The organism is Sphingomonas parapaucimobilis NBRC 15100 (genome assembly GCF_000787715.1).
Classification (GTDB): domain Bacteria; phylum Pseudomonadota; class Alphaproteobacteria; order Sphingomonadales; family Sphingomonadaceae; genus Sphingomonas; species Sphingomonas parapaucimobilis.
This window is the reverse complement of the sequence record NZ_BBPI01000025.1, coordinates 1-56605: the sequence shown is the minus strand read 5'-3', so window position 1 is coordinate 56605 and position 56605 is coordinate 1. Positions and strand designations below refer to the sequence as shown.

Here is a 56605-nt window from a genome sequence, read left to right as displayed (position 1 = left end):
CCATCGGCACCGCCGTGATCGGGGGGATGCTGACCGCGACGGTGCTCGCGATCTTCTATATCCCGCTGTTCTTCGTGCTGGTCCGCCGTTCGGTCCGCAACGGCCTGGCGCGACTGCGGGGCAAGCCGATGAGCGAACATGGCGCGGGGCATCGCCCCGCCCCCGAAGGCGGAGCGGAGAAGGCCTGATGCGTATCCTGTCCCCCCTGCCTGCCTTGTTGCTCGCCGCGACCGCGCTGTCGGGCTGCTCGCTGGCCCCAAAATATGAGCGGCCCGCGACGCCGGTGCCGCCCTCCTGGCCGGTCGGCGACGCCTATCTCCGCCAGTCGGAGGCCGCCCTGCCCACGGTGCGCTACAGCGACATCTTCCGTGATGCGCGGTTGCAGCAGCTGATCACCCAGGCGCTGGCCAACAACCGCGACCTGCGCGTGGCGGCGGCGAACATCGCCTCCACGCGCGCACAATATCGGATCCAGCGCGGCAGCCTGCTCCCGCAGGTGGATGCGACCGGCCGCTACAGCTATACCGAACGGGGATCGAGCGGTGCGGGTTCGCAAGCGGTTGGTGGCGGTACGGGCACCGGCGGGGCGGGTACGGGAACCGGCACCGGCACCGGCACCGGCACCGGGGGTGTCGGAAACGGCACGGGCGGGACCGGCGGCACGGTCGTCACCGGCGCGAATGGATCGGGCAGCGCCTGGTCGGTCAATCTCGGTACGACCGCCTTCGAACTCGATCTGTTCGGCCGCATCCGTTCGCTGACGGGCGCGGCGCTCGACCGTTACTTCGCGACCGAGGCGGCGGCGCGCGCGACCCGGCTGACGCTGGTCGGTGACATCGCCGATGCCTGGCTGAATTACGGTGCGGACCAGAGCCTGCTCGCCATCGCGCAGCAGACCGCTGCCAGTGCCGAGCGCAGCGTCACGCTGACCCGCGCCCGGCTCCAGGGCGGCATCTCGCCGCGTACCGACTTACGTCAGGCCGAACAGGTGCTGGCGACGGCGCAGGCCGACCTGGCGCTCCAGAAGACCGCCGTGGCGCAGGACGTCAACGCGCTGCAACTGCTGGTCGGCGCGCCGATCGACACCGCGCTCCTCCCCCGCTCGATCGAGGAAGCCGCCCCGACCGTCGCGACGCTGCCCGCCGGGCTGGATTCGGGCATCCTGCTGCGCCGTCCGGACGTGGTGCAGGCCGAATATCTGCTGCGCGCCACCAATGGCCAGATCGGCGCGGCGCGGGCGGCGTTGTTCCCGCGCATCTCGCTGACCGGGCTGGTCGGCTTCGCCAGCACCGCGCTGACCTCGCTCTTCTCGGGCGGCAGCTTCAACTATTCGGTCGCCCCCTCGGTCAGCTACCCGATCTTCCAGGCGGGAGCGGGGATCGCCAACGTCCAATATTCGCAGGCCCAGCGCGACGCGGCGCTTGCAACCTATGAAAAGGCGATCCAGACCGCTTTCCAGGAAACCGCCGACGCCCTCGCGCGGCAGGGCACGATCGACGACCAGCTGGGCGCCAATCGCCGCTTCCTGAACGCCGCGAGCGATACCTATCGCCTGACCGAGGCGAGCTATCGCGGCGGGGTGACGCCGTTTCTGAACACGCTGGATGCGCAGCGCTCGCTCTATTCGGCGCAGCGGACGGTGGTCGCGACGCAGCTGACGGCGGCGAGCAACCGGGTGACGCTCTATCGGGTACTCGGCGGGGACTCGCTGCTGGAAGCGACCGCCGATGGACCGGTGGCGCTCGGCCCCGGCAATTAGGCGACAGGGCTACCCTCACCCTTCCGACCCACTTGAGGGAGGGTCGGAAGGGTGAGAGGCTTCGCGTTTAATCCTGCTTCGGACGAACGGCGCCGACCGCGTCGCGACCGAATTGCACGATCATCTCGCCGATCTCGCGCGCCTGCGACATGGAGCGGTTGCCCTGCTCGCGCAGGAACTCGGTCTGGATGCGCATCACATCGCCCAGATCCTTGGCCGACGCGGCCGAGCGCATCGCAGCGAAGGCTTCGCACGTGTTGGTCTCGGCCTGTTCCAGCATCTTGAGCGTGACCTGCGAACCGCCCTCGGCCATCTTCTGGCCCGAGGCCTGCATCGCCTCGCCCGCGCCCTTCATCCGGTCGGTGAAGGCGCCCGCGCCCATATCGCCACCGATCGCGCCCGCGCCGCCGCCTGTTCCGATATCCTCGGCCATGTCCGTCTTCTCCTATGGTTATGCCCGTATCGGTTGAACCCCCGGAGGGTTCAGGAGTTGCACGGCGTTACCGCCGTGTCCGCAAAGTTCACGATCCGGTCCGAACGTGACTCAAAGGCGCGTGAAATATCCGTTCAGGATCGTGATCATCTTCTCCGTCGCATGCAGATGGCCGTTGTCACGCCGTTCGACCCACCCGCGCGCCAGCAACAGCTTGATCCATCGTCCGCCGACCTGGCAGCTTGGCGACAGCCCGGCCATCTCCAGCAGCGCGGCGTCATTCTCCTGCCCCTCGGCGTGAAAGACGGCGAGCGCGATCTCCCATGCCGGATCGCCGAACATGTCGGCATCGCCCCCGGCGATCACGCGAACCTCCTGATGGTGCTTCAGGATCATCGCGGCGCATTCGCGCGGCGTCGCCACGCGCGGCGGACGCGGCACGGGGACGCCGCTCGCATCGCCCGAAATGGCCTGGATGCGCGCCTGCACATCCGCCATCACAGCCGCGAAGCGCCCGAAGCTCGCCCGGTCCTCGGCGGGCCAGTGCAGCAGTCGCAGATCGCCGTTCATCGGATACCCCGCCAAGGCAGCGACCAGTCGGGGTCCGTGCCGTATCGCGCCAGCCTGATCCGGTGCCGCAGCACCCCGGCCGCCAGCAGCAGCAGCATGGGATAGGCCAGCTTGCCACCCGCCTGGGCATACATCCATGGCATCAGCGCAGTGTCGAACCCCTTGACCCCATGAATCCCGACCGCCAGCAGATGCAGCGCGGCCAGCCAGAGCGGCCAGAAGCGATTGGCGAGCAGCGCGACCGCCATCAACCCGCCCATCAGTGCCACGTCGATGACGAGTTCCAGCGTCTCGACGCTGCGGAAACTGGTGGAGGGATCGAACGGCAGCACGATCGTCGCCACCGAGGCGCAGAGCAGGATGACCGCCGTCGCCCGCTCCGGCCAGCCGCCCAGCGCCAGCGCATAGAGGCAGACCAGCCCCTGAAGGATGTTGAAGACATAGATGTGCGTCACGGCGTGCCCCGCTGGCCAGGATGGGAGAAAGACACGCCGCGCCGCGCCGGGATCAGGCGGCCGCGCGCAGCGGCAGGGCCTCGACGATACCCGTCGTCTGGGGCGGCTTGGGGCGGTTGTCGCCATATTCGTCCGCATCGAAACCGATGGTCTGGCCGACCTTTTCCAGGATCCGGTGGCTCTGCACCGCATGGCCGCGCGCCTGGCCGATCGCCATCATCGCCTGGCCCAGCATCTCGAACGCATGCTGGCCGACCACCGCGGACAGCCGCGCTTCTGCCCGTGCCCGAGGCAGCGCCATCGCCAGTTCGCCTGCCGTGGCGAATGCCGTGTCGAGTTCGTTTTCCAGCTTCCACAGGAGCTTGGTCACCTGAAGAGCCGCTTCATGTTCCGTCGTCATCGCCTGTGCCCCCTGATTTTTCATCCATGCGCGCCGGGCGGCATGGAGGATGGTCATCCGGCAAGGTGCGTCAAACGTCCGATCACCCGGGTCATCACGTCGAGTCCCGTCGCCAGCATGCCGAAGCCGATGGCGAGTGCGACGGCGATCGTGGGAACCCAGAGCAGCCTTTCGGCCATGCTCATGTCGTTGCGTGTCTGCCCTTGCCGCCGGACGGGGAGAGACAAGCGGGGCGATGCGTGGACATGGCCGTCCTGCACCGCCCCGCCGACCGTACTCCCATCCGGTGCCATCGGAAGTGGCACGGGCGGCGGCTCGGGAACCAGCCCCGTAGAATCGGGTATGATTTTATGCGGGGTAGCTTCTTCTTGTTCTTCAATAACTTGGTCGATCGACTGAATGTCCGCCTGGGCCTCATGATCGGCCAGCGCCATCGCCGCTTCGCGCCGGTTGCGCGCGCCGAGCAGCCGCACCGCCTCGGCCAGATAGCTGTCGACGGTCGACTTTCCCAAGCCGAGTTCGGTGGCGATTTCCTTCGAGCCCTTGAGCGCCTTGACCCCGCGAAGACATTCGCGATGGCGGCGGGTAAGCAGGGCGAAGCGTTCGGGCGTCATCTCATTTTCCGGTCGCGCCGGATATCGGTCCAGCCATGACGCCTGCCCTAGCCGGATGGACAGCGGCTCGCCAAGCCGTTCCGTCTCCGATGCGGGGGCTTTGAGCCATTAATAATCAGGGTTAACCGCACTCTGCATTTCATCCAGGCTGGTCAGTCCTTCCGGGGCGGCACGTGAATCGCTTCGATCGAATCGAGCGCCTGGAGCAGGTCATCGAACGCCGTATCCTCATGCACGGGAAAAGAACGGCGGAATCCCGAACCCAGCACGTCCAGGTCACGCTGGGTCAACAGGCCGACCGCCACGATCGGATCGGGACGGCGAGCGTCCTTGCGCGGTGGATGGGCGGTCATATCCGCCACCGCCAGCGCGGCTCGGCGAACGCACGCCCGTCCGCCGATCCCGTCCGCCCCGAAGGGGCATATAAGATGGCCGACCGTTCATCCTTCAGGGCACGCATGATCCGAACTCCATTCATGATCATCTGAACCCGCTATCGACCATGGCTGTTCCACGCATTTTCAACGCTTGCGACCAGCCGCCCGCCGCGCCCCGCCCCGGGCGGCGCGGTGGATCGGGACCGGCCCGAAGTTGCGAATGGCTTTCACTGCGCTGCACCCTTCCCTGTCGGGCAACCCCTTGCTAAGGCCCCTTGCGTCAACCGGAGATTTCCCCGGCGCGCCCGCTCGCGGCTGCATGCTGCCGTGTCCCACTGGGCGTGCCCGGCTCGACCATGAAGGGACGCCCATGACTGCGATAGGCCAGGACAGCCTGAACACCCGCTCGACCCTCGACGTCGACGGCAAGAGCTATGATTATTACAGCCTCGCCAAGGCTTCCGAGCAGCTCGGCGACATCAGCCGCCTGCCCTTCTCGATGAAGGTGCTGCTGGAGAATCTGCTGCGTTTCGAAGACGGCAAGACCGTCACGCGCGAGGATATCCAGGCGATCGTCGACTGGCAGAAGACGCAGCGTTCGGACCGCGAGATCCAGTATCGCCCGGCCCGCGTGCTGATGCAGGACTTCACCGGCGTGCCTTGCGTGGTCGACCTCGCCGCGATGCGCGACGCGATTACCAAGCTGGGCGGCGACGCGGCCAAGATCAATCCGCAGGTTCCCGTCCACCTCGTCATCGACCACTCGGTCATGGTCGACGAGTTCGGCACGCCGCAGGCGTTCGAGGATAACGTCGACCTCGAATATCAGCGCAACATGGAACGCTATGAGTTCCTGAAGTGGGGTTCCAAGGCGCTCGACAATTTCTCGGTCGTTCCGCCGGGCACCGGCATCTGCCACCAGGTGAACCTGGAATATATCGGTCAGGCCATCTGGTCGTCGACCGAAAGCGGCGAGCATGCCAAGGGCGGTGCGACGATCGCATACCCGGACACGCTGGTGGGCACCGACAGCCACACCACGATGATCAACGGCCTGGGCGTGCTCGGCTGGGGCGTCGGCGGGATCGAGGCGGAGGCCGCGATGCTGGGCCAGCCCGTGTCGATGCTGATCCCCGAAGTCGTCGGCTTCAAGCTGACCGGCAAGCTCCAGGAAGGCATCACCGCCACCGACCTGGTGCTGACCATCACCCAGATGCTGCGCGCCAAGGGCGTGGTCGGCCGCTTCGTCGAGTTCTACGGCCCCGGCCTGTCGTCGATGACGCTCGCCGACCGTGCGACGATCGCCAACATGGCGCCCGAATATGGCGCGACCTGCGGCTTCTTCCCGATCGACGACAAGACGCTCGACTATATGCGCCTGACCGCGCGCTCGGACGAGAACGTCGCCCTGGTCGAGGCCTATGCCAAGGCGAACGGCTTCTGGCGTCATGACGATGCCGCCGACCCCGTCTTCACCGACACGCTGGAACTCGACATGTCGACGGTCGTCCCGTCGCTCGCCGGTCCGAAGCGTCCGCAGGACAAGGTCGTCCTCACCGAGGTGGACGACGTGTTCAACGCCGACCTCGCCAAGGTGTACAAGAAGGATGCCCCGGCACGCGTCGCGGTCGAGGATCGCGGCCATGACATCGGCGACGGCGACGTCGTGATCGCCGCGATCACCAGCTGCACCAACACCTCGAACCCGTCGGTGCTGGTCGCCGCTGGCCTGGTCGCGCGCAAGGCGAACGCGCTGGGCCTGAAGCCCAAGCCCTGGGTCAAGACCTCGCTCGCCCCCGGTAGCCAGGTCGTCACCGATTACCTCGACAAGGCGGGCCTGACCGCCGATCTCGACGCGATCGGCTTCAACCTGGTCGGCTATGGCTGCACCACCTGCATCGGCAATTCGGGTCCGCTCGCCGAGCCGATCTCGAAGGCGATCAACGGCAACGACATCGTCGCCGCCTCGGTGCTGTCGGGCAACCGCAACTTTGAGGGCCGCGTCTCGCCCGACGTGCGCGCCAACTTCCTCGCCAGCCCGCCGCTGGTCGTCGCCTATGCGCTGAAGGGCACCGTCACGCAGGACATGCGTGAGACGCCGATCGGCCAGGGCAAGGACGGCCAGGACGTCTATCTGAAGGACATCTGGCCCACCAACGACGAAGTCCGCACCCTGATGGATGCGAACATCGACGACGAGATGTTCCGTTCGCGCTACGGCAACGTCTATGCGGGCGACGCCAAGTGGTCGGCGATCGAGGTGACCGGTTCGGACACCTATGCCTGGCCCGCCGCGTCGACCTATGTCGCCAACCCGCCCTATTTCGAGGGCATGGAGATGACGCCGAAGCCCGTCACCGACATCATCGAGGCCAAGCCGCTCGCCATCCTGGGCGACTCGATCACCACCGACCACATCAGCCCGGCCGGTTCGATCAAGGCCGACAGCCCGGCAGGCACGTTCCTGCAGGAGCATCAGGTCGCAAAGAAGGACTTCAACTCGTACGGCGCGCGTCGTGGCAATCATGACGTGATGATGCGCGGCACCTTCGCCAATATCCGCATCAAGAACGAGATGGTGCCGGGTGTCGAAGGCGGCATGACGAAGTATGACGGCGAAGTGATGCCGATCTATGACGCCGCGATGCGTCACAAGGCCGACGGCACGCCGCTCGTCATCGTCGCGGGCAAGGAATATGGCACCGGATCGTCGCGCGACTGGGCGGCGAAGGGCACCAACCTGCTCGGCGTGCGTGCGGTCATCACCGAGAGCTTCGAGCGTATCCACCGCTCGAACCTGGTCGGCATGGGCGTTCTGCCGCTGCAGTTCGCCGAGGGCGTGACCCGCGAGACGCTGAAGCTGGACGGCAGCGAGAGCTTCACCATCCAGGGCGTGGCCGGTCTGCGCCCGCGTCAGGATGTCGAGGTGATCCTGGCCCGCAAGGACGGCTCGACCGAGACCTTCCTGACCAAGTGCCGCATCGATACCGTCAACGAGCTGGAATATTTCCTGAACGGCGGCATCCTGCAGTATGTGCTGCGCAACCTGGCGGCGTAACACCCGCTAGAGACGCGAAAAGGCCCGTCCGGAGCGATCCGGGCGGGCCTTTTTTGTGTCACGCGAAGCCGCGATGGCGCGAAGGGAAAAAAGAGTTGTTCGCGCGGAGGCGCGAAGGCGTGGAGAGACAGGCCGCGCGGCAGCGCGCACAGATCATCGACAGCTCGAGAATAGAGGGCCGCTGGCGCGGCAAGGGCGAATTCTCCGCGTCTCCGCGTGAACCATCCTTCTTGGCGTCATCGCGCCTTCGCGTGAACGAAATTTCTGATGCTTCCCCGGCAACGGCGGGCATCATGTCACAGGTTTTGCAGCAATGCTTCTTACACGAGAGGAATGGGATCAGTCCGCCCGCTTCAGCTTGCGCAGCGCCGTCTCACGCTCCAGCCGGTCGAGCAGCGTCTCGATCGACTCATCCTGTCGATCGGGCAGCGGCAGGGCGGCTCCCTGTATCTCGGGCGCAGGCTCGCGCATGGGCGGGATCGGCATGGGTTCGGACGGAGCCGGACGCATGGGCTCGCGTGGCACCGACAGGATCGCATCCGGGTCATAGGCCGATAGCGGCTGGTCGAGATCGGCAGGCAGCGTGCGCTCGACCGTATCGTCCTCGACCGGCGGCGGCGGCGCGCCCAGTTCGGCGGCGTTGAGCGGGCGGCGTGGCGGCGCATCCGGGTGTCGATCCGAGCGGCGGACCACCGGCACATAATCCTCGTCGTCTTCGGGCACGCGCCTGGCACGCCGGGCGAGCAGACCGCCCGGCCCCCAGAGCAGATACGCGGTCGCCCAGGTCACCGACCCTGCCCCCAGCCCTGCGACCAGCGCAAGCAAGATACGCGCCTTCATACCCAGCGGCGGACGGGCGGCGGCAAGGATATCGCCCAGGCTCAAGCCCGCGACCAGCGAATTGAGCCGCCATTCGGGCGCGATCGTTGCCAGAAGCGCAAAAAACAGCCCGACGGCCCCGCCGATCCAAGCAGGTCCGAAGCGTCGTTGAGGGGGCATGGCGGTGAAGGTCATGGGTCTATATCTTCGCCCCGTTTAGCAATCGGTGGTAAACAGGTTCGTAACGCCGGATGTTCGACGCCCAATTCCGTTCCGTTTCAACAAAATCCCGGCCCGCCGCCCGTCGCGCGTCCCAACCGCCACGATCGGCCAGCAGGGCGGCCAGCGCATCGGCGATCGCGGCCGGGTCGTCGGGTGCGAACAGGGTGCCTGTCCGCCCGTCCTCGATCAGCTCGCGATGCCCGCCGACATCGGACGCGGCGACCAGCTTGCCCTGCGCCATCGCCTCCAGCGGTTTCAGCGGTGTGACGAGGTCGGTCAGTCGCATCTTCTTGCGCGGATAGGCGAGGATATCGACCATACTGTAATAACGCTCGACCTGCTGGTGCGGCACACGTCCGACAAAGCGGATCGCCGCCGCCACCGGCGAGCTGTCCGCCTGGGCGCGCAGCGCCGTCTCCATCGGCCCGCCGCCGACCAGCAGCAGCCGCGCCTTGGGTCGCGCCGCCACCAGTCGCGGCATCGCGGCGATCAGGTCGTCCAGCCCTTCATAATCATAGAAACTGCCGATGAAGCCGATCACCTCGGCATCGGCAAGGCCCAGTTCCTCGGCCAGCACGGCATCGCGGGCGAGCGGCTGGCCGAACAGCCCCAGGTCGACGCCATTGGGAGACACGATGATCTTGTCCTGCGGCAGCCCGCGCGCGATCAGGTCGCCGCGCAACCCTTCGCAGATCACCGCGATCGCATCGGCCCGCCGACAGGCCCAGCTTTCCAGCGCACGGGTCACGCGGTAGCGGGTGCTGCCCGCCGTGCCGGTGCCGTTGCCGACCGCGGCATCCTCCCAAAAGGCGCGAATCTCATAGACCAGCGGCAAGCGCCGCCGCCGGGCAACGGCAAGCCCGGCCAGCGCATCGAGCACGGGCGAATGGGCATGAAGGATATCGGGCTTGAATTCCGTCACCGCCCGGTCGATCGCCCGGATATGCGCAGCCAGCCCGGCGGCCTCGCCGACCAGTCCCCCGCGCATCGCGACCGGCGTTCGATAGAAGGTCAGGCCGTCGAGCGTTTCGACGGCGGCATCCCCTGCCCCCTGTCGCCCTCCCTGCCGAACACCCGTCACCGCCGCGACGTCATGCCCCGCCCCCTCCTGCGCCTTCAGGATGGCGCGGGTGCGAAAGGTATAGCCGCTTTGCAGCGGCAGCCCATGGTCTAGGATATGCAGGATACGCATCAGCTTACGACCTGTCATGCCAGCCCTTAACGCCGCGTCAACCGCCGGTTTATAAGCAGGTCGCGGTAGTGGCGTTAAGGGTTTGAGGACACGGGCGATGATCGACAGCTTTGCCCTTCTCCTCACCCATGGCCTGATGCTGGTCGCGGCATGGCGGCTGGTCGGACGGCGCGATCTGGACCAGGAGGGCGATGTCGGCCCCGCCGCGAGCCGGCATGGCCGGAAGCCCACGACCAAGCGGCGTCTCGACGATGCGTGACCTATTCCTGATCGGATTCCTGTTCAGCCTCTTCGCGCTGGGGCTGCGGCGGCCGTTCCTGATGGTGCTGGCCTATATCTATATCGACATCGTCTCGCCCCAGCGGCTGACCTATTATCTGCTCAACACCGTGCCCATCTCTCTGATGGCGGTGATCGCGGCGGTCGGCGGCTGGGCCTTGTTCGATGACAAGCGCGACAGCCGGTTCACCGTGCGGCAGGGCGCGATCCTGCTGCTGCTGGCCTATTGCGCGATGACCACCTTTTTCGGCGCCGACTTCCCCATCGAGGCGAGGGAGAAATGGGACTGGGTGTGGAAGGCGCTGGCCTTTGCCATCTTCCTGCCGCTGACCCTGCGCACCCGGCTCAGGATCGAGGCGCTGCTGCTGTTCATGATGCTGTCGGTCGCGTCGATCGTGATCGTCGGCGGGATCAAGACGCTGTTTTCCGGCGGCGGTTACGGCGAGCTGAACCTGATGGTCAGCAACAATGCCGGGCTGTACGAAGGCAGCATCATCTCGACCGCGGCGATCGCGGTCATCCCGATCATCCTGTGGTTCATGCGCTACGGCACGGTTTATCCGCCCGACTGGCGGGTGCGGGCGTTCGGCATCGGGCTGATCTTTGCCTGCCTGCTGATCCCGGTCGGCACCTCGGCGCGGACGGGGCTGTTGTGCATCGGGCTGCTCGCCATCCTGATGCTGCGCGATGTGAAGCGACGGCTGCTCTATATCGGCATGCTGGCGGTGGCGGGCATGGCGGTCGTGCCGCTGCTTCCCTCTTCCTATACCGAGCGGATGAACACGATCCGCAGCTATCAGGGGGACGAATCCGCCTCGACCCGGCTGGCGGTGTGGAAATGGACGCTGGGCTATGCCGCCTCCAACCCGTTCGGCGGCGGGTTCGACGCCTATCTTCAGAACAGCTTCCGCTACGACCTGACCGTGGTCGAGGGATCCGCGCATGACAAAAAGGTCGAGCGAAAGGTCACCACCGACCGCGCCCGCGCCTATCACTCCAGCTATTTCGAGATGCTGGGCGAACAGGGCTGGCCGGGGCTGTTCCTGTGGCTGGGCATCAACATCGCGGGACTTTTGCGGATGGAGGCCCTGCGACGGCGGTATCGCCAGGCCGACGATCCGCTGCACTGGGGCGGCCAGCTAGCGGGTGCGCTCCAGCACGGGCATATGATCTATCTGCTCGGCGCGGCCTTTGTCGGGATCGCGTACAACCCCTTCCTCTATCAGCTGATCGCCGCGCAGATCGGGCTGGATACCTATCTGACCCGCAAGTCCCGCGAGGATCGGTTCAAACAGGTGCCCGGTCGTCGCCCGCCGTCCAAACCTAGCCCGCTCAAAACCGCCGCGCGGTCGGCGTGATTCCCGCACCCAGGATATTGCCCCGGATCACCAGCGGCTCGCCCGACCAGTTGCCGACGAAGACTGGCTTGAAATCGACGCCGGGCGCCAGGCGGGCGCGGTTGTTCTCCACCACCAGGCCCGACGAGTCGTTCTTGGCCCCCTCCGGCGCGACGGTGATCAGCGTCGAGTGGTTGTCCTTGTCGCGGCCGAAAACGAACTCGTTGCCCGCGATCCGGCCCTTCGCACCGTTGGACAGGTCGATCATATAGTTGGTCGCGTGGCCCTTGCTGTCGTCGAAACTGCTGTCCAGCACCTCGACATAGGGTGCGCGGGTCTTGACGTAATGGCCACCCTGCCCATGCTCGAAACGGCAGTTTGTCACGCGTAAGGACTTGTAGCGCCCCATATAGATGCCGTGCGCGCCATTGCCGGTCGGGTCGTGGCCTAGCCCTGAAAAGGTCGAATGGTCGACGGTGACGGTGCCATTGGGGTCCTCGGCCGACAGGATGCCCGACTGGCTGTCGAGGAACATCGCGTTGCTGACCGCCAGCGGCCCCTTTTCGATGCGGATGCCCGCGCCATTGCCGTCGCCGACCTCGATATGGCTGAAGACGATGCCCTGGACCGAGGCGCCGCGCCCCCGCAGGACCAGCGCCGCCTTCCCCTCGCAGGCGATGCGGGTGAAGATGACCTTGCCCGGCTCGGTCGCGACGTACGCAATCCGCCCCGCCCCCTGGATCGCGCATTCGCGGTAGGTGCCCGGCGCGATGCGGATCGTCCCCTCGCCATCGCCGATCGCGGTGACCGCCGCCTGCAGCGTGGCAAAGCCGCGTCCCCCCACCATGAAGGGCTGGGCGCTTCCCTGCGCGAGGGCGGCCGCCGACGTCATGCCGAGAAGTAGGAGCGGAACCAGACGCATGGGGTCATCCTGGAAAAAAAGAACGGACGCCGCATCCTGCCACGCATGGGCACAGGATGCGACGCCCGTGAGCGTCCCGTGACGGGATAAAGGTTTAGGCCTCTTCGGTCTCGTCCTCGTCGGCCAGTTCCTCTTCCAGCGCGGTCAGGATCGCCTTGTTGAAGGCGGGGATGTCGTCCGGCTTGCGGCTGGTGATCAGGTTGCCGTCGACCACGACCTCCTCGTCCACCACGTCCGCGCCCGCATTGGACAGGTCAGTGCGGATCGAGGGGTAGCTGGTCAGGCGGCGACCGTCGATCACGTCCGCCTCGGCCAGCAGCCAGGGACCGTGGCAGATGGCGGCGACGATCTTGTCGTCCTCCATGAACTCGGTCACGATCTCGACCGCGCGCTCGTTCAGGCGCAGCTTGTCGGGGTTGCAGGTGCCGCCGGGGATGACCAGCGCGTCGTAATCGTCGGTGTCGACCTCATCGACGGTCAGGTCGGGGGTCGCGGTCTCGGCCTTGTTGATATCGCCCTCCATGCCCTGGATCGGGTCGGACTTGAGCGAGGCGAGCTGCACCTTGGCACCTGCGGCCTCCAGTGCCTTGCGCGGTTCGAAAAGCTCGACGGTCTCGAAGCCGTCGGCGGCGAGCATCAGGACGCGTGCCTGGGAAAGATCGGCCATGATGGAAAACTCCTGTCGGGAAATACCTCGGGGGAAAGGCCCTTCCAGAACCCGCGACCGCATCGGCCGTTCCGGAACGAAGCGACCGGCGGCGCATTTGCAAAGATGACCCGAGAGAGAGCGATGGCCACCCGTCTAGTCTATTGCGATGACAGCAAACCCGGCATCACCCGGACCAAGGTTCGCGGCCAATGGGCCTATTGGACCGCCAAGGGCGAGCGGATCACCGACACGGACGAGATCGACCGGCTGAACCGTATCGGCCTTCCTCCCGCATACAGGGATGCCTGGTTTTGCCCCCGCGCCAATGGCCATATCCAGGCGGTCGGCTGGGACGAGAAGGGACGCAAGCAATATCGCTATCACGCCGATTTCCGTGAAGCGCAGGAAGCGGCCAAATATGAACGCTGCGCCGCGTTCGGCCACGCGCTCCCCACCTTGCGCAAGCGGGTCGAGGCGGACCTGAAGAAGCGCGGCCTGTGCAAGGAGCGCGCGGTCGCCGCCGTCGTGCGGCTGCTCGACAACGGCCATATCCGTGTCGGGAACGAAGCCTATGCCGCGACCAACAAGAGTTTCGGCGCGACGACCCTGCGCAAGCGGCACGGCCAGGTGAAGGGCACGACCCTGCGCCTGCGCTATCGGGGCAAGTCGGGCAAGATGCGCGACATGACACTGACCGACCGTTCGCTCGCCAGCTTCGTGAAGCGGTGCCAGGATCTGGACGAGCAGCATCTCTTCGCCTGGGTCGACGACGAGGGCGCGGCCAATGCGGTCACGTCTTCCGATGTGAACGCCTATATCCGCGAAGCCACGGGCTGCGACTTCACCGCCAAGCATTTCCGCACCTGGGCCGCCAGCGTCGCCGCGTTCGAGGCGCTGGCGCTGGCCGAGGCGGACCTCAGCCTGAAGGCGATGCTGGAGCCGGTGGTCGAGAAGCTCGGCAACACGCCCGCCATCGCGCGCAAATCCTATGTCCACCCCTCGCTGATCGCGCTCGTCAAGAACGGGCAGGCGGCGTTTCGCAAGACGCTGCGCCTGCCGCGTGCGCGCGCGGGACTGTCCCGCATCGAATGCGGGCTGATCGCATTTCTGGAGGCCGGAACCCCGGCCAGCAAGGCGGCCTGACCGCCTCTCAAGTTCAAGGAGTCCCCATGGCGAAATCCTCGCCCAAGGCGCCGATCTTCGACGGCTCCCGCATTCCCGACCAAGTCGGCGGCATCATCGACGCCACCTCCTGGTGGGTGCAACATTACTGGCTGAAGGTGCTGATCGCGATCGGCTTCGGCGCGGTCATCGTGCTGGCGCTGCTCTGGGTGCGCAGGCTGGGCGACCGCTTGTGCGGCCGTCCGGGTTTCGCAGGCGGATGGGGCGTGATCCTGGGCCATGCCATCGCGCGGACGAATCTGTTCTTCATCGTCACGCTCGCCGCCCAACTGGTGTCGGGCTATGCGGGCGCGCCGGGCGAAGTCGCCCGGACGATCAGCTTCCTGTTCACCATCGCCAGCACGTTCCAGGCGGCGATCTGGGCGCGCGAGCTGATCCTGGGCGCGATCGAGCATCGCACCCAGTCGGAACATTATTCCGGCGAGGCGCTGCTGTCGGCCATGGGGCTGATCCGACTGCTGGTGACGGCGGTGCTGTTCGCGGTCGCGCTGGTCGTCGTGCTCGACAATCTGGGGGTCAACGTCACCGGCCTGGTCGCGGGTCTGGGCGTCGGCGGCATCGCCATCGGCCTGGCGGCGCAGGGTATTTTCGGCGACCTGTTCGCCGCGCTCGCCATCATCTTCGACCGGCCGTTCCGCCGCGGCGACAAGATCGCCTATGACAATACGACCGGGATCATCGAGGCGATCGGCCTGAAATCCACCCGCATCCGCGCCTTTACCGGCGAACTCCGCATCATCTCGAACCGCAACCTGCTGGACAAGGAAATCCAGAACCAGACGGTGCGTCACCATGTCCGCCTGTCTCTGACCATCGGCGTCGCCTATGAAACCCCGCCCGAGACGCTGGCGCGGGTGCCGCAGATGCTGACCGAGATCGTCGAGGGAGAGGGCAGCAAGGTCGCCCGCGCCAGCTTCGAGAGCTTCGGCGCGTCGAGCCTGGACTTCGTGCTGCAATTCGACGTGCCCGGCGACGACTGGCCGACTGCGCACGCCACGCGCAACCGGGTGCTGGTCACGCTGATGAAGCGTTTCGCGGCGGAGGGGATTTCCATCCCCTACCCCACCCAGACGACCTATACCGCCGCACCCGACGGCACGCTGGTCATGCCCTATCCCCAAATCCAGCCAGTCGAGGTGCATCAGGCCAGCTAGAGCATGACGACATCCGCTTGATCGACCCCTCCCCTTCAGGGGAGGGGCTAGGCTTGGTTCGATCCTAGGTCATCATGCTCTAATCCTCCCCTGCAAGGGGAGGAAAGACTCAGATCCCGCCTTCGTCCAGCGACAACAGCGTGGCGTTGCCGCCCGCCGAAGTCGTGTCGACCGACACCGCCCGCTCGGCGCAGAAGCGGTACAGGTAATGCGGACCGCCCGCCTTCGGCCCGGTGCCCGACAGGCCCTCGCCGCCGAAAGGCTGGCTGCCCACCACCGCGCCGATCATCGAGCGGTTGATATAGAGGTTGCCGACCGCCGCTTCCGCCTCGATCACTTCGCCGGCGCGGGCGATGCGGCTGTGCAGGCCCATGGTCAGGCCGTAACCCTTGGCGTTCACCTTCGCGATCGTCTCGGACAGCGTGCCCGCTTCCCAGGTGGCGACGTGCAGGATCGGGCCGAACCATTCCTGGGTCAGCTCCTCCACGCGGTCGAGCCGGATCAGCGTCGGCGGCACGAACAGGCCATCGGCGGGCGCATCGAGCGTCTTGATCGTCTGCGCCACCATCGACGCGCGATAGGCCATCAGCTTGTCATAGGCGGCCTGGTCGATCACCGGGCCGACATCAGTCGCCGGATGGCCGGTCGCACCGAGCACCAGCGTCTCCATCGCGCCCTTCAGCATTGCGATGACATTGTCGGCGACATCGGCCTGCACCAGCAACAGGCGCAGCGCCGAACAACGCTGCCCCGCCGAGCGGAAGGACGAGGTGATGACGTCCGCCACCACCTGCTCCGGCAGTGCGGTCGAGTCGACGATCATGGCGTTGATGCCGCCGGTCTCGGCGATCAGCGGCACGATCGGGCGGTCGTCGTCCGCCACCAAAGTCCGCGCGATCCGCTTGGCCGTGGCGGTGGAGCCGGTGAAGGCGACGCCCGCGATGCGGTGATCCTCGGTCAGTTTCTGGCCGACATCCGGCCCGCCGGCCGCGAGCAACAGCGCGTCACGCGGCACCCCCGCGCGATACGCCAACTCGACCGCCGCCTGGGCGATGGCGGGCGTCTGCGGCGCGGGCTTGGCGACGACGGTGTTGCCGGTAACGAGCGCCGCGACCGTCTGGCCGAGGAAGATCGCCAGCGGGAAATTCCACGGCGCGACCGTTGCCCAGACGCCGCGTCCTTCGAGGTGCAGCGTGTTGCGCTCGCCCGTCGGCCCCGGCAGTTCGACCGAACCGAGCCGCTGGCGTGCCTGCTGCGCATAATAGCGGCAGAAGTCGGCGGCTTCGCGGACCTCACCGATCGCGTCGGGGATGGTCTTGAACGCCTCCTGCACCAGGATCGCCATCAGCCGCTCGCGGTCCTGCTCCAGCAGGTCGGCCAGCTTCTCCAGCACAGCCGCACGGGTGTCGAGCGGCGTCGCGTTCCAGGCCGGGAACGCCGCATGAGCCCGCGCGACCAGTGAGGCGACGTCCGCCGTCGCGGCCACCGGCTTCACGGCCGGCGCGTCGACCGCCTTCACCGTGGCGTCCAGCGTCGCGATATCGCTCAGGTCGATGCCGGTCGAGTTGCGATGCCCCGGCGCGAACATGTCGATGGGCAGCGGGATGCTCGGGTGACGCGCACCGCCCACGGCGGCGATCTTGGCAACCGGACCGGCGAGGATCTCCGCCTCGGTCAGCCGCGCATCGCCGAGCTGGTGGACGAAGCTGGAGTTCGCGCCATTCTCCAGCAGGCGGCGGACCAGATAGGCCAGCAGGTCGCGGTGGCCGCCGACCGGCGCATAGATGCGGCACTTATGGCCATGCTCGCGCACCAACCGCTCGTACAGGCCATCGCCCATGCCGTGCAGCCGCTGGAACTCGAAGTCGTGACTGTTGCCCGCCCATTCCAAAATCGTCGCGACGGTCAGCGCATTGTGGCTGGCGAAAGCCGGGCGGATATTCTCGGCGGCCAGCATGTCCTTGGCGACCGCCAGATAGGACACGTCGGTCGCCGCCTTGCGGGTGAACAGCGGATAGTCGGCCAGCCCCTCGACCTGGGTGCGCTTGATCTCGCTGTCCCAGTACGCACCCTTGACCAGACGCACGTTCATGATCCGGTCGAGGCCATTGGCCCAGCCGATGACCGCGCGGGCGCGCTTGCCATAGGCCTGCACCGCCATGCCGAACCCGTCCCAGCCCTTCAGCGCCGGGAGCGCCGCGACACCACCGATGATGTCGAGGCTCATTTCCAGCCGCTCGGATTCCTCGGCGTCGACGGTCAGCGCGATGCCCTTGTCCGCCGCCTGCCGCGCCAGCTGCGCCAGCATGTCGGCCAGCGCGGGCACGCACTCATAGGCGCGCGGCAGTTCGTAGCGCGGGTGGAGCGCCGACAGCTTGACCGAGATCGAATGCCCCGCCGCCGGGTCCGATCCCACCGCGTCGATCGCTTTAACATAGGCCTGGAAATAGCGCTCGGCATCCTCATGGGTGCGGGCGGCCTCGCCCAGCATGTCGAAGCTGGCGGTGAAGCCCTTGTTCTCGGGCTTCTTCATGCGGCGCATCGCCTCTTCGATGGTGCGGCCCATCACGAAGATCTCGCCCATCATCCGCATCGCGGCGCCGACTGCCTGGCGCACGAAGGGTTCGCCCGCGCGCGACAACAGCCGCTTGAGCGGCCCCGCCTCGCCCTCGCCCACCAGCGCGCGGCCGACGACCAGCCCCCAGGTGGCCGAGTTGACCAGCTTCGACGCCGAACGGCCGGTATGCGCGCGCCAGTCGGCTTCGCCCAGCTTGTCGGCGATCAGCAGGTCGGCGGTTTCGGGATCGGGCACACGCAGAAACGCCTCAGCGAGACTCAGCAGCGCGACGCCCTCCGACGAGTTGAGCCGATATTCCTGGAGGAACTGGTTCACCCAGCCGCGATTCTGCGCCGCGCGCAGGTCGGCGAGCAGGCCCGAGGCATGACCCATGATCCGCTCGCGCGCTTCCGGCGTCGCGGCGGCACGGTCGAGCAGCGGCTTCAGGACATCGGGTTCGGGCGCGCGATACAGCGATTTCATGGTCTTGCGTGCGTCGGCGGTAACGGCAGAGGTCATAGGTCCAGGTTCCGGTCGAGCGGCCCGGCGCGACCGAGGTGTGCCGCGAACCGCATTACGATGCTGTGATGGACCTGCGCTTAGCGGGAAATATGGGAATTGGGTATCGTTTGATACGATGCGGGGTGTAGCGATGCAGTTTGAAATCCGGCTCGTTCATCTGGTATGAAATGGCTGGCGACAGACATCCGCCATTTTGATGAGCCCCGACCGTTGCAGCGGTCTGAGCTCACGGCGTTGGGGCTCCGGCGGCTACCGGAGCCCCCGCCGGACATGTTACCTGTTTCGGAACTCAAGCGTCTTTAAGGCAAAGGTCGCGAAGGCGATCATGACGCCCAGGATCATGCACAATTCGGAAATACTCATTCTGACTTCCTTTAGCGTGTCGAAATGTTTCGACAGCCAGCTCCCTGGCACCATAGCCGATGCGTTTTCTCTGGTGGGATTTCCTCGCGCAACCATCCCCGCCCTCGCATCGTTCTCCCGCCAAACCCCCGAAAGGAGAGCCACGATGGCCGATGACAGCCCCCAGGAAATCGCCGCCAAGTTCCTCGACAAGCTGAAGAGCAGCCCGTTCGTCATGATCGGCCTGAACGACGGCCAGCATTCCGAGCCGATGACCGCGCAGATCGATGACGATCAGCCCAACACGCTGTTCTTCTTCGCTGGTCGCGACAATCGCATCGCCAAGGGTGGCGAGGCGATGGCGCAGTTCGTCGGCAAGGGCCATGACTTCTTCGCCTGTCTGGCGGGCCATGTGTCGAAGGACAACGACCCGGCGCAGATCGACAAGCTGTGGAGCAATCAGGTCGAGGCCTGGTTCCCGCAAGGCAAGTCGGACCCGAACCTGACGCTGCTGCGCTTCGACATCAACTCGGCCGAGCTGTGGGAAACCGACATCTCGCTGTCGGGCCGGGTGAAGATGCTGTTCGGCGGCACGATCCGCTCGGACGAGTCGTCCAGCCATGCGGTGGTCGGCTCGGTCGCGTAAGTCGCGATTACCGGAATGTGAAACGCCCGGAGGCCAAGGCTTCCGGGCGTTTTTTCGTTCTACCCCTCACGCCGTTCAGCCTGAGCGAAGTCGAAGGCCAAGGGAAACCATCAGCCACTCATGCGGCAAAGGCTATTGCGTGGCCTTCGACTTCGCTCAGGCTGAACGGAGGGTGGGATTGGGGGTTATCCGCCCCTCACCCGTTCGCCTTGATCCACTCCTCCACCACCGGGGCGATGCGGTTGCGCCACTTGGAGCCGTTGAAAATGCCGTAATGGCCGACCTTCTCGGCCATGAAATAACGCTTCTTCTCATCCGGCAGATTGGTCGCCAGCGTCAGCGCGGCGCGGGTCTGGCCCACGCCCGAAATGTCGTCGCGCTCGCCCTCGATCGCCAGCAGGCCGATATCGGTGATCGCGCCCGGATCGACAGGTTTGCCATGATGCAGCATCTCGCCCTTGGGCAGGGCGTGGCGCTGGAACACCAGTTCGACCGTCTGGAGATAGAATTCCGCGGTCATGTCGCACACCGCGCGATATTCGTCATAGAATCGCTTGGTGGAATCGGCGCTCTCGCCATCGCCCTGGACCAGATGCTTGAACATCTCCCAGTGCGAAATCATGTGGTTGCCCAGGTTCATCGACATGAACCCGGCCAGTTGGAGGAAGCCCGGATAGACCCGCCGCCCGGCCCCCGGATAGGTCATGGGCACGGTGGCGATCGCATTCTGCTCGAACCAGGCATGCGGGCGATCGGTCGCCAGCAGATTGACCGCGGTCGGGGCTTCGCGCGTATCGACCGGCCCGCCCATCAGCGTCAGCGTGCGCGGGGTGCAGGGATGCTTGTCCGCGCTCATCACGCAGGCCGCGACGTAACAGGGCACCGAAGGCTGGCACACTGCCAGCGCATGGGCGCCCGGCCCGATTTCGGTCAGGAAATCGATGATGTAATCGACATAATCGTCGAAATCGAACCGCCCGTCGGACAGCGGCACCAGCTTCGCGTCGCGCCAGTCGGTAATGTAGACCTCGCAGGTCGGCAGCATCCGCTGGACCGTGCCGCGCAGCAGCGTGGCATAATGACCCGACATGGGCGCGACGATCAGCAGCTTGGGGCTGTCCTCGACACCCTCACGGCGGAATCGCTTCAACTGGCCGAAGGGCTTGCGCAGCACGATTTCTTCGTGGACCGCCACCTCGCGCCCGTCGATCTCGGTCTTGGTCAGGCCGAAAGCGGGCTTGCCGCGCGGCGCGGCGGCATGGGCGAACACCTCCAGCGCCGATCCCATGATCGCGCCGCCGCCCATATAGGCGAAGGGATTGGCCGGATTTTGGAGCAGCCCCGCGCCGAAATTGGCCAGCGCGCTTGCGCCCGCCAGCATCGAGCGCTGCATTTCATAGGCGTCGTACAACATCGTCGATTCCCCTGCGCTCCGCCGGACGGAGCCGTGACTGGCGTTTGTCTATCACGAAACCGTTTGCGCATGATGACCAGAATATGGCCGATCGGTCATAGTGCCGAACCCGTGACAGGTTCATGATCTTCACCACACGCGCTGAACGCACCAAAGCGCCCAAACGATGCGTAGCAAGCCCTGCCCGGCGTTGAGCCGATGCGCCCACGCTGCTAGGCCCCCGGCATGGCCAGATCCGCCGCGTCCCGCAAATCCGCCGAGTCCCCCGTCCCGGCCAGCCGCCGCCTGAGCAACCTGAAGATGGTCTGGCGCTATACGCTGCGCTATCCGGGGCATCTGGCCGCCGCCACCGTTTCGCTGGCGGTTGCCGCGCTCGCGACCCTGTTCATCCCGCGCACCTTCCAGAAGGTGATCGACCACGGCTTCGGCAACATTGCCGACACCGGCGATATCGCGCCCTATTTCCAGGGGCTGCTGGCGGTCGTCGTGGTGCTGGCGATCGCGACGGCGTTCCGCTTCTATTTCGTGTCGTGGCTGGGCGAGCGGACGGTCGCGGACATCCGCATCGCGGTGCAGGCCAACCTGCTGCGCCTGGCCCCGCGCTATTTCGAGGAAAACCGCCCCTCGGAGATCGCCAGCCGGTTGACCGCCGACACCGCGATCATCGAGCAGGTCGTCGGATCGACCGTCTCGATCGCGCTGCGCAATACGGTGATCGGGATCGGCGGCACCATCTATCTCTTCGCCCTGTCGCCCAAGCTGACCCTGTCGCTGCTGGTCTGCATCCCGCTGATCGTCCTGCCCATCGTGGTGCTGGGCAAGAAGGTGCGCAGCTATTCGCGTGACAGCCAGGACAAGCTGGCCGAGATCGGCGCGACCGCCGTGGAGACGCTGGGCGCGATGAAGGTCGTGCAGGCCTTCGGCCAGGAACGTCGCGAGGCCGAGCGGTTCGAACTGGCCGTCAGCAACGGTTTCGCGACATCGCGCAAACGCTTCCTGCTGCGCGCGGTGATGACCGCGATGGTCATCGGCCTGTTCTTCGGCGGGCTGACGCTGCTGCTGTGGGAGGCCGTGGCCGATGTCGCCAGCGGGCGGTTGTCGGGGGGATCGCTGACTGCCTTCGTCGTGACGGGGATGCTGGTCGCAGGGTCTTTCCAGGCCCTGACCGAGGTGTGGGGCGACATATTGCGCGCGTCGGGCGCGGCGCAGCGGTTGGCCGAGTTGCTCGCCGAACAGCCGGAGATCGCGCCGCCCCCCGCCCCCGCCGTCCTGCCGGTCATTCCGATGGGCGCGCTGCGGTTCGACCATGTCGTCTTCCACTATCCGACCCGACCCGAGGTCGCCGCGCTGAACGACTTCACGCTCGACATCCGGCCTGGCGAGACGGTGGCGGTGGTCGGCCCATCAGGCGCAGGCAAGTCGACGCTGTTCCAACTCGCCGAGCGTTTCTACGACCCGCAAGGCGGCAACATCTCGCTCGACGGCGTATCCTTGCGCGACGCCGATCCGGCAGCGGTCCGCGCGCGCATCGCGATGGTGCCGCAGGAAACGGTGATCTTCGGCGCCTCGGCCCGCGACAATCTGCGCTATGGCCGGTGGGAGGCGAGCGACGACGAGCTCTGGGCCGCTGCCGAGGCCGCCAATGCCGCCGAGTTCCTGCGCGCACTGCCGCAGGGGCTGGACACCTTCCTGGGCGAAGGCGGCGCGCGGCTGTCGGGTGGGCAGCGCCAGCGGATCACCATCGCCCGTGCGCTGCTACGCGATGCGCCGATCCTGCTGCTGGATGAAGCGACGAGCGCACTGGATGCCGAGAGCGAACAGCTGGTCCAGCAGGCGCTGGAGCGGTTGATGGCGAACCGCACGACCCTGGTCATCGCACATCGGCTGGCGACCGTGCGTGCCGCCGAGCGGATCGTGGTGATGGATGGCGGGCGGATCGTCGAACAGGGGCGTCACGGCGAGCTGATCGCGGGCGGCGGGCTCTATGCGCGCTTGGCGAGCTTGCAATTTCACGAGTGATGGGGCCGGTTTAGTACCATTGGGGTGAGGGATTCCCTTGGCCTTCGACTTCGCTCAGGCTGAACGGGGGTTTGGGCTGCGGGTCTTGCCCTTACTCCGTTCCGCCTGAGCGAAGTCGAAGGCCACGCCCCCGCCTCCCTCACAAGCCCGCTTGCCGCCAGCCCCCCGCTCCCCTAGGCTTCAACAATACCAGTTAAATACCGGAGATTGAGGATGGCGCGGGCTGTATATAGATGGACGGGCGCGGCGATCGCCTTGGCGATGCTGACCCCGGCGGCGCAGGCGAGCCCCGTCACCCGCCCCGCGATCTTCCCCGCCCCCGCCGCGATGACGCTCGGCACGGGCGAAGTGCCGCTCGGTCGTGCCGCCACGCTGATCGTCGCGCCGGGCACCGAGCCGGAGACCGCCGCACTGGTCCGCGATCTGCTGGCCAAGGCCGGGATTACTGACATCGCGACCGCCAAGCGCCTGCCCGCCACGCTCGACCGGCCGACCGTCGTCATCGGCCCGGACAGCGCCGCTTTGGTCCGCGACGCCCTGTCGCGCAGCAACGCCAGCGCCGACACCGCGCGCGAAGGCTATACGCTGACCGCCATCGCCTCCGGTCAGGGCGGCCTCATCACGCTGGCCGGGCATGACGCGGACGGACTGTTCCACGCCGCCCAGACCCTCCGTCAATTGCTCACCCGCCAGACCATCCCCGCGCTGACCATCCGCGACCATCCCGCCATGCCGATCCGCGGCACGATCGAGGGCTTTTACGGCAAGCCCTGGTCGATGACCGACCGGACCAGGCATCTGGATTTCCTCGGCCAGATGAAGGCCAACACCTATGTCTACAGCCCCAAGGACGATCCCTTCGCCCGCGACAAGTGGCGCGATCCCTATCCCGCCGCGACGCTGAGCGCGCTGGGAACGCTGGCGGCGCGCGCCAAGGCCAACCATGTCGATTTCGTCTATGCCATCTCGCCGGGGCCGAGCATCTGCTTCTCCGATCCGGCGGACGAGCAGGCGTTGCTGCGCAAGTTCGCGGCGCTACGCGGGATCGGCGTGCACAGCTTCTATGTCGCGCTGGACGATATCGAATATCAGAAGTGGAATTGTGACGCGGACAAGGCCGCCTTCGGCCCGTCGGGCGCGCAAGCGGCGGGGGTCGCCCAGTCCAAGCTGCTGAACGCCGTCCAGGCCGACCTGCTGAAACAGGACCCCGCCTCGCGCCCGCTGATCATGGTGCCGACCGAATATTATGATGCGAAGGAAAGCCCCTACAAGGCGGCGCTGCGGGCGAATCTGAACCCGCGCATCGTCGTCCAGTGGACCGGCACCGACGTCGTGCCGCCCGCCATTTCCATTCCCGATGCCAAGGCCGCGACCAAGGCGTTCGGGCGCAAGACGCTGCTGTGGGACAATTATCCTGTCAACGATTATGCCAGTTCGGCCGGGCGGTTGCTGCTCGCCCCCTATGCCAAGCGCGAGGCGGGGCTGTCGTCCGAGCTGACCGGCATCCTGTCCAACCCGATGAACCAGGAAGCACCCAGCCGCGTCGCGGTGACGGGGGTGCTGGCGTTCGGGTGGAACGACAAGGGTTATGACGCCGAGCGCACCTGGCACTATGCCGCGCGCGATCTGGCCGGAGGCGACGTGCGGGCGACCGCCGCGCTGCTAGAGCTGTTCGACACCCAGCATCTCGCCCCCACCTTCGGCAGCCAGCCCTGGCAGGAGCAGGCCCCGAAGTTGAAGGCGCTGCTCGACCATGTGCGCGAGGCGCTGGCGAATGGTGACGAGCGTGAACGCCGTGCGGCATTAACCGAACTTCACGCCAAGGCCGATGCGCTGGCCGATGCCCCCGACACGATCCGTGCGGGCGTGGTCGATCCGGCCTTTGCCGAACAGGCCGCCCCCTGGCTGGAGGCGATGCAGCTTTGGGGCCGCGCGCTGGGGCAGACGGCCGCCGGGCTGGAAGCCGCAGACAAGGGAAATGCGGCGGCGACGCGCTACTTCGCCGATGCCAAGCGGATCGCCGCCCAGGCGGCCGCCGTTCAGAGCATCAAGGGCGCGGTGCGCTTCGACGGACCGATCAAGATCGCCGACGGCGTGCTCGACCGCTTCATCGCCGATGCGCCCGGCCTGATCGCGGTTACGGCGAAACCGTAACCGTCCGGCTGGCGCGGCGGCCATCGGGGGTGCGAATGCGAAGCTCGACCGCCCCCGTCACCGCCACCGGGCCGGTGTAGCGGGTCCACGAGGAGCCGCCGGTCCGATACTCGATCGGCGTTCCGGCGAACTCGGCATTGGCCTCCAGCTTGCCACCGGAAACACGCGCGCCCGGCGGGGCGAGGCGATAGGTCACGCCCGCCCGGTCGAGCAGCCGCATCTGCACGCCCATCCGCCCGGCGAAATCCCGCCACCCGGCGAGCAGCTTGGTCCGGTCCACGCGGGGATCATTGGGTTCATAGCCCGCGCCCGCGACATAGGCTGGCTCCCACTCCAGCTTGCTCCAAGCCCGCTCGGCCAGCGCCAGCAGGCGCGGGAAGAGCATGTAATCCACCTGGCTGTCGCGACGCACCGTCTCGCTCCACAACTGGGCCTGTATCCCGGCGATGCCGCGACCGGCCTGGAGCGGTACGGTGTCGGCAATCGCCTTGGGCTGGGCGAGGATATTGGGGATCAGCGCGGCGTTCGCGGCCAGATTGCCCGGCATGAAGCCGAACACCTGAAAACTGTCCACCCCGCGCGAGGCCCAGTCATAGCCGGTCTCGTTCGGATCGGCGGCATAGGGCATGTCGAAATAGCCGAGATCGGGGATCGACAGCACCGGCTTCCACCCGCGATTGGCCTGGCCATGCGCTTCGGCCACGCCGCCCGCGTGCAGGTTGCTCCAGATATTGGTCTGGACGTTCGCGGGCATCTTCGCCGGGTCGGTATGGCCCAGCCCGTCACTCCACCCCGCCACCGCGATGCCGCGCCGGGCGAGATCGGCGGAAATCCGCTCGATGAAATAGGCCCCCAACTGCTTGGGCTGCATCCCCGTTTTCGCCATCATTCCCTTGCAGGCGGGCGACTGGACCCAGGCCCCCGCCGTCTCGTCCGCGCCGATATGATAGGTGGTCAGCGGCACCCCCGCCGCCTTGTGCAGCGCCGCGATCGAGTCGATCACCGCGTCGATGAAGCGATAGGTGCTGGGAATACACACGTTCAGCGTGTTGTCGTCATAATGCTGGACGCTGGAATAGCGGGTGGTGTCGCCCGGCTCGACCAGCCGGAACCGCTCGGCCCCCGCCTTGTCGCCCTTGGCCATCAACCGCTGATAGCGCACCTCCATCGATCGAATCGCCGCGCGCGAATGGCCGGGCATGTCGAACGAGGGGATAACGTCGATCTGACGCGCGGCGGCGGCGCGGAGGATGTCGGTATAGTCGGCGGCGTTCAGATAGCCGTTGGTGGCGGCATCCCTGGCAGGGTCTGCCCCCAGTTGCGGCAACAGACAGCTCTTCTCGGTCAGGTCGGAGCAGCGATACGCCCCCACCTCGGTCAGTTCGGGCAAGCCTGCGATCTGCAACCGCCAGCCCTCGTCATCGCCCAGATGCAGGTGCAGGGTGTTCAGCTTGTACACCGCCATCAGCTCGATCAGCTTCAGGATCTCGGCCTTGCTGTGGAAATTGCGCGCCAGGTCGATGTGCAGCCCGCGAAAGCCATAGCGCGGCGCGTCCTCGACGATCAGCGGGCGGAGCGTCGTCCCCTCCGCCGCCATCTGCTGCGCCAGCGAACGCAGCGCATAGGACGCTCCCGCCGCATCCGCCGCCGCGATGGTCACGCCCCCGTCAGCGATAGTCAGGCGGTAGCCTTCGGGTGCGATTCCCGACTGCTTGCGGATGGTCAACGGCACCGTACCCATCGGCAATCCGGCCAGCGCGGGCGCGATGGCGGCGCGGGTAAAGCCTTGCGCCGTGACGCGCAGTCCCCTGGACAGGTCGACCGGCGCACCGGCCGGTCGCGTGACCTTCGCAGGCCGGGGCAGGATCGCGATATCGACCGGCGTCGCCGCCCCCCGCTCGGCATAGAGCGCAAAGGCCCGCTCGGGCGTCCGCCAGTCCGTCTGGTCGTCGGGCGCGCTGCGGGCGAGCGCGGCTTCGTCGGTCATCGGCGCGACGAAGGGCAAGGTCTCCAGCCCCGTATCGGCATCGGTCCCCGTCCGGGTCGCGGCGATGACGCGCGGGGTGAGGCCCTTGGCTGCCAGCATCGCGTTGGGCATCATATGGTTGCGCGAGAAGAACGCGCCCAGGCCGGTCAGCTTCACATGATAGGTCTGTCCCGGCTTCAACGACTGGCCGGGCTTTAGGGTCAGGACGTTCAGGTCGCCATTGATCGTGCGGTTGTCGAACACCTCGCTGTCGATCTTCAGCACTGGATTGACCAGGCTGTAGCGGATCTCGACCGGCAGGCTCGGCGCGCTGTCGGGCACGGCGATGGCGATATCCGCCTCGAAACAGCGGGGCACGCCGGTCGGGCAGGACGCCGGGCGGTTGGTCAAGATGGTGTAGCGATAGCCGAGCGTCGCGGCGAGCCGGTCCAGATCAGCCTGCGCGCTCGGCGCCACCGCCAGGATCGCGGCCGAAGCCCATAAAGTCATCATGTTCTGCCCGTCCCGCTACGCTGTACTGGTATTACATTGGATCATGTCGTTATTAATCCTCCCCTGCAAGGGGAGGGGGACCAGCGAAGCTGGTGGAGGGGGCGTTCCACCAAGCGAACCCTATGTGGCGATCCCCCTCCACCACCGCTTCGCGGCGGTCCCCCTCCCCATGCCGGGGAGGATCAGCTTCGGGGGTGACGCCGCCTCCCCTACCCCCTATCTCCACCCCATGAAAAAACCCCAGCCGGGTCTGCCGACCCGTGAGCAAATCCTCGCCTTCATCGAACAGTCGGACCAGCCCGCTGGCAAGCGTGAGATCGCGCGCGCCTTCGGCCTCTCTGCGCAGGAAAAGATCGGTCTGAAGGCGCTGCTCAAGGACATGGCCGATGAAGGGCTGATCGACAGCGCACCGGGCCGCGCCTTTCACAAGATGGGCGGGCTGCCCAAGGTGACGGTGCTGCGCGTCGTCGATGTCGATGACGGCGGCAATGTCTGGGGCCAGCCCGAACGCTGGGAAGCGGACGGCATCCCCATCCCCCGCCTGCGCATCCGCGAGCGCAAGCGCGGGAGCCTCGGCATCGGCCAGCGCGTGCTGGCGCGGACCGAGGAAGCGGGCGGCGGCTGGATCGCGCATGTCATGAAGACGATCGCCCCCGCCTCCGAACAGGTGCTGGGCGTGCTGCGCGAGGAAGCGGGGCGGTTCTGGCTGACCTCCGTCGACAAGAAGGACCGGCGCGAGATGCTGGTGTCCGACACCGGGGCTGCGGAAGCGGGCGACCTGGTGCTGGCCGAGAAGGCGGGCCGCCCGCCGCGCATCACCGCAAAGGTGGTCGAGCGGCTGGGCGATCCCTTCGCCCCGCGCAGCTTCTCGCTGATCGCGATCCACAAGTTCGAAATCCCCGACCGCTTCCAGCCGGAGACGCTGGAAGAGGCGGCGCGGGTCGCGCGCCAGCCCTTGGGCGACGACCGCGAAGACTTGCGCGACCTGCCCATCGTCGCGATCGATCCGGTCGATGCGCGCGACCATGACGATGCGGTCTGGGCCGCGCCCGACGACGACCCCGCCAACCCGGAAGGCTGGCGCGCCATCGTCGCCATCGCGGACGTCAGCTTCTATGTTCGCCCCGGCTCGGCGATTGACAAGGATGCGCGGCGGCGCGGCAACTCGGTCTATTTCCCCGACCGGGTCGTGCCGATGCTGCCCGAGATCCTGTCGGCCGATGTCTGTTCGCTAAAGGAGGGGGAGGACCGCGCCGCGCTGGCCTGTCACCTTCAGATCACCAAGGACGGCAAGCTCAAGGGGTTCCGCTTCACCCGCGCGGTCGTGCGGCTGGCGGCGAACATCGCTTACGAGGATGCGCAGGCCGCCATCGATGGCGAGTTGTCGCATCCGCTGACCGAGACGGCGCTGCAACCGCTCTGGGGCTGCTGGGACGCGCTCGCCAAGGCGCGAGATGATCGCGAACCGCTCGACCTGGACCTGCCCGAGCGGCGCGTGGTGCTGGACCAGAATGGCCGCATCCTGTCGGTCGCCCCGCGTGCGCGGCTGGATGCACACCGGCTGATCGAGGATTACATGATCGCCGCCAACGTCGCCGCCGCCAAGGCGCTGGAGGCGAAGAAGGCCCCAGTCATGTACCGCGTCCATGAGGTGCCCAGCCGCACCAAGCTGGTCGCGTTGAAGGAGTATCTCGAAACCTTCGACATCCCGTTTGCCATGGGACAGGTGATCCGCCCGGCGACCTTCAACCGGATCGTAGACAAGGTGGGCGACGCCGATTTCCGGCCGCAGGTGATGGAACAGATCCTCCGCTCGCAGACCCAGGCCTATTATGCGCCGGTCAATCAGGGGCATTTCGGCCTGTCGCTGGGGTCATACGCGCATTTCACCTCGCCGATCCGGCGCTATGCCGATCTGGTCGTCCACCGCGCGCTGGTGGGGGCGTATAAGCTGGGCGATGGCGGGTTGCTGCCCGAAGGCGACGAGATGGAGCGGCTGGGCACCTCGATCAGCCAGATGGAGCGCCGCGCGATGGAGGCGGAGCGCGAGACGATCGACCGCTATGTCGCGGCCTATCTGTCCGAGCATGTCGGGCAGGTGGTCGAGACGCGGATCACCGGCGTCACCAATTTCGGCTTTTTCGCGACCGTCGACGGCGTGGGTGGTGACGGGCTGATGCCGATCCGAGATCTGGGCGGCGATTACTTCCATTATGACGAAGGCTCGCAGCAGCTGCTCGGCGAGAAGAGCCGCGAAATCTACAAGCTGGGCCAGCGCCTGCCGCTGCGCCTGGCCGAGGCGAACCCGGTGTCGGGGGCGCTGCGCTTCGAGCTGCCCGATGGCAAGGGCGCTGCTCCTGAACCGCGCCGGGTGCTGAAACGGCGCGGGCGCCCCGCGAACATCCGCCACAACGGCAAACGGCGCTGACGGAGGGGGGGCTTCCACAAGCGACTCGCTTAACGGCACCCCCCTCCACCACCGCTTCGCGGCGGTCCCCCTCCCCGTATCGGGGAGGATAGTGGGATCGCTCCCCCACCCCCATGCGTACCCTCATCAAAGGAGACACACGCATGGGCAATATGGTGGACGGCGTCTGGCACGCCGAGGGACTGTTCAAGTCGGACGCAAAGGGCAGCTTTCAGCGTCCCGATTCGGGCTTTCGCGACTGGGTGACAGCGGGGGGCGAACCCGGCCCGGACGGCCAGCCCGGCCACCGCGCCGAGGCGGGACGCTATCACCTCTATGTCTCCTATGCCTGCCCCTGGGCACATCGCACGATGATCGTCCGGGCGCTCAAAGGGCTGGAGGATATGATCGGCCTGTCGGTGGTCGATCCGCTGATGCGCGAGAATGGCTGGACCTTCGCCACCGAGCGCGGCGGAACCGGCGATCCCCTGCACGGCGCGGACTATCTCTGGCAACTCTATGGCCGCGCGCGTGATGGCTATAGCGGCAAGGTGACGGTGCCGGTCCTGTGGGACAAGGAACGCGACACGATCGTCAGCAACGAATCGGCCGAGATCATCCGCATGTTGAACACCGCGTTCGACGGACTGGGCGCGCGGGAGGGGGATTATTACCCGCCCGAGCTTCGCGACGAGATCGATGCGGTGAACGCCCCCGTCTATGACCGGGTGAATAACGGCGTCTACAAATGCGGCTTCGCCAAGTCGCAGCAAGCCTATGACGCGGCGGTCGGCCCGCTATTCGCCGAGCTGGACCGGCTGGAAGAGCGGCTGACCGGCCGTGAATGGCTGGTCGGCGACCGGTTGACGGAAGCGGATATCCGGCTGTTCACCACGCTTGTCCGTTTCGATGCGGTCTATCACGGGCATTTCAAATGCAATGTCCGGCGGGTGCGGGATTATCCGGCGCTCGAGGGCCTGCTGGAGCGGATGCTGGCGATCCCGGAGATTGCGGCGACGGTGCATCTCGATCACATCAAGACGCATTATTACGCCAGCCATCTGGAGCTGAACCCGACCGGGATTGTACCTGCCGGGCCGGACTTGCCGTGGGCGGGGTTGGTTCGGGGATAACACTTCTTCTTATTCTTTAAGCCCCTCCCGCAAGCGGGAGGGGTTTGGGGAGGGCAAGGAGTCTCACCGAGACCATCGCTTGTGGCCTGCCCTCCCCCATCCCCTCCCGCAAGCGGGAGGGGCGTGCCTGGCATTGGGCGTTCGGCTACTTAATACGCCCGACCGATCAGCACACGCTCGACCGCCTCGCGGCCGGTGAAGATGCAGGGGCCATCGTCGCAACCGGTCTGGCCCATCGGCGCATTGCGGATGGTCAGCTTCAGGCCCTTCAGCTTCTCGACCACCGTGTCCAGTTCCTCGCCGGTCGGCTTGGCCCAGCGGACATCGACCCAGCCGGGGTTCTTGCGCGCTTCCGCGAAATGCGCCTCGACAGCGGCCCAGTCGTCCACCGGCACGATCTGCGCCTTCAGCCGCTCGGTCGACTGGCGCTGGAGTTCGCCCTGGATGTCGGCCAGCAGGTCCGCGACGCCCGACACGAAATCGCCCCGCGGCTGCACGACCGAGTCGAGCTTGCCGTCCTCGCGGTACAGCCGGTCGCGGCGGATGACCGAAACATTGCCGCCCGCCATGTCGCGGCCGCCGACCTCGATCACGATCGGCGCGCCCTTCTTGACCCAGCCCCAGCGCTTGTTGGCGGCCTTTTGCGCACGGCCATCGACCATCGCGCGGATCGGCTCGCCCAGCGCGGACTGGCCGACCAGTTCCTTTTGCAGATCGCGGCAATAGGCCAGCAGCGCCTCGTCCTCGGGCTGGTCGCGCAGCATGGGGACGATCACCACCTGCCACGGCGCGACCTTGGGCGGCACGCGCATCCCGTCATCGTCGCCATGGACCATGATCATGCCGCCGATCATCCGGGTCGACACGCCCCAGCTCGTCGTCTGCGCATAATCCAGCCCGCCCTCGGCATTCTGGAAGCGGATATTCTGCGCCTTGGCGAAATTGTCGCCCAGGAAATGGCTGGTCCCGGCCTGGAGCGCCTTGCCGTCCTGCATCATCGCCTCGATCGAATAGGTCTCGACCGCGCCGGGGAAACGCTCATTCTCGGGCTTCTCGCCCGCGATGACGTGGATCGCCAGGCAATCCTCGGCAAAGCTGCGGTACACTTCGAGCATCTGGATCGTCTCGGCGCGGGCCTCATCGACCGTTGCATGGGCGGTATGCCCCTCCTGCCACAGGAATTCGGCGGTGCGCAGGAACATTCGGGTGCGCATTTCCCAGCGGACGACATTGGCCCACTGGTTGATGAGCACCGGCAGGTCGCGCCACGACTGGACCCATCGGGCAAAGGCGGTGCCGATCACCGTCTCCGAGGTCGGGCGCACGACCAGCGGCTCTTCCAGCTTCGCCTCGGGATCGGGAACCAGCCCGCCCTTGCCGTCGGCGATCAGCCGGTGATGCGTGACGACCGCCATTTCCTTGGCGAAGCCGTCGACATGCTCGGCCTCCTTCTCGAAATAGCTGAGCGGGATGAAGAGCGGGAAATAGCAATTCTCGTGGCCGGTCGCCTTGATGCGATCGTCGAGCAGGCGCTGGATCCGCTCCCAGATGCCATAGCCCCAGGGGCGGATGACCATGCAGCCGCGAACGCCCGATTCCTCGGCCAGATCGCCCTCGGCGATGACGGACTGATACCAGGCGGAGAAATCCGCGTCGCGGGTGACGGACAGAGCATGCTTCATGCGTGCGCGATAGCGGCAAAGGGGGCGGTTCGCCAAGGGGGCGGACGCCTGCGGCCTTTCGTCATCGGCGCGCAGCGGCTAGGAGCCGCCCCATGTCCGACGACCGCGTGCTGAAAGGCATCGGCCTGCGCCTGATCGCCATCTTCTTCCTGTCGACCATGTCGGCCTTTGTGAAGCTGGCCGAGTCGCGCGGGGCGACCTTGTCCGAAACCATGTTCTTTCGCCAGCTGTGCGCGCTGCCGGTCGTGCTCGCCTTCGTCCTGGCGGGGCCGGGCCTTGCCTCGCTGCGCACCACGCGGCTGAAGGGCCATGCCAAGCGGGCGATGGTCGGGCTGGTCGGCATGGTCTTCACCTTCGGCGCGGTGATGCTGTTGCCGCTGGCCGAGGCGACGACCTTCCAGTTCACCGTGCCGATCTTCGCCACGCTGCTGGGCGCGCTGGTGCTGGGCGAGAAGACGGGGGTGCAACGTTGGGCGGCGGTGCTGGTCGGCTTTGCGGGCGTATTGCTGGTCGTGCGGCCAGGGGCCAGCGACATGTCGCTGTTCGGGGCGGGCGTCGGGCTGATGGCGGCGATGTTCGTCGCGATCGTCGCTATCGTCCTGCGCCAGTTGCGCGACGAGCCCGCCACCACGACCGTCTTCTATTTCACCGTCCTGACCCTGCCCTTTATCGCCGTGCCCTATGCCTTCCACCTCAAGATGCACGATCCGCTGACCTGGGTGGTGCTGGTGTCGATCGGGCTGGCGGGCGGCCTGGGGCAGCTGGCGCTCACCGGCGCGTCGCGGCTGGCGCCGGTCGCCGCGGTGGTCCCGATGGACTATTCGGGGCTGATCTGGGCTACCATCTATGGCTGGCTGATCTTCGGCGTGCTGCCCACGGCGGGCACATGGCTCGGCGCGCCGGTCATCATCGCGAGCGGACTGTTCATCGTCTGGCGCGAACAGCGGCTGGGCAAGCAGCAGACCAGTTCGGCGGCGGCGGAGGACTGATCCTCCCCGGCACGGGGAGGGAGACCATGCGCAGCATGGTGGAGGGGGCGTGCGGCCGGGGACGTCCCGTGCGGAAGTCCCCCTCCGTCAGGCCTTCGGCCTGCCACCTCCCCGTGCCGGGGAGGATTTTCAGCGCACATCCCAGCGGGTCGGCGCATTTTCCTGCCACCCGGCCCGGTGGAGCAGCGGCGTGTCGTCGTCCCATTCGGCGTGGCCGATACAAAGATACGCCGTGAAGGCCCAGTCCTTGGGCACCGCGAAGATCCGCTCCATCGCGGCGGGGTCGAGGATCGACACCATCCCCATCCCCAGATTGGCCGCGCGCGCCGCCAGCCACAGCGTGTGAATCGCCATCGCGGTCGACTGGCGCAGCGTCTCGGGCATGGTGCGACGGCCCAGACCATGGCCCGCCGCCGGATCGATATGGGTGAAGACCGCCAGCTGCACCGGCGCGGCGTCCAGCCCGGCCAGCTTCAGCGCGCGGTATGCGGCGGCCTGTTCGTCGGCATAGTCGGCCGCTGCCACCGCGTCGCATCGCTGGAAATCGGCGCGGACGGCGGCCCGCAGCGCGGGGTCCTCGACCCGGATCACCCGCCACGGCCGGGCATTGCCGACCGAAGGAGCCAGCGCCATCGCCTCGGCCAGCCGGGCCAGCGCCGCTTCGTCCACCGGACGGTCCAGGAAATGCCGGACATCGCGCCGCCAGCGCAGGATGGCGTCCAGCGACCGGGCCTGGGTTTCGTCAAAGCGCATGATCGCCCTCTCCCCGGCCCGGAGCATCCTGCCGCCCTTGCGCATTGTGCGGGAACGCTTCAATCGATTTATCAGCCATTTTGAGGAGATCCCGACACTGTGAGCGAACGGAAATTGATGCTGCTCGGCTGGATTGCGACGGCCACCGCCGTGGCGATGTATCTGTCCTATATCGACCAGATTCAGCTCAATCTGGCGGGACAAAAGGGTTCGGTGATTCAGCCGCTGGCGACGATGGTGAATTGCTCGCTCTGGGTCGCGTACGGATTTTTGCGTGAGAAGCGCGATTGGCCCATTGTATTCGCCAATGCGCCGGGCGTGATACTGGGCGGAATCTGTTTGTTTACAGCACTCTAGAGCATGACGACATGGGATAGAACCAAGCCTAGCCCCTCCCCTTCAGGGGAGAGGTTGGGGTGGGGCGTCGCCGAAGACAGCATGCTTGCGGAAATGCCCCACCCCCGGCCCCTCCCCTGAAGGGGAGGGGTGAGTCCACCTCATGTCATCACGCCTCAGACGGCGCGGGATCGACCGATCAGGCCGCCTTGTCCTTCCACACCAGCACGGGCTTGCGCGCGGCCAGCGTTTCGTCGAGCCGCGCGCGCGGCGCGAAGTGCGGCGCGGTCTTGAGCGACTGGTCGCCCGCCTTGGCACGCTCCGCCACCGACGCCAGCGCGCCGATGAACTGGTCGAGCGCCGCCTTCGACTCGGTCTCGGTCGGCTCGACCAGCATCGCGCCGTGGACGACCAGCGGGAAGTACATGGTCATCGGGTGGAAACCCTCGTCGATCAGCGCCTTGGCGACGTCGATCGTCGAGAAGCCCTCGGCCAGGCCTTCGTCCGAGAAGATGGCTTCGTGCATGCACGGGCCGCTCTTGGCGAAGGGGGCGTCGAGCGTGTTTTCCAGCGAGCGCAGGACATAGTTGGCGTTGAGCACCGCATCCTCGGCGACTTGGCGCAGGCCGTCCGCGCCGTGGCTGAGGATATAGGTCAGCGCGCGGGTGAACATACCCATCTGGCCGTGGAAGGCGACCATGCGGCCGAAGCTGTCGGCGTGATGGTCGTCGGCATTTTCTTCCTCGACCAGCCGGAAGCCCTCGCCCGTCTTCTCGACGAAGGGCAGCGGGGCGAAGGGCGTCAGCGCCTCGGAGAACACCACCGGCCCCGAACCCGGCCCGCCGCCGCCATGCGGGGTCGAGAAGGTCTTGTGCAGGTTGATGTGCATCGCATCGACGCCCAGATCGCCCGGACGCACACGACCCACGATCGCGTTGAAGTTCGCGCCGTCGCAATAGACATAGCCGCCCGCTGCATGAACCGCGTCGGAAATGTCCTTCAGGTCCCGCTCGAACAGGCCGCAGGTGTTTGGGTTGGTGATCATCACCCCCGCCACGTCCGGCCCCAGACGGCTTTTAAGCGCCGCCGTGTCGACACGGCCATCCGCAGTCGCGGGGATGTCCTCGACCGAGAAGCCCGCAAACGCCGCCGTCGCCGGGTTGGTGCCGTGCGCCGATTCGGGCACCAGGATCACCTTGCGATGGCCTTGCCCACGCTTTTCCAGCGCCGCCTTGATCGCCAGGATGCCGCACAGCTCGCCATGCGCGCCCGCCTTAGGGCTCATCGCGACCGAGGTCATGCCGGTCAGCGTGACCAGCCAGTGGGCCAGCTGGTGAATAACCTCCAGCGCGCCCTGCACCGTGTCGACGGGCTGGAGCGGGTGAACGTCGCTGAACCCCGGCAGGCGCGCCATCTTCTCGTTCAGGCGCGGATTGTGCTTCATCGTGCACGAGCCGAGCGGGAACAGGCCCAGGTCGATCGCGTAATTCTGGCGCGACAGACGGGTATAGTGGCGGACCGTCTCCGGCTCCGACAGACCCGGCAGGCCGATCGGGTCCTTGCGCGACAGGTCGCCCAGGCGCGAACCGGCGACATCGCCGTCCGCGAAGTCGACGCCGGTCGTCTCGCTATCGCCGATCTCGAAGATCAGCGCCTCTTCCAGCATCAGCGCGCGGTTGCCGGTGAAGGTCGCGGGGACCGTCGCTTCATTGGCTTCGGGGCTCGTGGGCTTCCAGCCGCTCTGGTTGATCGTCATGCCAGCACCTCCTCAAGCGCTTGGGCAAGCGTCTCGATATCCTCCGCCGTCACCGTTTCGGTGACCGCCACCACCAGTCCGTTGGCGAGTGCGTCCTCGCCCGGATAGAGCCGTCCGAGCGACACGCCTGCCAGCACGCCGCGCTCGGCCAGCGTCCGCACGATCGGCCGCGCCTCGCGGCCCAGATCGAGCGTGAACTCGTTGAAGAACACGTCGTTGACCAGCTTGACGCCAGGCACCTTCGCCAGACGATCGGCCGCGCGGCAGGCGTTCGCGTGGTTGATCCCCGCCATGCGGCGCAGACCCGCCTCGCCCAGCAGCGTCATGTGGATCGAGAAGGCGAGCGCGCACAGCCCCGAATTGGTGCAGATGTTCGACGTCGCCTTTTCGCGGCGGATATGCTGCTCGCGGGTCGAGAGCGTCAGCACGAAGCCGCGCTTGCCGTCCGCGTCCACCGTTTCGCCACAGAAGCGGCCCGGCATCTGGCGGATATACTTGTCCTTGCAGCCCATCAGGCCGACATAGGGACCACCGAACTGGAGCCCGACGCCCAGCGACTGGCCTTCGCCGACGACGATGTCCGCATCCATCTCGCCCGGGCTGCGGATCGCGCCCAGCGCCACCGGCTCGGTCACGACGGCGATCAGCAGCGCCTTCTTGGCGTGGCAGGCCTCGGCCAGCGGGGTCAGGTCGGCGATGCGACCCAGAATGTCGGGATATTGCACGACGACGCACGAGGTGTCGCCGTCGATCGCCGCGATCATCTGGTCGATATCGGTCTCGGCGGTCAGCACGGGCGCAGCCGTTTCCAGCGTGTCGCCGGTATATTTCGCCATGGTCCTGGCGACCGAGACATAATGCGGGTGCAGGCCCGACGACAGGATCGCCTTGGACTTCTTGGTGATGCGCCGCGCCATGCCGATCGCTTCCCAGCAGGCGGTCGAGCCGTCATACATCGAGGCGTTGGCGACATCGGTGCCGAGCAGACGCGCGACCTGCGTCTGGAACTCGAACAGCATCTGCAACGTGCCCTGCGCGATTTCCGGCTGATAGGGCGTATAGGCGGTCAGGAACTCGCCGCGCTGGATCAGGTGATCGACGCTGGCGGGCACATGATGGCGATACGCGCCGCAGCCCAGGAAGAAGGGCACGTCGCCCGCGACCATGTTCTTGCGGGCCAGCGCCGTCATGTGCCGCTCGACCGCCAGTTCGGAGGCGTGGCCGGGCAGTCCCTCGATGGGGCCGGACAGGCGGGCGGGTTCGGGCACGTCGACGAACAGGTCGTCGACCGATCCGGCACCGATGACCGAGAGCATCTCGGCCCGATCGGAAGAGGTAAGGGGCAGGTAGCGCATGCGTTCCATTTCTCCGCCCCTCACCCCGAAAACCTCGCGGATCGAGGGGTCATCGCCCTCCCCCGACCCCTCCCGCAGGCGGGAGGGGTCGGGGGAGGGCAGTCGGCTTCAACGAGCCTGATGGTCCGAGGGAGAGCGAGTCCCCTCCCCCAGCCCCTCCCGCCTGCGGGAGGGGAGAAAGTAAGTTAGAGCTTGGCGACGAACGCGGCGTAGGCGGTTTCGTCCATCAGGCCGTCCAGCTCCGAGGCATCCGACAGCGTGATCTTAAAGAACCAGCCCTCGCCCTCGGGATCGCTGTTCACCAGCGCAGGCTCGTCGGCCAGCTGGGCATTGCCCTCGATGACGGTGCCCGACACCGGCGCATAGACGTCCGACGCGGCCTTGACCGACTCGACCACGGCGGCCTCGTCGCCCTTGGTCAGCTCGCGGCCTTCCTCAGGGACGTCGACGAACACGATGTCGCCCAGCGCGCCCTGCGCATAATCGGAGATGCCGACCGTGCCGACATCACCGTCGACGTCGATCCACTCATGATCTTCGGTGAAATAGCGGCTCATGGTCACTTGGCTCCTGAACGAACGTAACGATGGGGGACGAAGGGCATCGCCGTGACGGTGGCGTCATGGGTCTTGCCGCGCTGAAGCAGTTTGAGGGCCGTGCCGGGCGTCGCCAGCTCGGTCGGCACATAGGCCATGGCAATCGGCGCACCCATAGAGGGGGCGAAGCCGCCGCTGGTGACGCGGCCGATGACCGAGCCGTCCTCGGCGACCACCGACGCACCCTCGCGCACCGGCTGGCGGCCCGCGACGGTCAGGCCGACACGCTTGACGGCGGGGCCGTTCTCACGCTCGGCGAGGATACGCTCGGCGCCCAGGAAGTCGGCCGCCTCGCGACGCTTCTTGGCGAGCGCGAAGCCCAGATCGGCCATCACCGGCGTCGTCTCGGGGTCTAGGTCATGGCCATAGAGCGGCAACCCCGCCTCCAGACGCAGCGAGTCGCGCGCGCCCAGGCCGATCGGCTTCACTTCCGCCTGTTCGCACAGCAGGTCGGCGAAGGCGGCGGCATGTTCGGCCGGGATCGAAATCTCGTAGCCATCCTCGCCGGTATAGCCCGAGCGGCTGATCCACAGCGGCACGTCGTTCCACACGAAGTCGGCGGCGGTCATGAACACGAGGTTCTCGACGCCCGGCACGATCCGCGCCAGCGCATCGACCGCCTTCGGACCCTGGAGCGCCAGCAGCGCCTGCTCGTCGAGCAGGTTCAGCGTCGCATCGTCGGGGATGAAATCGAGCAGATAGGCGATATCGTCATACTTGGTCGCGCCGTTGACGACCATGTACAGCTCGTCCGCGCCATCGAGGGTGCGCTTCGTCACCATCAGGTCGTCGAGGATGCCGCCCTCTTCGTTGAGCAGCAGTGAATAGCGGTTCTTGCGATCGCCCAGCCCGGTGATGTCGCCCGGCAGAACCTTTTCCAGCGCGGCGATGACGGGCGCCAGGCCGTTCTCGCCGGTAAAGACGACCTGACCCATATGGCTGACGTCGAACAGCCCGGCCGACTCGCGGGTCCAGAGATGCTCGGCCATGATGCCTTCATACTGGACCGGCATCTCGTAACCGGCGAACGGGACCATCCGGCCGCCGCGCGCACGATGCCATGCGTCCAGCGGCAGCGTCTGGATGATCTCCTGACCCTCGGGGGCGTCTTCTACGTTCAGGTCGGTTGCGTCGCTCACGGGGCCGGTCTCCGTCAAAAGGGTGTCGGCTAGGGACATGACTGTCCTACCCGATCCGATCCCCCTCTGTCACGGAACCTGAGAGCTTTCGCCGGAAATTCCGGCTTACCCCTTCGGTGGCACGACGACCCGAGGCCGAGGCGCGCTTTCCAGAGTGTCGATGGCGATCGCGCGGTCCCATTTGCCTGAGAGATTCCGGGGTGGTTGCTCCTTCGGCGGCCGGGTTTGCGTCACCTGAAAGATGAACCCGGCGCTCTCCCGCGCGCGCCTATGTCGGACATGTCCGACATCGACGCCGCGCCCTCTGCCGGGCGGGTGGTTCCAAGTCAATCGGGAACGGTGGCGGCTGCGATCAATCTTGTGGATTGTGCGATGCTATTCCTCCCCTGCGAGGGGAGGTGGCAGGCCGTCAGGCCTGACGGAGGGGTGTCGCCCCCTCGATAGCGGGACACCCCTCCACCATGCTGCGCATGGTCCCCCTCCCCCTTGCAGGGGAGGAATAAGAGTTTATCGAGTCGCGTTGTACCGCAGCTGCGCGTCGGTTAGCTGGAATCCGACCAGCGCCTCGAAGCTGGCGCTCGCCACCGCCTGGCGCACTTCGGGATTGGTCAGCGGATCGACCGCCGCATCCTCGTCCCCGGCCTTGCGACGGCGGGTCAGCTTGTCGCGGACGTCCTCGGGCAGCGTCGCCGCCGCGCGCGCGATGGTGGTGGACGCCTCGCCCGCCACCTGGCCGCGTGCCTGCCCCGCATCGAAATGCACGTTCACCCGGCCGACTCGCTTGGCGACGACATTGGTCCCGCCGCGTACGATCGCGATATAGTAAGGCAGCACCACGTCGCGCGCCGCCGCCGTGTCGGTACGCCGTGCCTCGACGTCGAAACTGACCGTCGTCACGATGTCGGACCCCGCATCGGCGCAGGTGCCGCGCACATGGGTCAGGTTGGCGATCAGGTCGATCGAGCCCTGGTCGGTCGCACCCGGCGTCTTGAACAGCGTGATGTCGCCGGTCCCCGCCGCGACACCGACGATCGGGCAAGCCGAGCGGACGGCGGTGATGCCGCCCGATGCATCGATCTCGCCCGTACGGGCGCAACCGCCGAGAACGAGCGCAAGGGCGACGGGAGCGAGAAACGATGCTTTCACAGGTCGAAACGCCTATTCTGGATGCCGAAGCAGGATGCCGGTTTGGTCGCCAGCATAGGAACCGGGTTGGACGCACGCAAGCAATGGCGTAGAGCCGTGTCCATGACACCAGCCACGACCGATGCCCCGAAGCCGCCGCTCGACCTGTTGATCGCCGCCCCGCGCGGTTTCTGTGCGGGCGTCGACCGCGCCATCCGCATCGTCGAGCTGGCGCTCGAGAAACATGGCGCGCCCGTATATGTCCGGCACGAGATCGTCCATAACAAGTTCGTCGTCGACAGCCTGAAGGCCAAGGGCGCGATCTTCGTCGAGGAACTGGACGAAGTGCCCGCCAACGCGCACGTCGTCTTCTCCGCCCACGGCGTGCCAAAGTCGGTGCCCGCCGATGCCGAGAGCCGGGGCCTCGAATATTTCGACGCCACCTGCCCGCTCGTGTCGAAGGTCCACCGCCAGGCCGAACGGCTGGTCGAGATGGGCCGCCACATCGTCTTCATCGGCCATGCGGGCCACCCGGAAGTCATCGGCACCTTCGGCCAGGTGCCGCAGGGGTCCATGTCGCTGGTCGAGACGGTCGCCGATGTCGAGGCGTTCACGCCCGCCGATCCCGACAACCTCGCCTTCCTGACCCAGACCACCTTGTCGGTCGACGACACCGCCGCGACTATCACGGCGTTGCAGAGCCGCTTCCCGACGATCCAGGGGCCGCGCGGCGAGGATATCTGCTACGCCACCTCCAACCGTCAGGCCGCCGTCAAGGCCATCGCGGCCGAGTGCGACGCGGTGCTGGTGATCGGCGCGCCCAATTCCTCCAACTCGCTGCGCCTGGTCGAAGTGGCCGAGCGGGCGGGCAAGCGCGCCATGCTGATCCAGCGCGCCGCCGAACTCGACTGGGCCTTCCTGGACGGCGTGACGACGCTGGGCCTGACGGCCGGGGCCTCCGCGCCCGAACTGCTGGTCCGCGAGCTGGTCGACCGCCTGTCCGAACGCTTCACCGTCACCGAGCGCGAGGAAGAGACGACGCGCGAGACCATCGCCTTCAAGCTGCCCCGCGGGCTGGAAACGGCCGCCTGAGCCATGGCCGTCTATACGCAGGTTTCGGCCGAGGCGCTGTCCGCGTTTCTGGCACGCTATGACGTGGGCGACCTGATCTCCGCCAAGGGGATCGCCGAGGGCGTCGAGAACAGCAATTACCTGGTCGACACCACGACCGCGCGGTTCATCCTGACGCTATACGAAAAGCGCGTCGCGGCGGGCGACCTGCCTTTCTTCCTCGCGCTGCTCGACCATCTAGCGGCCAAGGGGCTGCCCGTGCCGCCCGCGATCAAGGACCGGAACGGCGTCGAGATCCAGGAATTGGCGGGCCGCCCTGCCTGCCTGATCCAGTTCCTGACCGGCGTGTCGCTGTCGCACCCCAGCCCGGCGCAGGCGCTGGCGGCGGCGGACGCGATGGGGGCGATGCACCGCGCGGTGCAGGACTTTGCGCAGACCCGCACCAATTCGATGGGCCATGCCAGCTGGCGGCCGCTGTTCGCACAATGCGGGCGCGATCTCGACCGGATTCAGCCCGGCCTGCATGACGCCATGGCCGAGGCGCTGGACACGGTGCTCGACGACTGGGACGACCAACCGCTGGATGTTTGCGTCATCCATGCCGACCTCTTCCCCGACAATGTTCTGGTGCTGGGCGACAAGGTTACCGGACTGATCGACTTTTATTTCGCCTGCACCGATTTCCGCGTCTACGACCTTGCCATCATGCACTCCGCCTGGAGTTTCGACGCAACCGGCGAGACCTATGTGCCCGAGATCGGCGCGGCTTTGGTCGAGGGTTATGCCCGCCACTTCCCGCTGTCCGACACCGAGCGGGCGGCGTTCGCAAAGCTGGCGATGGGGGCCTGTCTGCGCTTTGCCCTGTCGCGCGCCTGGGACTGGCTGAACACCCCCGCCGATGCGCTGGTGACGCGCAAGGACCCGCTGGCCTATTGGCGGCGCTATATCGCCTATCGCGACGGAAAGGCCGGCCTGTGACGCCCCCGATGACCCCCGTCGAGATCGCCACCGACGGCGCGTGCAAGGGCAATCCCGGCCCCGGCGGCTGGGGCGCGCTGATCCGCTCGGGCACGCATGAGAAGGAATTGTCCGGCGGCGAGACGCTGACCACCAACAACCGCATGGAGCTGATGGCCGCGATCGAGGCGCTGAACGCCCTCAAGCGCCCCTGCGCGGTCACGCTGTCGACCGACAGCCGTTATGTGATGGACGGCCTGACCAAGTGGATCCACGGCTGGAAGCGCAACGGCTGGCGCACGGCGGACAAGAAGCCGGTCAAGAACGCCGAGCTTTGGCAGGCACTGGTCGCGGCCGCCGAGCGCCACCAGATCGAATGGAAATGGGTCAAGGGCCATGCCGGCCACCCCGACAACGAACGCGCCGACAAGCTGGCGAGTGATGCAGCGGAGACGTTTCGGAAATAGAGGTAGCGGGTGAGTGAGGCCCGATACACGCTCCCCCGATCAGGGCGTATCAGCGGCCACCACCCATTGCCCGAACAGCGCAAAGCCGCATGATCGCGCCAACGCCACCGATGCGACATTGTTGAGCTGGCAACGATATTGCGGCTCATGGCCCTGCTGCCGCGCATAACGACTGATCGCGTCGACGACGGCCCGCGCGAAGCCCCTTCCGCGCGCATCGGGAAGGGTCAGTACGCCCAGGTCGGCGATAGGGCTGTCATCCCACAGGTTCATGCTTGCCGCACTGACAAGCCTGTCGCCGTCGAAGCACCCGAACACCGCCGAATGGTCCAGTTCGACCCAGGCATCCTCCCGGTCCTGTTCGGGGGCCTCTTTGTGGAACATCTCAAAAACGCGCCGGTCGGCCTCGGTCAATTGACGGGGTTTCAGCGCTTCGTCCGACGCATTCCCGGCATCGGCGGGCAGGTAGAAGAGATAGTCCGCATCATGCAGCACCACGCCGACCGCTTCCCATTGGCGCTTCAACGCGTCCGCTGAATACCCGCCCGGTGGCATGCCATCGAGGCGTTCGGCTATCTCCGGCCTGACGACCGCATGCACCGAAGCATCCTGCCTTAACAGCATCATGGCCGGACGCGTTGGGTTCAGCGCTGCACTGACGGCCAAGGCCCCTGTCCCGTGGATGGGGGCGCCGTCCGTGGCAAGGGTTCGACGCCAATAGTCGAGAACCAGCGGAGGAAAGTCGGTCATGCTGCGTCTTTTGCACGATAACCCGGCAAACCCGAACTAATGCTCCCGGCAACCGGCGGAAAATCGACCCAACTCCCACGCTGCTCGACATTCATACAGGTGCTCACCACCATTCGATCCGAACAGCGACAGATTATGAGGGCGTCGGCTATTCCGGTTCGTGGATCGGCGCGTTCGGGCCGTTCTTCAGGATCGACTCGATGGCGTTGCGGGCTCCGGCCTTGCTGGCATAGCCCTCGGTCCACCAGATCAGTTCGCTATTGTAGCGGAACTTGGCGACATATTCGCCCGCCTTGTTCTTCTCGATCGCAAAGCTGTGCGCCATGATGATCTCTCCTGAAAAGAAGCGATCATTCCTTAGCAGAAAATCGGCCTGCGCCATAGCGTTCGGGGTCGAGCCCTTCGGGCACATACCCCTCACCCAGCAACAGCGCCGCCGCCAGCGCCGAGGCGGCGGGGGCGGTCTGGATACCGAAACCGCCCTGGCCTGCGCACCAGAAGAAGCCCGGTACGCATGCATCGAATCCGTAGACCGGCGCACGGTCGGGGGCGAAGCTGCGCAGGCCTGCCCAGCGGCGCTCGACCGCCTCGACGCGCCAGTCGACCACCTTTTCCAGCCGGTCGATAGCCACCGCCACGTCCCATTCCTCGGGCGCTATGTCGCACGGCACGCTGGGGGTCTCGTCATGCGGGGTCAGCCAGAGCCGCCCGCCCGCCTCGGGCTTGAAGTAGAAGCGCCCCGCTATGTCGACGACATGGGGCAATCCCTCGGGCACGGGCGGGTTGGTGCGCAACTGCACCATCGTCCGGCGATAGGGGGTGATGCCGATCGGCGCGACGCCCGCACGCTTGGCCACGTCATCGGCCCAGGCGCCCGCCGCGTTGACCAGCATTCGGGCCGCGAACGGCCCGGCGCGGGTTTCCAGATGCCAGACGCCGCCGCGCCGCTCGGCCGCCAGCAGCGGCGCATCCGTCCTGATCTCCGCCCCGGCCGCTTTCGCCGCCGCCAGATAATCGGCGTGGAGCGCCGCGACGTCGATATAGGCACAGCTCGGCTCCCAGACGCCATGCACCCATTCGGGGCGAAGGCCCGGGATACGCGTCGCCGGATCGACGCGTGACAGCGCCACACCGCTGTCTGCAAAATCGGCGAGCACCCGCTCCACCCGCGCCTCGTCCTCCACGCGCCCGACATGCAGCGAGCCGAGCGGGGTCAGATAACCGCCTTCGCGCAACGCCGCCCCGGAGACGGTGGTCAGCGGCTGCACCGCCGGGCCGCCATAGGTTTCCGACCAGAACGCCGCCGAACGCCCCGTCGCATGGCGGCCGGGCATATCCTCGGCCTCCAGCAGCAGGACGTGCGCGCGTGAACCGATCGCGGCGGCCAGCCCCGCCCCGGCCATGCCCGCGCCCACGATCGCGATGTCGTGGATCACGACGCCATCCCGTCCAGAAAGGCATCGATCGCCGCCAAGGCGCGCAGCCGCACCGGATCGACCTCGCGCAGCAATTCATGCGCGGCCTCCGGCCCGAACCGCTCGACCCGCGCACCGATCCGGGTGGCGATGGCGGTGGCGGCCTGGGGATCGACCAGACGGTCGGCTTCGGCGATCAGCATCAGCGAGCGGACGCTCACCCGGTCCAGCCGGGGATCGCGCCGCAGCGCCCGGATCGAGCGTAGCGCGGCGGCGAGCCAGCCCCAGCTCGGCGGCCCCAGCGCCAGATCGGGCTGTTGGCTGTACCAATATCCCTCATCCTCGAAGCGCTCGACATCATGGGTCAGGTTGCGCTGGCGCGTGTGATGGCCGGGGCCTTCCCCGGCCTCCCAGATGCCGCACTCGGCCCGGCCCAGCGCGTTCATCAGGCCGATGATCCCCGCCCCCAGCAGCGCGCCGGTCGGCAGGCGCAGACCCAGCATCGGCGCGACCAGGATCAGCGCGTCCGGGTCAACCGCGCCCTCGACCACCGCCCGCAGCGCCAGATGCCCGCCCATCGAATGGCCCAAAAGGACGTGAGGCCGCTCGCCCGCCGAATCCTCGGCCCGCCATGCCGCCCAAAATGCGCGCAAATCCTCGACCAATATCGAGAAATCGCCGCCATGCCCGACATGGCGATCGGCCAGCAGCCGCCCCGATCCCCCCTGCCCGCGCCAGTCAAAGGCGGTGACGCTCCACCCCCGCCCGACCAGATGGGCAAAGACTTCCAGATATTTCTCGATCACATCGGCCCGGCCGGTCTGGAACAACAGCCGTCCGCGCGGCGCGCGCGCCGTCCAGTCGAAGCGCCGATGCTCCCACCCATCGGGCGCGTACCAGCGCGACAGCGTGGCGGCGGCCGGGAAACTGCGGCGAAGGGACAGGGTGTCGGTCATCCGCATCCCGGTTACGGTTTTGAAAGCCCCGCCGTCTAGGGCTTCATGCCATGGAATGGACCATAATGCGTATCGCGCTGCTGGTGGCGCTCGTCCTGCTGCTGGTGTCGGCGGGGATCGAGGATGCGCGCACCCGCGAGATCGCCGATCGCAAGAATATCGCCATCGCGCTGCTGGCCCCGCTTTGGTGGTGGGCGAGCGGCATGTCCGTCTGGCCCGGCATGGCGGTGCAGATCGGCATCGGCCTCGCGATGTTCCTGATGTTCGCCCAGGCCTTTCGCATCGGTATGATGGGCGGCGGCGACGTGAAGATGATCGCGGCCATAGCGCTATGGCTGCCTTTGCCGTCGCTGTTCCGGATGTTGCTGGCCATGTCGATCGCGGGCGGCGCGGTCACGATCGCGATGCTGATCGACCATCGCCTGCGTGTCCGGACGCTGGGCGATGCCGCCCCGGCGATCGAGGTTCCTTATGGCGTGGCCATCGCGATGGCCGCGCTCGTCGTCCTTCAGGAACCGTTATTTAACCCCTTTCCGTCTACTTAACCAACCAATCGAACCGAGCATCGGGCTCGGCAAAGGCCGAAGAACGCAGGATGGACAGTCGAAAAGTGTTACTGCTGGTCGGTGCCCTGCTGGTCGCGGGGATCACGGCCCTATTCGCCCGGACCGTCACCGCCGGCAGCAGCGTTCCCCAGGCACAGGCCGTCACGGTCGCCGCTCCCGTCGAGCCGCAGGCCGAAATCCTGGTCGCCACCCGCACCCTGCCGGTCGGCACAATCATCGACCCCACCGCCCTGAAGTTCCAGCCCTGGCCCAAGGACATGGTGGCCGGGGCCTATTATGTGCGCGGCAAGGCCGATATCGCAAAGTTGCAGGGCACCGTGCTGCGCTATGCGATCACCGCCGGTCAGCCGCTGACCCAGGGCGCGGTCGTCAGCCCGGGCGATCGCGGCTTCCTGGCCGCCGCCCTCACGCCCGGCATGCGCGCCGTCACGGTGCCCGTGTCGGCCCAGACCGCGGTCGCGGGCTTCGTGTTTCCGGGCGACCGGATCGACATGGTTCTGACCCAGGATGTCGCGGGCGGCGGCGATGGCCCTCCGCTCAAGGTGTCGGAGACGATCCTGCGCAACATCCGCGTACTGGCGACCGACCAGCGCACCGACAATCAGGCGGCCGAGGACGGCAAGACGCAGGTCCACACCTTCACCACCGTCACCGTCGAGGCGACGCCGAAAATGGCCGAGCAGCTGGCGGTCGCACAGACGGTCGGCACGCTGTCGCTGTCGCTGCGCGCGCTGGCCGAGCGGCCGGCCGAGCTGGCCTCAGGCGGCGATCCGGCAGCCGTCGCACAACCGGCAATCGACCATGACTCCTATGCCACCGGCGCCGACGTGTCCCGCTATCAACGCCGGACCGTCCCCGGCCGCAACGCCAATAGCGCGCCGGACCACGGCACGACGGCCATGGCCAATGACAATTCCGCCATGGGCCGGAATGCACCTGCCATCGGTCAGGCCACCGGTGGCAGGTCCGACAACGCGGGCGTGCGCGTCGCACGCGGCCGCTCCGTCGACACCGGGTCCACGCCGGGCGCCCCGCCGATGGGAAATGGAAATTGACCATGTCGCTTCGCTCGCTTCTGTCACGCGCGCCGCGCACCTCGGCCTTCGTGCTGGTGCTGGCCCCGCTGCTTCTCGCCCCGTCGCCCGCGCGGTCGGCGCCGTCCGGGCCGGGTGATTCGCCCCCGGCCAGCGATGGTTCCGGCGCGCTGGAGATCAATACCGGGCGGGCGCGGCTGATCACCCTGCCCCGGCCGATGACCGACCTGTTCGTTGCCGATGACAGCATCGCCGATGTGCAGGTCCGCTCACCGACCCAGCTCTATATCTTCGGCAAGAAGCCCGGCGAGACCACCGTCTCCGCCACGGCGCGGGGCGGCGCGGTCGTCTATGCCGCGACCGTCCGGGTCGGCAACAATCTCGAACGATATCGCCCGCCTCCCCGCTGGCGGCGGGCAGCGTCAGCGAGACCGGGCGACCCCGCTCGGCTGCGGGCACGATGCGGGTGACGGGCGGGCGGCCGAGATAATCGACCAGCAGCGTGACGTCGCCGGCTGCTTCGGGCGTGACGATGCTGAACTCGCCCTGGAGATTGGTGGTGGCCTGCGCCCCCGTCCCCTCGACCACGACCCGCGCGCCCGGCAGCGCGACACCGGTCGCGTCATAGATCCGCCCCGACAGGATCGGCCCCGATGCCGGCACGCCCGCCGGCGTGGCCGCGTCGCTGGCCATGGCGAGCGCAGGGCTCGCGGCAAAGCCCAAAGCGATGAGAGAGGCCCCCGCGAGACCGCGGATGCCGGAACGGATGTCGTGCATGATGCTCCCCCTGGGTGCTGGTCGTGCCGACACCCCCCGGCGCCGGTCGTTCCCGCCCCCGTGGCGGCGCTTTGTTACGGAGCGATGTTATCGGGATGACGATTGGGTGACGGTGATGTCACAATCGATTTTGGGTGCGTGCTTTATATACACGCGAGTTGGATCAAAGGCAGCGGGACGAACAAGCCATGTCAACGTCGAATGCTTCCTGAAAGAGAGAAAGGCTCCGATTGAGGTGGGCCGGAGCGCTAATCGGGAAACTGCTCACCCCCAGCATATAATATAACAGAATATATTTGGTCACATAAATGGATCTATAGTGGGCGTATCTATAGGATAAATTAGCTGGTCCTATCCAAATAATGCGTAATCTCGCTTCGGGTCTGTGGGTCGGTAGCGGGATCAGCTTCCGCCTTTTCGAACGCTGTGACATAAATTTCACATTCGTCAGAATCTCGAGTCCCGTTTGAGCAGCCCCCATCGGGTGGTCCGGATTGTTAGTTAGCCTGCATTCCCCAAGTGGCGTGGCGTTTGAGGTGAAGATCGCCTGTATCCGAGCGCTAGACAAGGATTTTCTGCCGCAAGCGGCACCTGCGGTCGCGCAGACTGCTGGATCTGGACGGATCAGACCGCGAAGCCGCTGTTTCCTTGCCCAGGGGCGGCGTTTTTCAGCGCAGCGGACAGATCTGTCCAGCCGCTTTCGTTCAGTTTGAGCGTGGATCGCGATCATGCGCATAGCGGTGGCGCTCGCAATCGGCGGATAGCGGCGAGGATGGCGCGTACCATCGTGCCGGTGACAGCGACCTCGGCCAGCTGGAAGGTGATGGTGCGGGCGTGACGGACCACACGTGCCCCGATCTTGATCAGCTTCAGTTGCAGGCTGGTCAACGACCAGTCGGCCATGGCCTCGGGCAGCTCGATGCAGCGCAAGAAGGTGGCCAGGTTGTACGCCAGGGCGTGCAGTTGCAGCCGCACCTCATTGTCGCGGAACTTCCGGCACGACAGCCGCGTCCAGCGAAAGGCGTATTTGCCCTCTTTGATGTGCTGCTCGGCGGTGCCGCGCTGGTTGTAGAACCGCACCACCCAGTCCGGCTCCATCGGCAGGTTGGTGACGATGAAGCCGACACGCGGGAACAGTTCGCCCGGATGCCATTCGATCTTGGCGATCACCCGGCGTTCCTTGTCCCAGGACGCCGCCTGATACTCGAATTCCTCGAAGAACCGCTTGACCTTGGTCAGTGACGGCCGCCCGACAGGGCGCGTTAGCCGATGCGCGATCTTGTCCTTGAGGACCGCGTTTGCGGGCAGCCGGATGGCGTAGAAGAACCGCGCTTCTTCCAATCGCTCATAGATCGCCGGGATCGCGTAGGCAGCATCGGCCCGGAAGAACCTGCCACCAAGGTCGCGCTCCGCGTAGCGCGCAATGACGGGGTCGAGAACATCACGCCAGCCATCGGCGCTGTGGACGTTGCCATGGCGCAGGGCGCAGCGTTCCAGCATCCCGAACTGGTTGAACAGAAAGTTGGGGTGATAGCAGCTACAGTCGAAATGGCCATTCCAGGCGGACCCTTCCTGGTCGCCATGGGTCGGGCTGACCGAGCTGTCCATGTCCAGAACGATGTACTTCAGCCCGTTACGGTCATGGAACCGGTCGATCCATTGCCCGTTCAGGTCGGCCAGCGCGGCACGGTTCCCGGCCAGAGCCAGCGTCTCGGTCTCGAACCGTCCCATCTGCGATGCCGAGGCCGCTTGTGCATCGACCGCTCTGCCGCCGACAACTTGGCGCATGACCGGATCGCAGGCGAGACGGTTGGCGTCGTTGACATCCTCGTATCCGGCCAGCCGCCCAAAGACTGATTGCCGGAACAGGCCGTCGAGCCGATGGACCGTGTTCTTGCCAGAGCGAGTATCGCGCAGCGCCGCTGACGCCAAATCGGACAACCCGAGCGCGTCATCAAGCTCGCGCATCACCAGAAGGCCGCCGTCGGAACTGAGCTGCGTGCCGCGAAATTCCAGCCGCACGCGAGGGTCGAAATCCACCCGATCTGCCCGTTGCAAGCCCGCACCCTCTGGGTGATCCATGAAACGCGCCCCTCGCAGCCTTCAACACCATGTTTTATATAGGAAATATAATGGTCAGGACAGCGAAATCAGCGCCTTACTTGGGAAATGTGGGCTCGACTCGATCGGCCGGATGCTGAAGCTGGCCATGCCAGAGGCGCAGATCGTCGCCACGCCGATGAACGGCCTGATCCTGCTGACCGGCACCATCGCCGCGCCCGACGACGCCGCCGAGGCCGAACGGCTGGTCCAGGCCTATGTCGGCAAGGACACGCGGATCATCAGCCGGTTGAAGACCGCCACCCCGCTTCAGGTCAACCTTCAGGTCCGCATCGCCGAGGTAAATCGCAGCTTCGTCAAGCAGATCGGCGTCAACCTGCTCAACCGCGACGCCAATTCCAGCGGCTTCGTGTTCGGCATCGCGTCGGGCCGCAATGCGGGCAGCATCGACAAGTTGACCGATGCGGCGGGTCTTCCGGCCGGCACCCGATATACGTTCAACCCCGGCACCCAGCGGACGACGCTGGGACTGGGCGGGCGCGTGCTGGGCATGGACCTGCTCGGCGCGATCGATCTGGGCGAGTCGCTGGGTCAGGTGGCGACGCTGGCCAACCCCAATCTGACCGCCCTGTCGGGGGAGACCGCGACCTTCCTGGCGGGTGGTGAGATTCCCATTCCGCTCGCCAGCGGCTTCGGCGCGGTGTCGGTCGAGTATAAGCAATATGGCGTCAGCCTGTCCTACACGCCGACGGTGCTGTCCGACGGGCGCATCTCGCTGCGCGTCCGGCCGGAGGTGTCGCAGCTGTCGTCTGTGGGATCGGTGACGATCAGCGGAACGTCGATCCCCGCGCTGACCACCCGCCGGGCCGAGACCACGCTGGAGCTGGGTTCGGGCCAGAGCATGATGATCGGCGGCCTGCTGTCCAACTCGCGCGACAATTCGATCGAGAAGACGCCGTGGCTGGGCGACCTGCCGCTGATCGGCTCGCTGTTCCGCTCCAACGCGTTCAAGCGCAACGAGACCGAGCTGGTCATCATCATCACGCCCTATCTGGTGAAGCCGGTCAACTCGCCCTCCGAGATCGCGCTGCCGACCGACGGGATGCGTCCGGCCAATGATGCCGAACGCGTATTGCTGGGCCGGATGGGTGGCGGCGGTGACACGTCGACGCCGCGCCCGGTGCCGAGCATGGCCCCGCCGGTTCAGGGTCGGCCGATGGCCGCCGGGGTCGCACCCGTCCCGCATGGCGCCGCGACGGCGCTGCCCGCGAAGAAGAAGAACATGCCGACTCCGGGCTTTTCCGAATGACCGCCTGCCCAAGGATAATGCGCTCCATGCGTCGCTTACCCCTCCTTCTGATGCCGTTCGGCCTGACGCTGATGACCGGTGCCTGCATGGGTGCCGGTCAGCCGGACCTGGAAACCCGGCACCAGCCGGTCGTGTCGCAGGCCGAATATGCGCTCGACCTGGCGCTGTCCGGCGGGCGGCTGGCGGCGGATGAGGATCGGCGGCTCGACGGTTGGGCGCGCAACCTGCATCTCGGCTATGGCGACCGCGTCGTGGTGGAGGACCCGGCGGGCGAAGGCCCCGGCGCCTATCGCGAGGTGGCGGGCGTCGTCGGCCGCTATGGCCTGCTGCTCGGTCAGGCGTCGCCGATCACGCGCAGCCCGGTCGCGCCCGCCACGATCCGCGTGGTCGTGACGCGTGCCCGTGCCACCGTGCCTGGCTGTCCCGACCTGCGCAGCGACACCGCGCTCGACTGGGAGGGCAAGACCTCGTCCAACCATGGCTGCGCGGTCAACCGCAACCTCGCCGCGATGATCGCCAACCCCACCGACCTGGTACAGGGCGTGCCCGGTGCCGCCACCAGCGATACCGAGATGGGCACCCGCGGGATCAAGGCCTTGCGCGCCGCCGCTCCAACCGGCCGTGGCGGCACCGTGCTGCGCGATCCCAATAGCAGCCAGGGTGGCGGTGGAGGTGGCGGCGGGGGTGGCGCGTTGGCAGGAGGCACGCCGTGAACGCCCCCTGGAAACCCGCCATGCTGACCGTCCGCGACTCGTTCCTCGCCTTTGTCAGCGACGACTGGACGGTCGAGGCGATCCGCCCGCTGGTCGCCGAGCAGGGATGGTCGGTCGACAAGGTCATGAAGGGCGGCCTGTCCGGCGCGATCCAGTCGCTGTCGGTGCAGGCCAGCCCGCAGATCCTGCTGGTCGACCTGAGCGACACGCCCGATCCCGCCAGCGAGATCGGCAATCTGGCCGAAGTGTGTGAGCCCGGCACGATCGTGATCGCGGTCGGATCGGTCAACGACGTCCGGCTGTACCGCTCGCTGATCGCCAGCGGGCTGCACGACTATCTGCTGAAGCCGATCAACGCCGACCAGCTGCGCGAGACGATCGCGCAGGCCCGCACCATCCTGCACGCGCCCCGCGCCATGGAGACCGCCCCCGAAAAGGCGACGTGCAGCGTCGCGGTGGTCGGCGTGCGTGGCGGCGTGGGCGCCTCGACCATCGCCACCTCGCTCGGCTGGCTGATGGCGGAGCGGCTCGACCGGACGACCGCGCTGCTCGACCTCGACGTGCATTTCGGCACCGCCGCGCTGGCGCTGGACCTGGAGCCGGGACGCGGGCTGGTCGATGCGATCGACAATCCCAGCCGCATCGACGGGCTGTTCCTGGAACGCGCCATGGTCAGGGCGTCGGAAAAGCTGGCGATCCTGTCGGCCGAAGCGCCGATCAGTGCGCCGATCCTGACCGATGGCCAGGCCTTTGCGCAGTTACAGGACGAGATGCGCCTGAATTTCGAGACGACGATCGTCGATCTGCCGCGCGGGATGATGATCCAGCAGCCGATGCTGGTCGGATCGGCGCAGACCATCGTGCTCGTCACCGAACTGACCCTGGCCGCCGCGCGCGACACCATCCGCCTGCTGTCCTGGGCCAAGACCCATGCGCCGCAGGCGACCGTGCTGACCATTGCCAACCGGGTCCAGCCGCCCGGCCAGTGCGAGATCGCGCAGGGCGATTTCGAGGGATCGATCGAACGCCCGATCGACTTCGTCATGCCCTATGATCCCAAGCTGGTCGTCCAGGCCGCCAAGGTCGGCAAGCCTATCGCCGAACTCGGCCGCACCTCGCGCACCATCGCGCCGCTGATCGAGCTGACCCAGCGGCTTTGCGCGTCGGCCGAGGGCACCGTCGACATGTCCGCCAAACGCAGGCTGCTCGACCGGTTCGACCTGAAGGCGCTGCTCGGCAAGCGGGCACGGGCCGACTGACGATCATGTCGATGACGGCGACCCTGATCCTGGCCATGGGCGTCTTCCTGACGCTGGTGCTGGCGATGGCGGCCTTTACCGCGCCCGCCCGCTCGCGCAGCCAGGCGCGGCGGCTGGCGGGACTTCGCGGTCGCGTCGCGCTCGACCTCGGCAAGCCGCTGGAGGCCGTCGCCGCCTCGCGCGGGATCGCGCTGGCCGGTGACACGCGGATGGACAAGGCGTTCGGCCGCCTGCTCCCCGACCCCGCCAAGCTGGCCACGCGGCTGGACAGGACGGGCCGCGACTGGACCGTCGGCCAATATGGCATGGCGAGTGCGGGACTGTCGTTCGGGCTGCTCATCCTGCTGATGCTGTTCGGCCTGCCCTTTTTCGGCGCGCTGCTGCTCGGCCTGGGCCTCGGCCTCTGGGTGCCGCATCTCGTCGTCGGCCGCCTGATCGCGGGGCGGCGCAACAAGTTCGTCACCCGCTTTCCCGATGCCATCGAGCTGCTGGTCCGCGGCCTGCGTTCGGGCCTGCCGATCAGCGAGACGATGGCGGTCGTCGCGATCGAACTTCCCGGTCCGGTCGGCGAGGAATTCCGCGCCGTCACCGACCGGATGCGCATCGGCCGCAGCATGGACGCAGCGCTTCAGGAAACCGCCGACCGGCTCGACATTCCCGAGTTCCGCTTCTTCGTCATCGCCATCGCCATCCAGCGCGAGACCGGCGGCAACCTGGCCGAGACGCTGTCCAACCTGGCCGACGTGCTGCGCAAGCGCGCGCAGATGAAGCTGAAGATCAAGGCGATGTCGTCCGAATCCAAGGCGTCGGCCTATATCATCGGATGCCTGCCCTTTGCCGTGTTCGGCATGATCTGGATGATCAACCAGCCCTATATGGCCCGCTTCTTCATCGATCCGCGCCTGATGATGGTCGGGGCGGCGGGCTTTGTCTGGATGGGCCTGGGCGCCTTCATCATGTCCCGCATGATCAGTTTCGAGATCTGAATGACCAGTCCCGCGCCCGCCATTCTCGGCCTCGACCCCGCATCGCTCGGTGCATTCCTGTGGGGCGTCTGCGTCTTTGCGCTGCTGGTCGCGGGCTATGTCCTGATCGGGAGCCGCGACCCGATGACGAAGCGGGTCCGTGCCCTGAACGAACGGCGCGAGCTGCTGAAGGCCGGGATCGACAGCGCGCCGAAGCGTCGTGCCCAGCTGATCGACCGCGCCACCCTGCTCGAGCGGATGCGTACCGTCCTGGGCGCGCTGAAGATGCTGCAGGACGAACAGGTCAAGGCGATCCAGCTGCGCCTGCTCCAGGCGGGCATCCGGTCGAAGGAGATGGCGTTCGCGGTCATCTTCGGGCGGCTGGCCCTGCCGATCGTGCTGGGCGGCGGCATGGCCCTGTGGGTCTATGGCACCGGGGACTTTGCCGACTGGAGCGGCTTCAGCTGCTACATGATCGTCGCGGGCACGCTGATCCTAGCCTATAAGGCCCCGGACCTGGCGTTGAAGAACCAGGTCGACAAGCGGACCGCCGCGATCCGCAAGGGCCTGCCCGATGCGCTCGACCTGATGGTCATCTGCGCCGAGGCGGGCCTGACCGTCGATGCCGCCTTTGCCCGCGTATCGCGCGAGTTGCGCCGTGCCTATCCCGAACTGGGCGACGAGTTCCAGCTGACCTCGGTCGAGCTGGGCTTCCTGACCGACCGGCGGCAGGCGCTGGAAAACCTGGCCATGCGGGTCAATCTCGATTCGTTGCGCGGGGTCGTCACCACGATGATCCAGACCGAAAAATACGGCACCCCGCTGGCCAGCGCGCTGCGCGTCCTGTCGGCCGAATTCCGCCACGAACGCATGATGCGCGCAGAAGAAAAGGCCGCGCGCCTGCCCGCGATCATGACCGTGCCGCTGATCCTGTTCATCCTGCCGGTGCTGTTCGTCGTGATCCTCGGCCCCGCCGCCTGTTCGATCAAGGATACGCTGATCGCGGGGCAATAGCCCCGGCTTCGCAACCAGCGCCCCCGCCAGTCGTTGACCGGTCGTAACAGACCTAATTCAACAGGATGGGATCGACGCGATGCTGTTCACTTCGACGACGCAATTTGCCGTGCTGGGGCTGGTCCTCATCGCCGGGTGGCTCTTCGGGCTGGCCAGCCATCCCGGCGGCCGCAAATGGCGCAACCGCTATGCCACCGAGCGCGACGCCCATGCCGCACAGGTGAAGGACACCGAGGCCAAGCTGTCGGCGGCACAGGCCCGAATCGCCGAGCTGGAAAAGGAAAACCAGCGGCTGCTCAGTGCCCAGCCGGTCGCGGCCGCTCCGGTCGTGGAGCGAACGGCGCCCACCTCAACCTATCGCCCGGTCGCGGCGAGCGCTGCGCGTCCGGCCTATCCGGCGGGCGAGCGTCGCGGATGGTTCGATTTCGGGAACCGGGTTACGACGCACGGGTGATCAGGATGGGG

General features: G+C 66.8%; 51 protein-coding genes, 2 pseudogenes and 1 riboswitch (1 of these 54 cut by a window edge). Of the genes and pseudogenes, 26 read left to right on the top strand and 27 right to left on the bottom strand.

The window, feature by feature from the left end:
• On the top strand, positions 1-188 hold the 3' portion of the coding sequence (locus tag SP5_RS04670; protein WP_042484784.1) for a multidrug efflux RND transporter permease subunit. The gene continues 3040 nt to the left of window position 1, outside the view; only the last 188 of its 3228 coding nucleotides appear in the window; the start codon falls outside the window, past its left edge; the stop codon is at positions 186-188.
• Positions 188-1759 carry an efflux transporter outer membrane subunit gene (locus SP5_RS04665; protein ID WP_084220560.1) on the top strand — a complete coding sequence of 524 codons (1572 nt, stop codon included), beginning with the start codon at positions 188-190 and terminating at the stop codon, positions 1757-1759. Before SP5_RS04670 ends, SP5_RS04665 begins: the two co-directional genes overlap by 1 nt.
• Positions 1760-1826: 67 nt before the next feature.
• On the opposite strand, the gene SP5_RS04660 is transcribed toward SP5_RS04665, so the two are convergent.
• From SP5_RS04660 to SP5_RS04635, 6 genes are all read right to left on the bottom strand, one after another.
• Complete coding sequence (locus SP5_RS04660) at positions 1827-2192, bottom strand: phasin family protein (RefSeq protein ID WP_042484780.1); 366 nt, start codon at positions 2190-2192, stop codon at positions 1827-1829.
• Positions 2193-2303: 111 nt separating this feature from the next.
• A complete protein-coding gene (locus SP5_RS04655; RefSeq protein WP_042484777.1) occupies positions 2304-2762 on the bottom strand; it encodes a hypothetical protein in 459 nt (152 codons plus the stop codon).
• On the bottom strand, positions 2759-3217 hold the full coding sequence (locus SP5_RS04650; RefSeq protein WP_042484774.1) for a hypothetical protein: 459 nt from the start codon (positions 3215-3217) through the stop codon (positions 2759-2761). The genes SP5_RS04655 and SP5_RS04650 overlap by 4 nt, the downstream gene beginning before the upstream one ends.
• Positions 3218-3269: 52 nt before the next feature.
• A complete protein-coding gene (locus SP5_RS04645) occupies positions 3270-3617 on the bottom strand; it encodes a hypothetical protein (RefSeq protein ID WP_174435505.1) in 348 nt (115 codons plus the stop codon).
• A gap of 53 nt (positions 3618-3670) precedes the next feature.
• Complete coding sequence (locus SP5_RS04640) at positions 3671-4231, bottom strand: helix-turn-helix domain-containing protein (RefSeq protein ID WP_052811402.1); 561 nt, start codon at positions 4229-4231, stop codon at positions 3671-3673.
• Positions 4232-4383: 152 nt separating this feature from the next.
• Complete coding sequence (locus tag SP5_RS04635; RefSeq protein ID WP_042484770.1) at positions 4384-4584, bottom strand: hypothetical protein; 201 nt, start codon at positions 4582-4584, stop codon at positions 4384-4386.
• Positions 4585-4978: 394 nt separating this feature from the next.
• Between SP5_RS04635 and acnA the strand changes: the two genes are divergently transcribed.
• Positions 4979-7666 carry an aconitate hydratase AcnA gene (acnA, locus tag SP5_RS04630; RefSeq protein WP_042484768.1) on the top strand — a complete coding sequence of 896 codons (2688 nt, stop codon included), beginning with the start codon at positions 4979-4981 and terminating at the stop codon, positions 7664-7666.
• A gap of 58 nt (positions 7667-7724) precedes the next feature.
• On the opposite strand, the gene SP5_RS19450 is transcribed toward acnA, so the two are convergent.
• The 3 genes from SP5_RS19450 to SP5_RS04620 are packed head-to-tail and all read right to left on the bottom strand — an operon-like array spanning position 7725 to position 9899.
• Positions 7725-7961 (bottom strand): hypothetical protein, encoded by a 237-nt coding sequence (locus SP5_RS19450; protein WP_167334677.1) that lies wholly within the window; start codon positions 7959-7961, stop codon positions 7725-7727.
• 44 nt (positions 7962-8005) lie between these two features.
• The gene (locus tag SP5_RS04625; RefSeq protein WP_052811401.1) at positions 8006-8680 is read right to left on the bottom strand and encodes a hypothetical protein; all 675 of its coding nucleotides are present in this window, start codon (positions 8678-8680) and stop codon (positions 8006-8008) included.
• A gap of 4 nt (positions 8681-8684) precedes the next feature.
• Entirely contained in the window at positions 8685-9899 is a 1215-nt protein-coding gene (locus SP5_RS04620) for a TIGR04063 family PEP-CTERM/XrtA system glycosyltransferase (protein WP_042484767.1), read from the bottom strand.
• A gap of 97 nt (positions 9900-9996) precedes the next feature.
• Here SP5_RS04620 and SP5_RS19445 point away from each other — a divergent pair, with 97 nt between their 5' ends.
• Entirely contained in the window at positions 9997-10158 is a 162-nt protein-coding gene (locus SP5_RS19445) for a hypothetical protein (RefSeq protein WP_167334676.1), read from the top strand.
• Entirely contained in the window at positions 10151-11536 is a 1386-nt protein-coding gene (locus SP5_RS04615; RefSeq protein ID WP_042484765.1) for a putative O-glycosylation ligase, exosortase A system-associated, read from the top strand. Before SP5_RS19445 ends, SP5_RS04615 begins: the two co-directional genes overlap by 8 nt.
• Here SP5_RS04615 and SP5_RS04610 read toward each other — a convergent pair.
• Together SP5_RS04610 and SP5_RS04605 are read right to left on the bottom strand one after the other, a co-directional pair.
• Positions 11511-12437, bottom strand: coding sequence for a right-handed parallel beta-helix repeat-containing protein (locus SP5_RS04610; protein ID WP_042484763.1), 927 nt, complete (start codon positions 12435-12437; stop codon positions 11511-11513). The genes SP5_RS04615 and SP5_RS04610 overlap by 26 nt on opposite strands.
• A gap of 94 nt (positions 12438-12531) precedes the next feature.
• The gene (locus tag SP5_RS04605; RefSeq protein ID WP_042484761.1) at positions 12532-13104 is read right to left on the bottom strand and encodes a type 1 glutamine amidotransferase domain-containing protein; all 573 of its coding nucleotides are present in this window, start codon (positions 13102-13104) and stop codon (positions 12532-12534) included.
• Positions 13105-13227: 123 nt separating this feature from the next.
• On the opposite strand from SP5_RS04605, the gene SP5_RS04600 reads away from it, so the two are divergent.
• Both SP5_RS04600 and SP5_RS04595 read left to right on the top strand, forming a co-directional pair.
• A complete protein-coding gene (locus SP5_RS04600; protein ID WP_042484758.1) occupies positions 13228-14229 on the top strand; it encodes a DNA topoisomerase IB in 1002 nt (333 codons plus the stop codon).
• 26 nt (positions 14230-14255) lie between these two features.
• Complete coding sequence (locus SP5_RS04595) at positions 14256-15422, top strand: mechanosensitive ion channel family protein (RefSeq protein WP_042484756.1); 1167 nt, start codon at positions 14256-14258, stop codon at positions 15420-15422.
• A gap of 109 nt (positions 15423-15531) precedes the next feature.
• Here SP5_RS04595 and SP5_RS04590 read toward each other — a convergent pair whose 3' ends face one another.
• Complete coding sequence (locus SP5_RS04590) at positions 15532-18462, bottom strand: L-glutamate gamma-semialdehyde dehydrogenase (RefSeq protein ID WP_042484753.1); 2931 nt, start codon at positions 18460-18462, stop codon at positions 15532-15534.
• A gap of 547 nt (positions 18463-19009) precedes the next feature.
• Between SP5_RS04590 and SP5_RS04585 the strand changes: the two genes are divergently transcribed.
• Positions 19010-19489, top strand: a complete 480-nt coding sequence (locus tag SP5_RS04585) for a pyridoxamine 5'-phosphate oxidase family protein (RefSeq protein ID WP_042484750.1) — start codon at positions 19010-19012, stop codon at positions 19487-19489.
• Between the two features lie 196 nt (positions 19490-19685).
• On the opposite strand, the gene SP5_RS04580 is transcribed toward SP5_RS04585, so the two are convergent.
• Positions 19686-20903 carry a polyhydroxyalkanoate depolymerase gene (locus SP5_RS04580; RefSeq protein WP_042484748.1) on the bottom strand — a complete coding sequence of 406 codons (1218 nt, stop codon included), beginning with the start codon at positions 20901-20903 and terminating at the stop codon, positions 19686-19688.
• A 225-nt stretch (positions 20904-21128) separates the two neighbouring features.
• Here SP5_RS04580 and SP5_RS04575 point away from each other — a divergent pair, with 225 nt between their 5' ends.
• Both SP5_RS04575 and SP5_RS04570 read left to right on the top strand, forming a co-directional pair.
• Complete coding sequence (locus SP5_RS04575; RefSeq protein WP_042484743.1) at positions 21129-22922, top strand: ABC transporter transmembrane domain-containing protein; 1794 nt, start codon at positions 21129-21131, stop codon at positions 22920-22922.
• 213 nt (positions 22923-23135) lie between these two features.
• Complete coding sequence (locus SP5_RS04570; protein WP_042484741.1) at positions 23136-25076, top strand: glycoside hydrolase family 84 protein; 1941 nt, start codon at positions 23136-23138, stop codon at positions 25074-25076.
• Here the strand turns inward: SP5_RS04570 and SP5_RS04565 are convergent.
• Entirely contained in the window at positions 25060-27555 is a 2496-nt protein-coding gene (locus tag SP5_RS04565) for a family 20 glycosylhydrolase (protein WP_042484739.1), read from the bottom strand. The genes SP5_RS04570 and SP5_RS04565 overlap by 17 nt on opposite strands.
• A gap of 229 nt (positions 27556-27784) precedes the next feature.
• Here SP5_RS04565 and rnr point away from each other — a divergent pair, with 229 nt between their 5' ends.
• Together rnr and SP5_RS04555 are read left to right on the top strand one after the other, a co-directional pair.
• Positions 27785-29983 (top strand): ribonuclease R, encoded by a 2199-nt coding sequence (rnr, locus tag SP5_RS04560; RefSeq protein ID WP_042484736.1) that lies wholly within the window; start codon positions 27785-27787, stop codon positions 29981-29983.
• Between the two features lie 143 nt (positions 29984-30126).
• Positions 30127-31095, top strand: coding sequence for a glutathione S-transferase family protein (locus tag SP5_RS04555; protein WP_042484733.1), 969 nt, complete (start codon positions 30127-30129; stop codon positions 31093-31095).
• A 149-nt stretch (positions 31096-31244) separates the two neighbouring features.
• On the opposite strand, the gene proS is transcribed toward SP5_RS04555, so the two are convergent.
• A complete protein-coding gene (gene proS, locus SP5_RS04550; protein WP_042484732.1) occupies positions 31245-32777 on the bottom strand; it encodes a proline--tRNA ligase in 1533 nt (510 codons plus the stop codon).
• A gap of 92 nt (positions 32778-32869) precedes the next feature.
• Between proS and SP5_RS04545 the strand changes: the two genes are divergently transcribed.
• Positions 32870-33766 (top strand): DMT family transporter, encoded by an 897-nt coding sequence (locus tag SP5_RS04545; RefSeq protein WP_042484725.1) that lies wholly within the window; start codon positions 32870-32872, stop codon positions 33764-33766.
• A gap of 129 nt (positions 33767-33895) precedes the next feature.
• Here the strand turns inward: SP5_RS04545 and bluB are convergent, their stop codons facing one another.
• Positions 33896-34519: a 5,6-dimethylbenzimidazole synthase gene (gene bluB / locus SP5_RS04540; protein ID WP_042484823.1), complete on the bottom strand. Its 624-nt coding sequence runs from the start codon at positions 34517-34519 to the stop codon at positions 33896-33898.
• 99 nt (positions 34520-34618) lie between these two features.
• Here bluB and SP5_RS04535 point away from each other — a divergent pair, with 99 nt between their 5' ends.
• A complete protein-coding gene (locus SP5_RS04535; protein WP_198930437.1) occupies positions 34619-34876 on the top strand; it encodes a SemiSWEET family transporter in 258 nt (85 codons plus the stop codon).
• Between the two features lie 178 nt (positions 34877-35054).
• Here SP5_RS04535 and gcvPB read toward each other — a convergent pair whose 3' ends face one another.
• The 5 genes from gcvPB to SP5_RS04510 all read right to left on the bottom strand — a co-directional run bounded on the left by gcvPB (position 35055) and on the right by SP5_RS04510 (position 40847).
• Positions 35055-36611 (bottom strand): aminomethyl-transferring glycine dehydrogenase subunit GcvPB, encoded by a 1557-nt coding sequence (gcvPB, locus tag SP5_RS04530; RefSeq protein ID WP_042484719.1) that lies wholly within the window; start codon positions 36609-36611, stop codon positions 35055-35057.
• A complete protein-coding gene (gene gcvPA / locus SP5_RS04525) occupies positions 36608-37966 on the bottom strand; it encodes an aminomethyl-transferring glycine dehydrogenase subunit GcvPA (RefSeq protein WP_042484820.1) in 1359 nt (452 codons plus the stop codon). Before gcvPA ends, gcvPB begins: the two co-directional genes overlap by 4 nt.
• Positions 37967-38151: 185 nt before the next feature.
• Positions 38152-38523 (bottom strand): glycine cleavage system protein GcvH, encoded by a 372-nt coding sequence (gene gcvH / locus SP5_RS04520; protein WP_042484716.1) that lies wholly within the window; start codon positions 38521-38523, stop codon positions 38152-38154.
• A 2-nt stretch (positions 38524-38525) separates the two neighbouring features.
• Complete coding sequence (gcvT, locus tag SP5_RS04515; RefSeq protein ID WP_083748063.1) at positions 38526-39701, bottom strand: glycine cleavage system aminomethyltransferase GcvT; 1176 nt, start codon at positions 39699-39701, stop codon at positions 38526-38528.
• Positions 39702-39863: 162 nt separating this feature from the next.
• Positions 39864-39972, bottom strand: a riboswitch (glycine riboswitch).
• Positions 39973-40208: 236 nt separating this feature from the next.
• Complete coding sequence (locus SP5_RS04510) at positions 40209-40847, bottom strand: hypothetical protein (protein ID WP_042484713.1); 639 nt, start codon at positions 40845-40847, stop codon at positions 40209-40211.
• A gap of 102 nt (positions 40848-40949) precedes the next feature.
• Here SP5_RS04510 and ispH point away from each other — a divergent pair, with 102 nt between their 5' ends.
• From ispH to rnhA, 3 genes are read left to right on the top strand one after another with little or no spacing between them, the layout of a single operon-like run.
• Positions 40950-41918: a 4-hydroxy-3-methylbut-2-enyl diphosphate reductase gene (ispH, locus tag SP5_RS04505; RefSeq protein ID WP_042484710.1), complete on the top strand. Its 969-nt coding sequence runs from the start codon at positions 40950-40952 to the stop codon at positions 41916-41918.
• A gap of 3 nt (positions 41919-41921) precedes the next feature.
• Positions 41922-42875 carry a homoserine kinase gene (thrB, locus tag SP5_RS04500; RefSeq protein WP_042484707.1) on the top strand — a complete coding sequence of 318 codons (954 nt, stop codon included), beginning with the start codon at positions 41922-41924 and terminating at the stop codon, positions 42873-42875.
• 8 nt (positions 42876-42883) lie between these two features.
• The gene (gene rnhA / locus SP5_RS04495; protein ID WP_042484705.1) at positions 42884-43321 is read left to right on the top strand and encodes a ribonuclease HI; all 438 of its coding nucleotides are present in this window, start codon (positions 42884-42886) and stop codon (positions 43319-43321) included.
• A gap of 39 nt (positions 43322-43360) precedes the next feature.
• Here the strand turns inward: rnhA and SP5_RS04490 are convergent, their stop codons facing one another.
• The 4 genes from SP5_RS04490 to SP5_RS04480 all read right to left on the bottom strand — a co-directional run bounded on the left by SP5_RS04490 (position 43361) and on the right by SP5_RS04480 (position 46442).
• Entirely contained in the window at positions 43361-44071 is a 711-nt protein-coding gene (locus SP5_RS04490; protein WP_042484703.1) for a GNAT family N-acetyltransferase, read from the bottom strand.
• Positions 44072-44219: 148 nt separating this feature from the next.
• Entirely contained in the window at positions 44220-44396 is a 177-nt protein-coding gene (locus SP5_RS18680) for a YegP family protein (protein ID WP_076709711.1), read from the bottom strand.
• A 25-nt stretch (positions 44397-44421) separates the two neighbouring features.
• On the bottom strand, positions 44422-45507 hold the full coding sequence (locus tag SP5_RS04485) for an NAD(P)/FAD-dependent oxidoreductase (protein WP_042484700.1): 1086 nt from the start codon (positions 45505-45507) through the stop codon (positions 44422-44424).
• Positions 45504-46442 (bottom strand): alpha/beta fold hydrolase, encoded by a 939-nt coding sequence (locus SP5_RS04480; RefSeq protein ID WP_042484814.1) that lies wholly within the window; start codon positions 46440-46442, stop codon positions 45504-45506. Before SP5_RS04480 ends, SP5_RS04485 begins: the two co-directional genes overlap by 4 nt.
• Before the next feature lie 50 nt (positions 46443-46492).
• Between SP5_RS04480 and SP5_RS04475 the strand changes: the two genes are divergently transcribed.
• From SP5_RS04475 to SP5_RS04465, 3 genes are read left to right on the top strand one after another with little or no spacing between them, the layout of a single operon-like run.
• Positions 46493-46987 carry an A24 family peptidase gene (locus SP5_RS04475; RefSeq protein WP_042484697.1) on the top strand — a complete coding sequence of 165 codons (495 nt, stop codon included), beginning with the start codon at positions 46493-46495 and terminating at the stop codon, positions 46985-46987.
• Positions 46988-47037: 50 nt separating this feature from the next.
• Positions 47038-48063 (top strand): Flp pilus assembly protein CpaB, encoded by a 1026-nt coding sequence (gene cpaB, locus SP5_RS04470; protein ID WP_084220559.1) that lies wholly within the window; start codon positions 47038-47040, stop codon positions 48061-48063.
• A gap of 2 nt (positions 48064-48065) precedes the next feature.
• Entirely contained in the window at positions 48066-48512 is a 447-nt protein-coding gene (locus tag SP5_RS04465; RefSeq protein WP_042484693.1) for a pilus assembly protein N-terminal domain-containing protein, read from the top strand.
• Between the two features lie 13 nt (positions 48513-48525).
• Here the strand turns inward: SP5_RS04465 and SP5_RS19940 are convergent.
• Both SP5_RS19940 and SP5_RS04460 read right to left on the bottom strand, forming a co-directional pair.
• A pseudogene (locus SP5_RS19940) lies at positions 48526-48735 on the bottom strand (carboxypeptidase-like regulatory domain-containing protein); the annotation flags it as partial.
• 810 nt (positions 48736-49545) lie between these two features.
• Positions 49546-50901: an IS1380-like element IS1247 family transposase gene (locus SP5_RS04460; protein ID WP_006473457.1), complete on the bottom strand. Its 1356-nt coding sequence runs from the start codon at positions 50899-50901 to the stop codon at positions 49546-49548.
• A 94-nt stretch (positions 50902-50995) separates the two neighbouring features.
• On the opposite strand from SP5_RS04460, the pseudogene SP5_RS04455 reads away from it, so the two are divergent.
• The 6 genes and pseudogenes from SP5_RS04455 to SP5_RS04430 form a co-directional block, all read left to right on the top strand.
• Positions 50996-52189: pseudogene (locus tag SP5_RS04455) on the top strand (type II and III secretion system protein family protein); the annotation flags it as partial.
• Positions 52190-52215: 26 nt separating this feature from the next.
• Entirely contained in the window at positions 52216-52902 is a 687-nt protein-coding gene (locus SP5_RS04450) for a CpaD family pilus assembly protein (protein WP_167334675.1), read from the top strand.
• The gene (locus tag SP5_RS04445; protein ID WP_042484686.1) at positions 52899-54161 is read left to right on the top strand and encodes a pilus assembly protein CpaE; all 1263 of its coding nucleotides are present in this window, start codon (positions 52899-52901) and stop codon (positions 54159-54161) included. The genes SP5_RS04450 and SP5_RS04445 overlap by 4 nt, the downstream gene beginning before the upstream one ends.
• Before the next feature lie 5 nt (positions 54162-54166).
• Positions 54167-55147, top strand: a complete 981-nt coding sequence (locus SP5_RS04440; protein ID WP_042484684.1) for a type II secretion system F family protein — start codon at positions 54167-54169, stop codon at positions 55145-55147.
• Positions 55148-56140, top strand: a complete 993-nt coding sequence (locus SP5_RS04435; RefSeq protein ID WP_042484682.1) for a type II secretion system F family protein — start codon at positions 55148-55150, stop codon at positions 56138-56140.
• A gap of 79 nt (positions 56141-56219) precedes the next feature.
• Positions 56220-56594, top strand: a complete 375-nt coding sequence (locus tag SP5_RS04430) for a hypothetical protein (protein WP_042484680.1) — start codon at positions 56220-56222, stop codon at positions 56592-56594.
• The last annotated feature ends 11 nt before the right edge of the window (positions 56595-56605 follow it).

Bases quoted from the DNA above. Each gene is read 5' to 3' on its own strand.
- cpaB (WP_084220559.1), top strand. From the start codon at position 47,038: ATGGACAGTCGAAAAGTGTTACTGCTGGTCGGTGCCCTGCTGGTCGCG.
- SP5_RS04465 (WP_042484693.1), top strand. From the start codon at position 48,066: ATGTCGCTTCGCTCGCTTCTGTCACGCGCGCCGCGCACCTCGGCCTTC.
- SP5_RS04565 (WP_042484739.1), bottom strand. From the start codon at position 27,555: ATGATGACTTTATGGGCTTCGGCCGCGATCCTGGCGGTGGCGCCGAGC.
- SP5_RS04450 (WP_167334675.1), top strand. From the start codon at position 52,216: ATGCGTCGCTTACCCCTCCTTCTGATGCCGTTCGGCCTGACGCTGATG.
- SP5_RS04605 (WP_042484761.1), bottom strand. From the start codon at position 13,104: ATGGCCGATCTTTCCCAGGCACGCGTCCTGATGCTCGCCGCCGACGGC.
- SP5_RS04625 (WP_052811401.1), bottom strand. From the start codon at position 8,680: ATGACCTTCACCGCCATGCCCCCTCAACGACGCTTCGGACCTGCTTGG.
- SP5_RS04475 (WP_042484697.1), top strand. From the start codon at position 46,493: ATGGAATGGACCATAATGCGTATCGCGCTGCTGGTGGCGCTCGTCCTG.
- SP5_RS04595 (WP_042484756.1), top strand. From the start codon at position 14,256: ATGGCGAAATCCTCGCCCAAGGCGCCGATCTTCGACGGCTCCCGCATT.
- SP5_RS04490 (WP_042484703.1), bottom strand. From the start codon at position 44,071: ATGACCGACTTTCCTCCGCTGGTTCTCGACTATTGGCGTCGAACCCTT.
- ispH (WP_042484710.1), top strand. From the start codon at position 40,950: ATGACACCAGCCACGACCGATGCCCCGAAGCCGCCGCTCGACCTGTTG.
- proS (WP_042484732.1), bottom strand. From the start codon at position 32,777: ATGAAGCATGCTCTGTCCGTCACCCGCGACGCGGATTTCTCCGCCTGG.
- bluB (WP_042484823.1), bottom strand. From the start codon at position 34,519: ATGCGCTTTGACGAAACCCAGGCCCGGTCGCTGGACGCCATCCTGCGC.
- SP5_RS18680 (WP_076709711.1), bottom strand. From the start codon at position 44,396: ATGGCGCACAGCTTTGCGATCGAGAAGAACAAGGCGGGCGAATATGTC.
- SP5_RS04610 (WP_042484763.1), bottom strand. From the start codon at position 12,437: ATGCGTCTGGTTCCGCTCCTACTTCTCGGCATGACGTCGGCGGCCGCC.
- SP5_RS04435 (WP_042484682.1), top strand. From the start codon at position 55,148: ATGACCAGTCCCGCGCCCGCCATTCTCGGCCTCGACCCCGCATCGCTC.
- SP5_RS04545 (WP_042484725.1), top strand. From the start codon at position 32,870: ATGTCCGACGACCGCGTGCTGAAAGGCATCGGCCTGCGCCTGATCGCC.
- SP5_RS04575 (WP_042484743.1), top strand. From the start codon at position 21,129: ATGGCCAGATCCGCCGCGTCCCGCAAATCCGCCGAGTCCCCCGTCCCG.
- SP5_RS04555 (WP_042484733.1), top strand. From the start codon at position 30,127: ATGGGCAATATGGTGGACGGCGTCTGGCACGCCGAGGGACTGTTCAAG.
- acnA (WP_042484768.1), top strand. From the start codon at position 4,979: ATGACTGCGATAGGCCAGGACAGCCTGAACACCCGCTCGACCCTCGAC.
- SP5_RS04585 (WP_042484750.1), top strand. From the start codon at position 19,010: ATGGCCGATGACAGCCCCCAGGAAATCGCCGCCAAGTTCCTCGACAAG.
- thrB (WP_042484707.1), top strand. From the start codon at position 41,922: ATGGCCGTCTATACGCAGGTTTCGGCCGAGGCGCTGTCCGCGTTTCTG.
- SP5_RS04620 (WP_042484767.1), bottom strand. From the start codon at position 9,899: ATGCGTATCCTGCATATCCTAGACCATGGGCTGCCGCTGCAAAGCGGC.
- gcvH (WP_042484716.1), bottom strand. From the start codon at position 38,523: ATGAGCCGCTATTTCACCGAAGATCATGAGTGGATCGACGTCGACGGT.
- SP5_RS04580 (WP_042484748.1), bottom strand. From the start codon at position 20,903: ATGTTGTACGACGCCTATGAAATGCAGCGCTCGATGCTGGCGGGCGCA.
- SP5_RS19445 (WP_167334676.1), top strand. From the start codon at position 9,997: ATGATCGACAGCTTTGCCCTTCTCCTCACCCATGGCCTGATGCTGGTC.
- SP5_RS04655 (WP_042484777.1), bottom strand. From the start codon at position 2,762: ATGAACGGCGATCTGCGACTGCTGCACTGGCCCGCCGAGGACCGGGCG.
- SP5_RS04645 (WP_174435505.1), bottom strand. From the start codon at position 3,617: ATGACGACGGAACATGAAGCGGCTCTTCAGGTGACCAAGCTCCTGTGG.
- SP5_RS04615 (WP_042484765.1), top strand. From the start codon at position 10,151: ATGCGTGACCTATTCCTGATCGGATTCCTGTTCAGCCTCTTCGCGCTG.
- gcvPA (WP_042484820.1), bottom strand. From the start codon at position 37,966: ATGCGCTACCTGCCCCTTACCTCTTCCGATCGGGCCGAGATGCTCTCG.
- SP5_RS04660 (WP_042484780.1), bottom strand. From the start codon at position 2,192: ATGGCCGAGGATATCGGAACAGGCGGCGGCGCGGGCGCGATCGGTGGC.
- SP5_RS04665 (WP_084220560.1), top strand. From the start codon at position 188: ATGCGTATCCTGTCCCCCCTGCCTGCCTTGTTGCTCGCCGCGACCGCG.
- rnhA (WP_042484705.1), top strand. From the start codon at position 42,884: ATGACCCCCGTCGAGATCGCCACCGACGGCGCGTGCAAGGGCAATCCC.
- SP5_RS04430 (WP_042484680.1), top strand. From the start codon at position 56,220: ATGCTGTTCACTTCGACGACGCAATTTGCCGTGCTGGGGCTGGTCCTC.
- SP5_RS04600 (WP_042484758.1), top strand. From the start codon at position 13,228: ATGGCCACCCGTCTAGTCTATTGCGATGACAGCAAACCCGGCATCACC.
- SP5_RS04590 (WP_042484753.1), bottom strand. From the start codon at position 18,462: ATGAAATCGCTGTATCGCGCGCCCGAACCCGATGTCCTGAAGCCGCTG.
- SP5_RS04440 (WP_042484684.1), top strand. From the start codon at position 54,167: ATGTCGATGACGGCGACCCTGATCCTGGCCATGGGCGTCTTCCTGACG.
- SP5_RS04480 (WP_042484814.1), bottom strand. From the start codon at position 46,442: ATGACCGACACCCTGTCCCTTCGCCGCAGTTTCCCGGCCGCCGCCACG.
- gcvPB (WP_042484719.1), bottom strand. From the start codon at position 36,611: ATGACGATCAACCAGAGCGGCTGGAAGCCCACGAGCCCCGAAGCCAAT.
- SP5_RS04635 (WP_042484770.1), bottom strand. From the start codon at position 4,584: ATGACCGCCCATCCACCGCGCAAGGACGCTCGCCGTCCCGATCCGATC.
- SP5_RS19450 (WP_167334677.1), bottom strand. From the start codon at position 7,961: ATGATGCCCGCCGTTGCCGGGGAAGCATCAGAAATTTCGTTCACGCGA.
- rnr (WP_042484736.1), top strand. From the start codon at position 27,785: ATGAAAAAACCCCAGCCGGGTCTGCCGACCCGTGAGCAAATCCTCGCC.
- SP5_RS04460 (WP_006473457.1), bottom strand. From the start codon at position 50,901: ATGGATCACCCAGAGGGTGCGGGCTTGCAACGGGCAGATCGGGTGGAT.
- SP5_RS04640 (WP_052811402.1), bottom strand. From the start codon at position 4,231: ATGACGCCCGAACGCTTCGCCCTGCTTACCCGCCGCCATCGCGAATGT.
- SP5_RS04570 (WP_042484741.1), top strand. From the start codon at position 23,136: ATGGCGCGGGCTGTATATAGATGGACGGGCGCGGCGATCGCCTTGGCG.